Annotated in this window: 49 protein-coding genes, 1 tRNA gene and 1 riboswitch (1 of these 51 running past the window's edge); of the genes, 22 read left to right on the top strand and 28 right to left on the bottom strand. The window is 61.0% G+C overall.

What is annotated here, in order from left to right; genetic code table 11:
* Positions 1 to 488 carry the 3' portion of an SDR family NAD(P)-dependent oxidoreductase gene (locus tag GGQ85_RS04535; protein WP_309773550.1) on the top strand. It extends 304 nt beyond the left edge of the window, so 488 of the gene's 792 nt are visible here — the last part of the coding sequence; the start codon falls outside the window, past its left edge; the stop codon is at positions 486 to 488.
* 480 nt (positions 489 to 968) lie between these two features.
* Here the strand turns inward: GGQ85_RS04535 and GGQ85_RS04530 are convergent, their stop codons facing one another.
* A complete protein-coding gene (locus GGQ85_RS04530; protein ID WP_309773549.1) occupies positions 969 to 1,949 on the bottom strand; it encodes a magnesium transporter CorA family protein in 981 nt (326 codons plus the stop codon).
* A 495-nt stretch (positions 1,950 to 2,444) separates the two neighbouring features.
* Here GGQ85_RS04530 and GGQ85_RS04525 point away from each other — a divergent pair, with 495 nt between their 5' ends.
* Complete coding sequence (locus GGQ85_RS04525) at positions 2,445 to 3,110, top strand: L,D-transpeptidase (RefSeq protein ID WP_079445758.1); 666 nt, start codon at positions 2,445 to 2,447, stop codon at positions 3,108 to 3,110.
* Positions 3,111 to 3,309: 199 nt separating this feature from the next.
* On the opposite strand, the gene GGQ85_RS04520 is transcribed toward GGQ85_RS04525, so the two are convergent.
* Positions 3,310 to 4,434, bottom strand: a complete 1,125-nt coding sequence (locus GGQ85_RS04520) for an extensin-like domain-containing protein (protein ID WP_374708845.1) — start codon at positions 4,432 to 4,434, stop codon at positions 3,310 to 3,312.
* Positions 4,435 to 4,490: 56 nt separating this feature from the next.
* Between GGQ85_RS04520 and GGQ85_RS04515 the strand changes: the two genes are divergently transcribed.
* Positions 4,491 to 6,119 carry a fatty-acid--CoA ligase gene (locus GGQ85_RS04515; RefSeq protein WP_309773548.1) on the top strand — a complete coding sequence of 543 codons (1,629 nt, stop codon included), beginning with the start codon at positions 4,491 to 4,493 and terminating at the stop codon, positions 6,117 to 6,119.
* A 79-nt stretch (positions 6,120 to 6,198) separates the two neighbouring features.
* Here the strand turns inward: GGQ85_RS04515 and GGQ85_RS04510 are convergent, their stop codons facing one another.
* Both GGQ85_RS04510 and GGQ85_RS04505 read right to left on the bottom strand, forming a co-directional pair.
* Positions 6,199 to 6,840, bottom strand: a complete 642-nt coding sequence (locus tag GGQ85_RS04510; protein ID WP_309773547.1) for a hydrolase — start codon at positions 6,838 to 6,840, stop codon at positions 6,199 to 6,201.
* A 134-nt stretch (positions 6,841 to 6,974) separates the two neighbouring features.
* Positions 6,975 to 7,856: a pirin family protein gene (locus GGQ85_RS04505; RefSeq protein WP_309773546.1), complete on the bottom strand. Its 882-nt coding sequence runs from the start codon at positions 7,854 to 7,856 to the stop codon at positions 6,975 to 6,977.
* A gap of 116 nt (positions 7,857 to 7,972) precedes the next feature.
* On the opposite strand from GGQ85_RS04505, the gene GGQ85_RS04500 reads away from it, so the two are divergent.
* Both GGQ85_RS04500 and GGQ85_RS04495 read left to right on the top strand, forming a co-directional pair.
* Complete coding sequence (locus GGQ85_RS04500; protein ID WP_309773545.1) at positions 7,973 to 8,911, top strand: LysR family transcriptional regulator; 939 nt, start codon at positions 7,973 to 7,975, stop codon at positions 8,909 to 8,911.
* Between the two features lie 42 nt (positions 8,912 to 8,953).
* Positions 8,954 to 9,808: a DUF1499 domain-containing protein gene (locus tag GGQ85_RS04495; RefSeq protein WP_079445753.1), complete on the top strand. Its 855-nt coding sequence runs from the start codon at positions 8,954 to 8,956 to the stop codon at positions 9,806 to 9,808.
* Positions 9,809 to 9,811: 3 nt separating this feature from the next.
* Here GGQ85_RS04495 and GGQ85_RS04490 read toward each other — a convergent pair whose 3' ends face one another.
* From GGQ85_RS04490 to mnmA, 8 genes are all read right to left on the bottom strand, one after another.
* Entirely contained in the window at positions 9,812 to 10,729 is a 918-nt protein-coding gene (locus tag GGQ85_RS04490) for an MBL fold metallo-hydrolase (protein ID WP_309773543.1), read from the bottom strand.
* 236 nt (positions 10,730 to 10,965) lie between these two features.
* Positions 10,966 to 12,180, bottom strand: a complete 1,215-nt coding sequence (locus tag GGQ85_RS04485; RefSeq protein WP_309773542.1) for an acyl-CoA dehydrogenase — start codon at positions 12,178 to 12,180, stop codon at positions 10,966 to 10,968.
* Positions 12,181 to 12,264: 84 nt separating this feature from the next.
* The gene (gene ribB / locus GGQ85_RS04480; RefSeq protein ID WP_309773541.1) at positions 12,265 to 13,341 is read right to left on the bottom strand and encodes a 3,4-dihydroxy-2-butanone-4-phosphate synthase; all 1,077 of its coding nucleotides are present in this window, start codon (positions 13,339 to 13,341) and stop codon (positions 12,265 to 12,267) included.
* Positions 13,342 to 13,477: 136 nt separating this feature from the next.
* Positions 13,478 to 15,205 carry a cation:proton antiporter gene (locus GGQ85_RS04475; protein WP_079445750.1) on the bottom strand — a complete coding sequence of 576 codons (1,728 nt, stop codon included), beginning with the start codon at positions 15,203 to 15,205 and terminating at the stop codon, positions 13,478 to 13,480.
* 212 nt (positions 15,206 to 15,417) lie between these two features.
* Positions 15,418 to 15,494, bottom strand: a tRNA-Met gene (locus GGQ85_RS04470).
* A 105-nt stretch (positions 15,495 to 15,599) separates the two neighbouring features.
* Positions 15,600 to 15,941: a hypothetical protein gene (locus tag GGQ85_RS04465; protein ID WP_309773540.1), complete on the bottom strand. Its 342-nt coding sequence runs from the start codon at positions 15,939 to 15,941 to the stop codon at positions 15,600 to 15,602.
* Between the two features lie 48 nt (positions 15,942 to 15,989).
* Positions 15,990 to 16,628 carry a class I SAM-dependent methyltransferase gene (locus GGQ85_RS04460; protein ID WP_309773539.1) on the bottom strand — a complete coding sequence of 213 codons (639 nt, stop codon included), beginning with the start codon at positions 16,626 to 16,628 and terminating at the stop codon, positions 15,990 to 15,992.
* Positions 16,629 to 16,649: 21 nt separating this feature from the next.
* Positions 16,650 to 17,852 carry a tRNA 2-thiouridine(34) synthase MnmA gene (gene mnmA, locus GGQ85_RS04455; RefSeq protein WP_309773538.1) on the bottom strand — a complete coding sequence of 401 codons (1,203 nt, stop codon included), beginning with the start codon at positions 17,850 to 17,852 and terminating at the stop codon, positions 16,650 to 16,652.
* 328 nt (positions 17,853 to 18,180) lie between these two features.
* Between mnmA and GGQ85_RS04450 the strand changes: the two genes are divergently transcribed.
* From GGQ85_RS04450 to GGQ85_RS04405, 10 genes are all read left to right on the top strand, one after another.
* The gene (locus GGQ85_RS04450) at positions 18,181 to 19,761 is read left to right on the top strand and encodes a flagellar hook-length control protein FliK (protein WP_309773537.1); all 1,581 of its coding nucleotides are present in this window, start codon (positions 18,181 to 18,183) and stop codon (positions 19,759 to 19,761) included.
* Between the two features lie 11 nt (positions 19,762 to 19,772).
* Positions 19,773 to 20,465 carry a flagellar hook assembly protein FlgD gene (locus GGQ85_RS04445; RefSeq protein WP_079445745.1) on the top strand — a complete coding sequence of 231 codons (693 nt, stop codon included), beginning with the start codon at positions 19,773 to 19,775 and terminating at the stop codon, positions 20,463 to 20,465.
* A 181-nt stretch (positions 20,466 to 20,646) separates the two neighbouring features.
* Entirely contained in the window at positions 20,647 to 20,922 is a 276-nt protein-coding gene (gene sciP / locus GGQ85_RS04440) for a CtrA inhibitor SciP (protein ID WP_002714638.1), read from the top strand.
* Between the two features lie 171 nt (positions 20,923 to 21,093).
* Positions 21,094 to 22,716, top strand: a complete 1,623-nt coding sequence (fliF, locus tag GGQ85_RS04435; protein ID WP_309773510.1) for a flagellar basal-body MS-ring/collar protein FliF — start codon at positions 21,094 to 21,096, stop codon at positions 22,714 to 22,716.
* 6 nt (positions 22,717 to 22,722) lie between these two features.
* Complete coding sequence (gene fliG / locus GGQ85_RS04430; protein ID WP_079445743.1) at positions 22,723 to 23,814, top strand: flagellar motor switch protein FliG; 1,092 nt, start codon at positions 22,723 to 22,725, stop codon at positions 23,812 to 23,814.
* Positions 23,814 to 24,443 carry a FliH/SctL family protein gene (locus GGQ85_RS04425; protein WP_079445742.1) on the top strand — a complete coding sequence of 210 codons (630 nt, stop codon included), beginning with the start codon at positions 23,814 to 23,816 and terminating at the stop codon, positions 24,441 to 24,443. Before fliG ends, GGQ85_RS04425 begins: the two co-directional genes overlap by 1 nt.
* A 14-nt stretch (positions 24,444 to 24,457) precedes the next feature.
* Positions 24,458 to 24,808 (top strand): flagellar motor switch protein FliN, encoded by a 351-nt coding sequence (gene fliN / locus GGQ85_RS04420; RefSeq protein WP_079445741.1) that lies wholly within the window; start codon positions 24,458 to 24,460, stop codon positions 24,806 to 24,808.
* Between the two features lie 43 nt (positions 24,809 to 24,851).
* Positions 24,852 to 26,231: a sigma-54-dependent transcriptional regulator FlbD gene (flbD, locus tag GGQ85_RS04415; protein ID WP_309773509.1), complete on the top strand. Its 1,380-nt coding sequence runs from the start codon at positions 24,852 to 24,854 to the stop codon at positions 26,229 to 26,231.
* A gap of 109 nt (positions 26,232 to 26,340) precedes the next feature.
* Positions 26,341 to 27,450, top strand: a complete 1,110-nt coding sequence (locus GGQ85_RS04410) for an ATP-dependent DNA helicase (RefSeq protein WP_309773508.1) — start codon at positions 26,341 to 26,343, stop codon at positions 27,448 to 27,450.
* 297 nt (positions 27,451 to 27,747) lie between these two features.
* A complete protein-coding gene (locus GGQ85_RS04405) occupies positions 27,748 to 28,134 on the top strand; it encodes a BA14K family protein (protein WP_079445738.1) in 387 nt (128 codons plus the stop codon).
* A 332-nt stretch (positions 28,135 to 28,466) separates the two neighbouring features.
* Here GGQ85_RS04405 and metB read toward each other — a convergent pair whose 3' ends face one another.
* The 4 genes from metB to clpB form a co-directional block, all read right to left on the bottom strand.
* The gene (metB, locus tag GGQ85_RS04400; RefSeq protein ID WP_309773507.1) at positions 28,467 to 29,651 is read right to left on the bottom strand and encodes a cystathionine gamma-synthase; all 1,185 of its coding nucleotides are present in this window, start codon (positions 29,649 to 29,651) and stop codon (positions 28,467 to 28,469) included.
* A gap of 216 nt (positions 29,652 to 29,867) precedes the next feature.
* Positions 29,868 to 31,598 (bottom strand): NADPH-dependent assimilatory sulfite reductase hemoprotein subunit, encoded by a 1,731-nt coding sequence (locus GGQ85_RS04395; RefSeq protein WP_309773506.1) that lies wholly within the window; start codon positions 31,596 to 31,598, stop codon positions 29,868 to 29,870.
* Positions 31,599 to 31,615: 17 nt separating this feature from the next.
* On the bottom strand, positions 31,616 to 33,448 hold the full coding sequence (locus tag GGQ85_RS04390; RefSeq protein ID WP_079445736.1) for an assimilatory sulfite reductase (NADPH) flavoprotein subunit: 1,833 nt from the start codon (positions 33,446 to 33,448) through the stop codon (positions 31,616 to 31,618).
* A gap of 522 nt (positions 33,449 to 33,970) precedes the next feature.
* Positions 33,971 to 36,607, bottom strand: a complete 2,637-nt coding sequence (gene clpB / locus GGQ85_RS04385; RefSeq protein ID WP_079445735.1) for an ATP-dependent chaperone ClpB — start codon at positions 36,605 to 36,607, stop codon at positions 33,971 to 33,973.
* Positions 36,608 to 36,825: 218 nt separating this feature from the next.
* Here clpB and GGQ85_RS04380 point away from each other — a divergent pair, with 218 nt between their 5' ends.
* The gene (locus tag GGQ85_RS04380) at positions 36,826 to 37,611 is read left to right on the top strand and encodes an MOSC domain-containing protein (protein WP_309773648.1); all 786 of its coding nucleotides are present in this window, start codon (positions 36,826 to 36,828) and stop codon (positions 37,609 to 37,611) included.
* Between the two features lie 165 nt (positions 37,612 to 37,776).
* Here GGQ85_RS04380 and GGQ85_RS04375 read toward each other — a convergent pair whose 3' ends face one another.
* The 3 genes from GGQ85_RS04375 to metX all read right to left on the bottom strand — a co-directional run bounded on the left by GGQ85_RS04375 (position 37,777) and on the right by metX (position 40,670).
* A complete protein-coding gene (locus tag GGQ85_RS04375; RefSeq protein WP_079445734.1) occupies positions 37,777 to 38,391 on the bottom strand; it encodes a TIGR02594 family protein in 615 nt (204 codons plus the stop codon).
* 388 nt (positions 38,392 to 38,779) lie between these two features.
* A complete protein-coding gene (metW, locus tag GGQ85_RS04370) occupies positions 38,780 to 39,469 on the bottom strand; it encodes a methionine biosynthesis protein MetW (protein WP_309773647.1) in 690 nt (229 codons plus the stop codon).
* Position 39,470: 1 nt separating this feature from the next.
* Entirely contained in the window at positions 39,471 to 40,670 is a 1,200-nt protein-coding gene (gene metX, locus GGQ85_RS04365) for a homoserine O-acetyltransferase MetX (protein ID WP_309773505.1), read from the bottom strand.
* Positions 40,671 to 40,759: 89 nt separating this feature from the next.
* Positions 40,760 to 40,839: riboswitch (SAM riboswitch) on the bottom strand.
* Between the two features lie 281 nt (positions 40,840 to 41,120).
* On the opposite strand from metX, the gene GGQ85_RS04360 reads away from it, so the two are divergent.
* The 3 genes from GGQ85_RS04360 (at position 41,121) to GGQ85_RS04350 (ending at position 44,127) form a co-directional block, all read left to right on the top strand.
* On the top strand, positions 41,121 to 41,972 hold the full coding sequence (locus tag GGQ85_RS04360) for a chorismate mutase (RefSeq protein ID WP_309773504.1): 852 nt from the start codon (positions 41,121 to 41,123) through the stop codon (positions 41,970 to 41,972).
* Positions 41,973 to 42,097: 125 nt separating this feature from the next.
* Positions 42,098 to 43,195 (top strand): pyridoxal phosphate-dependent aminotransferase, encoded by a 1,098-nt coding sequence (locus GGQ85_RS04355; protein WP_309773503.1) that lies wholly within the window; start codon positions 42,098 to 42,100, stop codon positions 43,193 to 43,195.
* A complete protein-coding gene (locus GGQ85_RS04350; protein ID WP_309773502.1) occupies positions 43,192 to 44,127 on the top strand; it encodes a prephenate/arogenate dehydrogenase family protein in 936 nt (311 codons plus the stop codon). The genes GGQ85_RS04355 and GGQ85_RS04350 overlap by 4 nt, the downstream gene beginning before the upstream one ends.
* Before the next feature lie 102 nt (positions 44,128 to 44,229).
* On the opposite strand, the gene GGQ85_RS04345 is transcribed toward GGQ85_RS04350, so the two are convergent.
* Positions 44,230 to 45,417, bottom strand: a complete 1,188-nt coding sequence (locus tag GGQ85_RS04345; protein WP_309773500.1) for a DUF2125 domain-containing protein — start codon at positions 45,415 to 45,417, stop codon at positions 44,230 to 44,232.
* Between the two features lie 227 nt (positions 45,418 to 45,644).
* On the opposite strand from GGQ85_RS04345, the gene GGQ85_RS04340 reads away from it, so the two are divergent.
* On the top strand, positions 45,645 to 46,229 hold the full coding sequence (locus GGQ85_RS04340; RefSeq protein ID WP_309773499.1) for a gamma-glutamylcyclotransferase: 585 nt from the start codon (positions 45,645 to 45,647) through the stop codon (positions 46,227 to 46,229).
* Between the two features lie 51 nt (positions 46,230 to 46,280).
* On the opposite strand, the gene GGQ85_RS04335 is transcribed toward GGQ85_RS04340, so the two are convergent.
* The 4 genes from GGQ85_RS04335 to ftsE all read right to left on the bottom strand — a co-directional run bounded on the left by GGQ85_RS04335 (position 46,281) and on the right by ftsE (position 49,522).
* The gene (locus GGQ85_RS04335; protein WP_309773498.1) at positions 46,281 to 47,039 is read right to left on the bottom strand and encodes a lysophospholipid acyltransferase family protein; all 759 of its coding nucleotides are present in this window, start codon (positions 47,037 to 47,039) and stop codon (positions 46,281 to 46,283) included.
* A gap of 87 nt (positions 47,040 to 47,126) precedes the next feature.
* Positions 47,127 to 47,804: a YdcF family protein gene (locus GGQ85_RS04330; RefSeq protein ID WP_079445727.1), complete on the bottom strand. Its 678-nt coding sequence runs from the start codon at positions 47,802 to 47,804 to the stop codon at positions 47,127 to 47,129.
* Positions 47,805 to 47,898: 94 nt separating this feature from the next.
* On the bottom strand, positions 47,899 to 48,870 hold the full coding sequence (locus GGQ85_RS04325; protein ID WP_309773497.1) for a cell division protein FtsX: 972 nt from the start codon (positions 48,868 to 48,870) through the stop codon (positions 47,899 to 47,901).
* Complete coding sequence (gene ftsE, locus GGQ85_RS04320) at positions 48,863 to 49,522, bottom strand: cell division ATP-binding protein FtsE (RefSeq protein ID WP_309773496.1); 660 nt, start codon at positions 49,520 to 49,522, stop codon at positions 48,863 to 48,865. Before ftsE ends, GGQ85_RS04325 begins: the two co-directional genes overlap by 8 nt.
* Before the next feature lie 349 nt (positions 49,523 to 49,871).
* Here ftsE and GGQ85_RS04315 point away from each other — a divergent pair, with 349 nt between their 5' ends.
* Both GGQ85_RS04315 and GGQ85_RS04310 read left to right on the top strand, forming a co-directional pair.
* Positions 49,872 to 50,729: an MJ0042-type zinc finger domain-containing protein gene (locus tag GGQ85_RS04315; protein ID WP_309773495.1), complete on the top strand. Its 858-nt coding sequence runs from the start codon at positions 49,872 to 49,874 to the stop codon at positions 50,727 to 50,729.
* A 3-nt stretch (positions 50,730 to 50,732) separates the two neighbouring features.
* Positions 50,733 to 51,125: a response regulator gene (locus tag GGQ85_RS04310; RefSeq protein WP_079445723.1), complete on the top strand. Its 393-nt coding sequence runs from the start codon at positions 50,733 to 50,735 to the stop codon at positions 51,123 to 51,125.
* On the opposite strand, the gene GGQ85_RS04305 is transcribed toward GGQ85_RS04310, so the two are convergent.
* From GGQ85_RS04305 to GGQ85_RS04290, 4 genes are all read right to left on the bottom strand, one after another.
* The gene (locus GGQ85_RS04305; protein WP_309773494.1) at positions 51,112 to 53,616 is read right to left on the bottom strand and encodes a TIGR02302 family protein; all 2,505 of its coding nucleotides are present in this window, start codon (positions 53,614 to 53,616) and stop codon (positions 51,112 to 51,114) included. The genes GGQ85_RS04310 and GGQ85_RS04305 overlap by 14 nt on opposite strands.
* Positions 53,617 to 53,921: 305 nt before the next feature.
* Complete coding sequence (locus GGQ85_RS04300) at positions 53,922 to 54,476, bottom strand: methylated-DNA--[protein]-cysteine S-methyltransferase (RefSeq protein WP_309773493.1); 555 nt, start codon at positions 54,474 to 54,476, stop codon at positions 53,922 to 53,924.
* Positions 54,477 to 54,603: 127 nt separating this feature from the next.
* Positions 54,604 to 56,124, bottom strand: a complete 1,521-nt coding sequence (locus GGQ85_RS04295) for an FAD-dependent oxidoreductase (protein ID WP_309773492.1) — start codon at positions 56,122 to 56,124, stop codon at positions 54,604 to 54,606.
* Positions 56,125 to 56,496: 372 nt separating this feature from the next.
* Positions 56,497 to 57,093: a hypothetical protein gene (locus GGQ85_RS04290; protein ID WP_309773491.1), complete on the bottom strand. Its 597-nt coding sequence runs from the start codon at positions 57,091 to 57,093 to the stop codon at positions 56,497 to 56,499.
* Between the last annotated feature and the right edge of the window lie 157 nt (positions 57,094 to 57,250).

Raw genomic sequence — 57,250 nt, 5'->3', positions numbered from 1 at the left:
ACAATGCCGCGATCTCGCCGAAGGGCGAGGGCGGCGCGCGGCTTGGCTCACTGAACACCGACATGGAGACCTGGGAGAAGGTATTCCGCGTCAACTTCATGGCGCCGATCATGCTGGCGCGCGGACTGATCGGCGAACTGAAGGCTGCGAAAGGCTCTGTTGTGAACGTCACATCGATCGCCGGCTCGCGCGTGCATCCGTTCGCGGGCGCGGCCTATTCAACTTCAAAAGCGGCGCTGGCCTCACTGACCCGCGAGATGGCGGCGGACTTCGGCCGCCTCGGCGTACGCGTTAATGCAATCGCGCCGGGCGAGATCGACACTTCGATCCTGTCGCCTGGAACCGAGAAGATCGTCCAGCGCCAGATTCCGCTGCGTCGCCTCGGCACCCCGGACGAAGTCTCAAAAATCGTCTACGTGCTCTGTACGGAGACGAGTTCATATGTCAACGGCGCGGAGATCCACATCAACGGCGGCCAACACGTATAGACCAGACGCGGACAAGCACCATTGGTACGTATCATTTCCGGAACCGCAGTCGTCGTCGGACTCCATAGCTCCCGCCATGGAAATCCGAGATCACGTGAAATCGCGTATCCGGGATGAGGACGCTAAATTCAATCCGCGCAAGACCTTCGTGATGGCGCGCGCAATATCGGCGCAGCGAGACCCGCGCTGGAACAATCGTCGTCATTCTCACCCTCGAGCAACGCTGCACCGCAATGCCGGCATGTGCGTATGGGAGCGACCGCAGCATTGTCCGCACTAAATCTGCGCAACCGTTGATAGCTGCGAAAATCGAGGATGTTGCGATCCCTTGTTACGACTTTCTCAACCATTGTAACTCCCGCGATGTCATGCACGGGTTATGGCAGCAATTTTTCTTGGAAAGCGTTCAGGCGAACATTCAAATTTTACGGGGAAAATTGTGGCAAGCCCTGTCGCAAGGCCGGTGCTCGAGAGTTGGTCCTACAACCACTTCTTCCATTTAAAGATCATGTAGGGCAGCACCGCAGCAATCACCATCATGGTGAGCGCGAACGGATAGCCGTGCGACCAGTTCAACTCAGGTATTATCTTGAAATTCATGCCGTAGATCGAAGCGATCAGCGTCGGCGGCATCAGCACCACAGCCATTACCGAAAACAGTTTAATGATGTTGTTCTGTTCGAGATTAACAACTCCAAGCATCGCATCGAGCACGAAGGTGGTCTTGTTCGACAGATAAGAGGCGTGATCGGAAAGCGAGGCGACATCACGTTGCATCGTCTTGAGCTGAGCGAGCATGGCCTTAGACCATTTGATGCTGTTGGATTCGGTCGCGACGAAGGTGACGAGACGGCCTATCGAGACCAGGCTCTCGCGAACTTTCGAGGTGAGATCGCCCTTGCGGCCGATTACGATCAGGATTTCGGAATAGCGTTTGGCACGGCCAGTGCGCGCGGATTCGTTCGGCTCGAAAATGTCGTGGCTGACTTGATCGATGTCGGCGCCGGCGCGCTCCAGAATGTCGGCGCAGCGATCGATCACGGCATCGAGCAATTCGAGCAACACCCCCTCGCCGGTCAAACCCTGTGCAGCCGCGCGCGCAAGCTTGTTCTCCACCAGAGCGAACGGTTTTAGCGCGTCGTAGCGCACGGTGACGAGACGATGGCCGGACAGGATGAACGTGACGGGGGTGATGCGGGGGCGGTCGGTTTCGCTGCCGCACATCAGACTGGCCGTCATGTAGCGCGCGCCGTTCTCAACATAGAGGCGGCTGGAAATCTCGATCTCCTGCATGTCCTCCCGGGTTGGCACCGCAACCCCCGCGAGCCCCTCCACGGCGCGGTCCTCGCTCGGCGTCGGGTTCTCGAGATCGATCCACACGGCGCTGTCGGGCAGCGCGGCGGGATCGACCGGACCGGTCTTTCGCAGCGCCATGCCATCTGGCGCGAAGATCGAGAGCATGGCCCCTCCGAAGATAACGGCACCGACTCAAGGTGTGGACACGAACAATCTGAAGTGACGCTGGTGGATTGAATTTGGCATTCGCCAGCCACTTTGTAGCGAACCGGCAAACGAACTTGAAAGTCTAGTAGAAGGTCTAGTGGCCGATTGATCCCGACCTTTGCAAGGGCTTCCCCCGCAACGGAATGCAAATATTGGAATCGGAACCAATCGCAGCATTGAAAAGCAGGCAAGGCGCCGCCGCTGCAGCGGATGCAGTTATTCCGATGCGCTGGGAACCAGCAATTACACGCTTCTTGCTACCGTCTTGAGATACTGCGCCGCTGATTTGCGGATCGGCATTTGCGGCAAAAATACCACAGGCGCGAGTTTGCATAGCGACAGAGGCTTCTAAGTGCTGCAATTCGAGGGAATTCCGACAATAATGAGTTTAGAAGATTCTTGGCTTCTGGGGTGCAAGTCGCCAGGATTTCAGTGGGCATTTGGAAAACAACGATGTCGTCTCTTCGGATTAAACTTGGGATTCTGGCTGCGGGCCTGATGCTGTCGGGCTGCATGCAGGCCACGCATTACGAGGCCACGAACGCCAACAACTTCAAGCCGCGCGACAAGGAGTTGCTGTCCAAGGTCTCCTACACGAGAACGCCGGTGGCTGCGCCGTTCCGCCGCGCGATCGTCGATTATCACCGTAAGGAAGCGCCGGGCTCGATCATGGTCGATTCCGACAACCACTACCTCTATTACGTGCTCGATAACGGCAAGGCGATCCGCTACGGCGTCACCGTCGGTGAGGAAGCGCTGGCGTTCTCCGGCGTGGCGAGGGTCGGCAACATGCGTGAGTGGCCGGACTGGATTCCGACCGCCGACATTCACAAGCGCATCGAGGGACTGCCGTCGCGCGTGGCGGGTGGGCCGGATAACCCCCTCGGCGCGCGAGCTCTGTATCTTTATCAGGGCAATAAGGATACGTTGTTCCGGATCCACGGAACCAACCAGCCGGAATATATCGGTGCCTCGATTTCCTCAGGCTGCATTCGCATGACCAATGAGGACGCCATCGATCTTTATGATCGCGTCAAGGTGGGAACGGTGGTGGTTGTGCTTGAGCCGAAACACGGCGCGAAGATGGCCTCGTGGAATGGCGGCGGCAACTTTAACTGATCGACCGATTTCTCAATCTGCAAAGCGCCGGTTCTCCGGCGCTTTTTTATTGCCGTCTGTTTCCCCCGGCGTGTCGGGCCATACCAGCGTTTGATGGAATCAAAACCGATTTCCAGCTTTGTATTGGGAACGCTTCTTCATGCGAACCGGTGCGCATCTCGGGGCAAACTCGCGAATATGCTTCGCCTATAGCCGTCAATCAGTCGAATAGCGGTCGGAGGAATGGCGGAAGATTGCTGCGGAGCCTCCGTTTGCGTTTCACAGAGTCAGCGGCTGAGCGTCGCGTTGGCGGTTTTGAAGTCGACGGCGTCGGCCACTTTGCAACCTTACCCGCAGCGTCGGCGGCCGTAGGCCGCTTCTGGGGTTGAGGCACCATCTCCGCCGAGATAGCCGCTACAGATCCAGCTCGCGGGGCAGCGCGAGATACCGCGCGGCGCTCTGGCACCGCTTCAAACGCCTTGCCTTTTTCTTCCGCCATTTCACGCTGCGGCGCTTCCACCGGGCGTTCGGTGGGCAGCAACGGCGCGACCGCCGGCACAGGGTCGTAGATTTCCCAGTGACAGATCCGGTAGCCGTTGCGGCGCTGAATCAGGTCGAGGTGAATATGGTTCTCGTGATAGCCATCCGATCCAGGCCCCAGCACCGTGGTGAAGCGCGCGCAAACCGAGCCCAGCACCTTTTCGCGCAGATCCCGCTCCACTGCCCGATCCGCCAAATCGATCGTCCGTCCGTTTGCGAGCTTGAGGGCACCCACGTCGAGCGCATTGGCGCGCCCGTGTTCGGACAGCTTTGCTCCGGCGACCCGGTTGCGCCCTCGGCATTCAAACGAGTCGAGATTGTCGAGTTCGCTGACCCGGCTGCCGAGTCCCTCGGCCAGCGGCGCCATGTCGCTGCGAATCCAGTCCGCAATCGCGGACGCCATTTTGCAACGGAGGGTGGCGGCAGGCTTGACCGCTGCCCGGCCACCGTCGGGCAGCACCACGGCTTCAAGCCGGACCAGATCGTCACCGCCGCACTCGCCCGGCCCCGCAATCGCAGGAATGCTCGGGGCGATAGCGACCGAATCGGTCAACGCCAGGCGGCAGGAAGAAGGCTCCGGCGCAATCTCGGGCGTCGCGGGGCGATCCTCCCCTATCTGCGTGCTACCCTTGCCATCGGGAGCCAGCGCAGCGGCCGGACGAGGCTGTGGCAACGGCGTCCTGCTCCCAGCCAATGCCGTTGCCGGCATTAAAAGGGCTGCGAACGCTACCATGGCCCATGGGTCGCGGGCTAAAGCACCGCACAGCAGTTGGCGGCCTGAAATCCCCGCGCCAGACTTCGTCATGGCAAATCCCCGCCAGGAGAACGATAAAGAGAGCGAGGATCAACAGGAAGGTTCGAATGCTCGGCTTGATGCAAGACTGGCCTCTGCTGTGTCATCGGATCATCGATCACGCGGCGAAGGTTCATAGCGGGCGCGAGGTAGTCACGCGATCGGTCGAAGGTCCGATTCATCGGACCAACTACGCCGAAATTCGCGGCCGCGCGCTGAAACTGGCGCAGCGACTCGATCGCCAAGGCATCAAGCTGGGAGACCGCGTCGCTACCATCGCCTGGAACACCTGGCGTCATCTCGAGGCCTGGTATGGCATCATGGGCATCGGCGCGGTCTGCCATACCGTAAACCCTCGCCTGTTTCCGGATCAGATCGCCTGGATCATCAACCATGCGAAAGATCGCATCGTGATGACCGATATCACCTTCATCCCGATTCTGGAGAAGATCGCCGACAGGCTGCCAAGCGTGGAACGCTACATCGTCCTCACCGATAAGGTGCATATGCCGCAGACCGCGCTGAAAAATGCGGTCCCATACGAAGACTGGATCGCGGAAGCCGATGGCGACTTCACCTGGAAAACCTTTGACGAGAACACCGCAGCCGCGATGTGCTACACGTCGGGAACCACGGGCAATCCGAAAGGCGTGGTGTACTCGCATCGGTCCAATGTGTTGCATTCGATGATTGTCAACAGCGCTGACGCGCTGGGTGCGGCATCGAAGGATACAATGCTGCCGATGGTCCCGCTGTTCCATGCCAATAGTTGGGGAATAGCGTTCTCTGCGCCATCCATGGGCACAAAGCTCGTGATGCCCGGCGCCAAACTCGACGGCGCATCGGTTTACGAACTGCTGTCGAGCGAGAGAGTCACCTTCACAGCGGGCGTCCCTACCGTGTGGCTGATGTTGCTGCAGCATATGGAAACAAACAACCTCAGGCTGCCGGACCTCAAGGTGGTGATCTGCGGCGGCTCGGCGGCGCCGCGCTCGGTGATCAAGGCTTTCGACGACATGGGCATCGAGGTTCGCCACTCCTGGGGCATGACGGAGATGTCGTCGCGCGGCACTGCCGGTGCGTTGCAAGGCAAGTTCAGCCACCTCAAGGGAGACGCCAAGCTCGATCGGCTGCAGATGCAGGGATACGCGCCCTTCATGGTCGAAATGAAGATCACCGACGACGCCGGCAACGAACTGCCGTGGGATGGCACGACCCCCGGCCGGCTCAAGGTGCGAGGCCCCGCGATCTCCGGCGCCTACTACCGCGTCAATGACAATATCCTCGACGGGGAGGGCTTCTTCGATACCGGCGACGTTGCCACCCTCGACGAGTACGGCTACGTCCGGATCACGGACCGATCAAAGGACGTGATCAAATCGGGGGGCGAATGGATCTCGTCGATCGATCTGGAAAATCTCGCCGTTGAACATCCCAAGGTAGCGGAAGCCGCCGTAATCGGGATCCACCACCCCAAATGGGGCGAACGCCCGCTATTAATTCTCCAAGTCAGGGAAGGCGAGAGCGCGACGCGCGACGAGATTCTCGGCTTCATGGATGGCAAGATCGCCAAGTGGTGGATGCCCGACGACGTCGCATTCGTCGACAGCATTCCCCACACCGCCACCGGAAAGATTCTGAAAACGGCGCTGCGCGAACAGTTCAGGGGGTACAGCTTTCCTAACGCCGCAGCGTGACATCTCGGCGCTGAACCAACGAATGCCTGGGCCGTGAGGCCAAGCATTTTCATGCAACGAAGTGAGGCATCGCGATGGTTCAACCCTGTTTGTCGTAAGAGAACTGAATACCGGCCGTTCCACCCGTCTCGATGAACAAATTTATGAAGGCCGGAACGGTCTCAGCACGCTTCCAGTCGCGTTGCAGTTCGCAGAAGAGCTGCGGCACACTGCTGAGCTTTGCGCCGGCCTGTTCGATGCGGCGCAGGGCCGCCTCATGAGCCGCGACCGACGTCCCGCCGACGGCATCGACGAGCACGTACACCTCGTAACCCTCCTTAAGCGTATCAAGCGCCGGAAAGGTCAGGCAGACCTCGGTCCACAGCGCCGTCATGATAAGCTTCTTGCGGCCGGTCGCTTCGACCGCCTTGCGGAATTCGACGTCTTCCCACGAATTGATCGTGGTGCGATCATAGGTCGGATATTTGTCGAGCGCCTTGCGGATCGTGGGGATTGGCGGCTTATTGAGTCCGGTCTTCACGTTCACGGTCGAATGGATAATCGGCAGTCCATAGACGACCGCCGCTTTTGCCGCACCGGTAATGTTGTTGACGAGGATCTGCCGATCCATCGATGCAATGGAGTTCACCTGCACCGGTTGATAGTCGATGATGATGAACGTGGAATTTTGCGGTGTCAGAAGATCATCCTTTGCGGGATCACGGATTGCTTCGCTGACCACGGGTCATTTCCTTTTATTGAAGGGCTCGCTGACATTGACGCGGGTGCACCGACGGCGGGACGAGCGCACCGCCGCTGAATGTTGAAGGATGAGACGCGATCCGGCTAGCCGAATCGCGTCCATCTCAACCGTCGTCAGCCGCTGGCCGCGACCGGCTCCAGAGTACCGAAGCGGCCGCTCTGGAAATCGATCATGGCCTGGCGGATTTCGCCTTCCGTGTTCATGACGAACGGACCGCGCATCACCACCGGCTCGTCGATCGGCTCGCCGGAGAGGATCAGTACTGAAGCCTCACCATTTGCCTCGATAGTCATCTCTCCGCCGTTGCGGTCGAGCAATGCGAACTGCGCCTCGCGGGCGATCTCGCTACCGTTGACAAGCACCGTGCCCTTTAGCACCACCACCGCGACGGTGTGCCCTTCCGCCGGCTTGAACGTGGCAACGCCGTTGCGGTTGAGCTTCACGTCGTAGATGTCGATCGGCGTAAAGGTCTTCGCCCGCCCTTTTCGGCCGTCGAACCCACCGGCGATCACCCGCAGCTTGCCGGCGCCATCCGGTAAATCCACCACCGGAATGTCGGCGTCGAGCAAGGTCTGGTATCCGGGATCGGCGTTCTTCGCCTTGGCCGGTAGGTTGACCCAGAGCTGCACCATCTCCAGCGTGCCACCCTTCTTGGTGAAGGCGCGGGAGTGGAACTCCTCATGCAGGATGCCTGAGGCTGCCGTCATCCACTGCACGTCGCCCGGCCCGATCAAACCGCCGTTGCCGGTGGAATCGCGGTGTTCGACCTCACCCTGATAAACAATGGTGACGGTCTCGAAGCCGCGATGCGGGTGCACGCCCACACCGCGCGGCTGCTCCACCGGGGTAAAGTCGGCCGGCCCGGCATAGTCGAGCAGCAAAAACGGGCTGACATGGTCGCCGTGGCTGGCGTGCGAGAATAGCGAGCGAACCGGAAAACCGTCGCCCACCCAATGCTGCCGGGGACCGCTAAAGACACCAAGTACCTTTCGCATGATGAACCTCCGTGACGCGGCCTACTTCGACCGCTGTTGCAACGAAGGATATAGGTGGGACAAATACCCCGGTAGCTGGCAATATCGCCCATCACTGTCCTATTAATGAGACGATGATGCAGGATCTCAACGATCTGTATTTCTTCGTTCAGGTGGTCGATCATGGCGGTTTTGCCGCCGCCGCCCGCGCGCTGGGGATGCCGCGTTCGCGGTTGAGCCGCCGCATCGCAATGCTGGAGGACAGGCTCGGGGTGCGGTTGATCCAGCGTTCGACCCGGCGCTTCAGCGTCACCGAGATCGGACAGGACTACTATCGGCATTGCGTCGCTATGCTGGTGGAAGCCGATGCGGCGCAGGAACTGATCGAGCGCTCGCGCAGCAAACCGCAAGGTATCGTTCGCGTGAGTTGTCCGCCGCCGCTTCTGTATTTCCAGGTCGGCGAGATGATCGCCCGCTTCATGGCCGAGTGTCCGGACGTTGCGGTGCATCTCGAAAGCACGCCGCGCCGTGTCGACGTGATCGCCGATGGTATCGACATCGCGCTACGCGTGCGTTTTCCGCCACTCGAAAACAACGATCTGGTGATGCGGGTATTGGCCGAGAGCACGCAGCGGCTGGTGGCGGCGCCGATACTGTTAAAGGGACTGAGCCACCCGCTTGTTCCCGCCGATCTTCCCAAACTTCCAAGCATCGGCTGGGGACCGCCTCACCAGCATCATGAATGGTGCCTCGACGGCCCTGACGAAGCCACTGCGCTGATCCCCTACACACCACGCCTCATCACCGAGGACATGGTGGCACTGCGTTTCGCGGCCCTGCGCGGCATCGGCGTCGGACAATTTCCGGCTATGGTAGTAGAAGCCGACCTCGACAATGGCACGCTGGTCGACGTGCTGCCGCAATGGCGTCCGCGCGCCGGCATCGTCCATGCGGTGTTCTCGTCGCGACGCGGATTGTTGCCCTCGGTGCGGGCGCTGCTGGACTTTCTGGCCGCAGAGTTCGCCGCTTTGACGGAAGCGAACAGCAGCGTTTCTTCAAGGAAGCAAATAAGGTAGGTGATCCACGCAACCCGTCCCCCGCCGAAACCGGACGCTCCGATGGCCCGCAGGTTTTCCGCACGCTATCAATCCGAACCGTTCTCCGCGCTGGCTACCTGGGCGCGGCGACTTGCGGTGTTCTCAGCGGTCGCGACGCTGGTGTCCATTGTAGCCGTAAGGTTCGGTATCCTCGAGAGCAAGCCCGCGCTCGCGACCTTGTTAGGCGCTCTGGCCTGCGCCGGGCTGTCGATCCTGGTGGCGTTCGCAGGCCTTGTAGCGCTATGGCGGAATGGCTCACGCGGCATAGGCCGTATCCTGACAGCGCTGCTACTGAACGTGCTCATTCTCGCCTATCCGGCATACCTCGCCGTGAAATATCGCAACCTGCCGCCGATCCACGATATCACCACCGATCCGATCAACCCGCCTCACTTCGACGCGCTGGCGCGGCTGCGCGGTACCGACGGCGCCAACTCCGCAGTCTACACCGGTCTTTATTCTGCCGAACAGCAGCGCGTGGCCTATCCCGCGATCGAGCCGGTGGAGCTGGATCTGACGGCCCAGCATGCCTTCGATATCGTCCGGCGGCTCGTCGCGCGGCGCAAATGGCTGGTGATCGATGAACGCCCGCCGCAGCTGCCGCGGCAGCCCGGCCATATCGAGGCCGTGGCGAAAACGCCAGTCATGGGGTTCCGCGAAGACGTGGTGATCCGCATCATGCCGACCGAGGACGGGTCGCGCGTCGATATCCGCTCCTCGTCGCGTTATTTCGAGCACGATCTCGGCAGCAACGCCGCGCGTGTTAGCAGTCTGATCGACGACATCAACACCGCTGCCGAAAACATTGTCGAGAAGCCGGTGAAGGAGCCGCCCGTGCCGGTCAAGCCTCCCGGAAAGGGAGCGGTCAAGCGATAAGGCTCACGCCAGCCGGTAGCGTCCACCGATGACGGGATCACCATTCGTGAGCACAAGGCCCCGCGCCACCAGATCTTCCAGATGCGCCAGCACCGAATAGCCGGCGGCGCCGGACAGCCTGGAATCAAGGCCGATATAGATGGCGCGGACCAGGGTCGGAATATCGGCCTCGCCTTTCGCCAGCCGATGCAGGATCGAGGCTTCGCGCGCCCGGCGATGCCGCGCCAGATGCCGCACGAAACGTGGCCCATCCCGAATCTCGGGGCCATGACCGGAGAAATACAGTTGCTCGTCGCGCTGCGAGAGCTTCTCGAGCGAGGCCATATAGTCGATCATCGACCCGTCCGGCGGCGCGACGATCGAGGTGGACCAGCCCATGACATGGTCACCAACGAAAAGGATTCCGCGTTCCTTCCATGCAAACGCCATATGGTTCGCGGTATGTCCGGGCGCGCTCACCGCTTCCAGCGCCCATTCATCGCTGGTCGCGGCGTCGCCATCACGAAGCCTAACGTCGGGACTAAAGTCGCGATCGGCGCCGAACTCCGGATTGTGTTTTTCGTTTTCAAACCGTGGCCGCGAAGCACGATGCGGTCCCTCCGCATAAACTGCCGCGCCGGTAGCCGCCCTGACGCGCGCGGCATTCGATGAATGATCCTTGTGGGTGTGGGTGACGAAGATGTGCGTCACAGTCTCGCCTCTCACCGCGTCGAGCAACGCTTTCGCATGAGCCTCGCTATCTGGTCCGGGATCGATGATCGCAACCTTGCCGCGGCCAACGATGTAGCTCACCGTTCCTGTGAAGGTGAAAGGACTCGGATTATTGCAAAGCAAGCGACGGACCCCGGGCACGACTTCCTCGACGACGCCCGGCTTCAGCGGAAAGTCACGGTTGAAGGGAATGTCTTCAGTGTCGGACATGAACTAACCCAAGCCGTCATTGCCGGTTTGAAGCCTTTCCCCTGATGGCATCAAAAGCGAAGCTCTAGATTGTTGTTTTGACGCGTTTCTTCACGCGAACCCTCTCCGTTCCGAAAACGCCATGAATCCGGCAATCCAACCTTCTTCAAAGATGGATACCCGGATCACTTGCGCGGAGACGCGCTTCGCGCTTTTGCCCGGGCATGAGGGATTCGGAGTTGCGCAACGATACGACCCTAAGAAAACGCCGGGATTCCGGTGATGGCGCGGCCAAGGACCAGCGCATGGATGTCGTGGGTGCCTTCATACGTATTGACGGTTTCAAGGTTGGCGGCGTGGCGCATCACGTGATATTCGATCTGAACTCCGTTGGCGCCGTGCATATCGCGCGCCATCCGCGCGATATCGAGCGCCTTGCCGCAATTGTTGCGTTTGACGATGGAGATCATCTCCGGCGCCATCTTGCCCTCGTCCATCAAACGGCCGACGCGCAGGCTGCCCTGAAGCCCGAGCGCGATGTCAGTCTGCATATCCGCGAGCTTCTTCTGCACCAATTGCGCAGCCGCCAGCGGACGGCCGAACTGCTTTCGCTCGAGCACGTATTTTCGCGCGCGATCCATACAGTCTTCCGCCGCGCCCATAACGCCCCATGATATGCCGTAGCGCGCGCGGTTCAGGCAGCCGAACGGACCTTTCAGTCCGGACACGTTCGGCAACAGGTTCTCTTCCGGCACGACCACGCCATCCATCACGATCTCGCCGGTAGCCGACGCCCGCAAACTGAGCTTGCCGTCGATCTTCGGGGCGGATAGGCCCTTCGCGCCCTTTTCGAGCACGAAGCCGCGGACTTGGTTGTCGTGCGCCGACGACTTGGCCCAAACAACGAACACATCCGCGATCGGTGCGTTGGAAATCCACGTCTTCGAACCGGTCAGCCGATAGCCGTCCGACACTTTCTCGGCGCGGGTTTTCATGCCGCCGGGATCGGAACCGGCATCCGGTTCGGTCAGGCCGAAACAACCGACCCATTCGCCGGTCGCAAGCTTCGGCAAATATTTCTTGCGCTGATTCTCGTCGCCATAAGCATAGATCGGATACATCACCAATGATGACTGCACCGAGTTCATCGAGCGGTAACCCGAGTCCACACGCTCGATCTCCCGCGCGACGAGGCCATAGGCGACGTAGCTGGCATTGGCACAACCATACTCTTGCGGAAGTGTGATACCGTTCAGGCCAAGCTCGCCCATCTCATTGAAGATCTCGCGGTCGGTCTTCTCCTCCTGATAGGCCTTGACGATACGCGGCTGCAGCTTGTCCTGCGCATAGGCGCGCGCGGTGTCGCGGATCATGCGTTCGTCTTCGGTCAGCTGATCGTCCAGCCTGAACGGATCGTCCCACTGGAAACTGACCGGCACGGGTTTGTCCTTGCCTTGCGGACGAACACTCATGACAATCCTTTCACGTCGTTCCGGATACCGCTGCCGGCAAAGCCGCGATCATGAGTATATCCTAATTCGACGCTGCAACCACAGTCAGCTTTCCAGATGCTCGTTCGAAACGATCTCGATGCCGAAACCGGAGAGCCCCTTGTAGTCGTAGGCCGACGAGGTCAGATGCCGGATCGACGTCACGCCGAGATCGCGCAGAATCTGCGCGCCGACGCCGACCTCTCGCCACTGTCTGTTGCGATCAGCTTCCGCTGACCTGTCTTCAGGAAGCGGCGCCACCGGCACCCCCGCGGCGCCGTCTCGCAGATAGACCAGCACGCCGCGGCCGGCCTTCCTGAAGTGTTCGAGCACCGCCTCCATGCGTTTCGGCCCGGCGAAAATGTCGCGTACAATATTGGATTTGTGGAAACGGGTCAGGACGTTCTGGCCGTCGCCAACGCCGTTATAGACAAACGCGACATGGGCTATCGTATCGAACGGGGAGCGGTAAGCGTAGCCTTGCAGCAGTCCGATCGGGCTATCGATCGCAAATTCCGAGACCCGCTCAATCAGCTTCTCTCGCGCCTGACGATACGCGATGATATCGGCGATGGTCACATGCCTGAGCCCGTTCGCAGCAGCAAACTGCGCCACCTGCTCGCCTTTCATCACCGTGCCGTCGTCGTTCATCAGTTCGCTGATGACCCCGACCGGGGGCAGGCCCGCCAGCTTGCAAAGATCGACCGCCGCCTCGGTATGGCCGGCGCGCAGCAGGACGCCGCCGTTGCGTGCGATCAGAGGGAAGACGTGGCCGGGCCTGGCAAAGTCGCTGGCGCCGGCGTTCGGATTGGCAAGCGCCTGGCAACAGGAGGCACGCGCCTCGGCCGAAATGCCGGTGCCGCCGTCCGGCTTGTAATCAATCGAGACGGTAAAAGCCGTCGTATGATTGGACTCGTTATGCGCAACCATCGGATCGAGCCGCAGCCGTTGCGCATCCTCCGTGGTGATCGGCGCGCAAACGATGCCGGATGTGTGCCGTATGACAAACGCCATTTTCTCCGCGGTGCAGAGCGAGGCTGCGACGATCAGATCGCCCTCCCCCTCACGGTCTTCATCGTCAGTGACGACGACGATTTCGCCATTGGCAAAAGCCTGGAGGACTTCCGGTATCCGATGGGGCATGGTCTGCGCGTTCCCGTTTGACGGAAGTTCGTATGACGCAGAGCGGGCGGCGGTGCAACCGACGGCGTCCGGAAAAGCGGTCACACGATCATGCCATCATATATGATCCGGCATGGTGAGTTCGGTACCGGATCAACTACGGCAGCACCTCCCGACGCCCTTCCAGAATCGCGTCGGTCTCGGCGCGCTTGTCGGCCAACAACCCGTTTTCGGCGGCTTCAATCGCCGCGAACAACTCTTGCGCGTCGGTCAGCCGAGTCACCGTCACGTAGTCCGCGCCGGCGGCATATTGATCCTCGACGTCCGACAACCGGTCCGCCGTCGAGATGATCTTTGCGGTCGGGTTCAGCGAACGAACGTGGCGGACAAGCTTTTCATTATTGGCACCCTTGAGCAGCGAATCCGGCACGCTCAGAATGATGATCTCGGCGCTGCCGACCCCGGCATGGACGAGCGTATCCACGTTGCTGATGTCACCATAAGTGACATGCAGGCCGCGAGCCGAGAGGGTACTGAACACCACCGGATTAAAGTCGACCACTCCGATCTGGTCCAGCATCGACTCGTCCCGGCATTCGATCTCGCTCAGCAGCGCGCTGGCGGCACGGAAGAATCCGAGAATGACAATGCGTCGCGGCTCACCGTGTCCTGCGCCATGCCCACCCTCCCCCGCCTGGAGGCGGTCGAGATCGCGAAGGCCGATCCGTTTCAGGAACATGATGCCGTACCGAGAGAGCTGGTCGCTTCGACCGATAGCGAACGTACTCAGCACCGCCAGCACCACGAACGCGAACGACGCCGCGCTCGCGGTCTCGCTTTGGATATGTCCCGCAATCAGCCCGGTTTGAATTACGACGAGCGAGAACTCGCTGATCTGCGCCAGATTGATGGCCGGCAGAAGGCTGGCTCGCAATCCCTGCTTCATCAAATACAGTGGCAGGAAAGTCGTGCTGAGACGGCTTACCACGGTGAAGGCCGCGATCACCAGCGCGAGCCCGATCACGGATCCGTTCGGAATCGGAATAGTCATGCCCAGCGCGACGAAGAACAGCGTGATGAAGAAATCGCGCAGCGTCGTCACCTTTGCGGTGACGTCGAGCGCGTAGGGAAAAGTTGAGAGCGAGACCCCGGCCACCAGCGAGCCCATCTCGCGCGACAGATGCAATTGTTCAGCGATTTCGCCGATCAGAAAGCACCACGCGAGCGCGCCGAGCAGCACCAGCTCGGGGCGGCGTGCGATCTGATGAAACAGGTAAGGCAGTACATAGCGGCTGAGGATCAGCGCAGTCGCGACCAACGTGCCGGCCCGTGCGATCGACAGCAGCACGATGGTAATGTGAAGATCGTCGAGACTAGGCTGGACCGCCAGGAACAGGATCGCGAAGACATCCTGAAGCACCAGCACACCAAGCGTGATACGGCCCGGCAGTGTGTCGAGCTCGTGTTTTTCATAGAGCACTTTGACGATGATGACTGTACTCGAGAGCGCGCATGCGACACAGAGATAAAGCGCATCGAACCCGCCGACATCGATGGGCAGACCGATTGCCATGAAAAACAATACGCCCAGAATGCAGCCGCCGAGGAGCTGTCCGCCGCCGGCGATCAGGATCACCGGCCCGGCGCGCATGATCTTCTTCAGATCGATTTCCAGGCCGATCATGAAAAGCATGAAGATCAGGCCGAGTTCGGAAATGGTCCGGATCGACTCCTGCGATTTGACCCATTCCATCCCGAATGGACCAATGAAGAATCCGGCCAGCAGATAAGCCAGAATCAACGGTTGCCGGGAAAAATGAGCGGCCAACCCAAGACCCCAGGCAAACAGGATGCAAAGCGTGATGTCGCCAATAAGTTCGTGCATTCCCCTCAGCCGGTCATATATTTCAAACGCTCAAGCAAGATGCGCAGTTGCCGCCGACTTCGTCGATGCCCGAGGCGCGCTCGCCCCTCGCGCAATCCGGGGGAGACTTTGCCGACATCCGCTTGCCCGCTCGCAACTCGGCATCAGATCAGCTTTTCGTTTTACAACGGGGAACGCTTGATCGCTTGATCCGGGATATATGTGAAAGAGAGTGGTAGCGAGGGAGGGACTCGAACCCCCGACCCCAGGATTATGATTCCCGTGCTCTAACCAGCTGAGCTACCTCGCCGCAGTGTCCATCAACGATGCCGTGAACGCGCGGCATATAAAAAGCCGCTCGAGGGCCTGTCAAGCAAAGCCGCAACAAGCGCCCCGACTTATCGATGAATGGTGCTTATTTGGGCCGCACGGTCGGATCGCCGCCAGGGCTGCCGGGCGGGGGAATCACCGGCGTATTGCCGCCTTCTGGGGTCGGCGCGCGGATTTCCGGATCGACCCCCGCAGGCGGACATAGCACGCCATCGGTTTTCGCAAGCTTCTCGCCCAGTGGCTGCTTTTGCTCGCCCGCCGCCGTTCCGTTCTGCGCGGGTATATTGTGAGGGGAGCAAGTGGGGGAATTGGGAGACGGAGGCGGCGTTGCCGTCGTGCCGGGCGGGGAAGCCGCCGTCGGTGGCGCCTGCGCAGCAGCAATATCGGCGAACGCAAAAAGGGCGACCAACAGGGAGGCGATCTTCATTCGCATGAAACGGCAACGAATGGCCGCAGCGGATGTTCCGCGGCACGATCAGGATTTTCGATAGCGGATCAGCGAAAAATGTCCCATCGGCCGCATCAGGCGACGCTCGAAGAGCGTCACGCCGCCATGCTTGGCGGCCCAGTTAACGAGGCGCGCCCACGGGAACTCGGGGCGCCAGCCGAGCCGCCGGGCCAATGGCGCAAAGGCCAGTTCGAACAAGCGGCGCGGCCCGCGCTCCGCGCCAATATGGTTGACCAGAATCAGTTCGCCGCCTGGCTTCAGAACCCGGACAAAATCATCGAGCGTCGCTTCGGGGTCCGGCACCGCCGTGATGACAAACTGCGCCACCACCGCGTCAAAAAACGAATCGGAAAAAGCGAGGTTCTTAGCGTCCATCACCGCCAGCGTTTCGACGTTGGTGAGGTTAAGAGACCGCACCCGCTGCTGCGCCTTGCGCAGCATCGGTTCAGAAAGGTCCACGCCATACAGTTTCGTCGTGGATGCATAATCCGACAGCGACAGTCCGGTGCCGACGCCGACATCAAGGATACGTCCGCCGATTGCGTTGGCAATTTCGATCGTGGATTGACGGCCGGGATCAAAAACCTTGCCGAACACCAGATCATAAACCGGTGCCCAGAGGCCATAGGCCCTGGCAACGCCCGCGCGGTCGATGTCGTTGCCCATGCTTCCCGCGCGTCCCGGACTCTACCCGCGCAATTCGGCGGCGAAGGGTTGTGCCGGCGCACTGTTCTGCGCGGCGGCTTCGTTTGCACGCTGCGCCATGGCCCGTGCGATGAATCCCCCGCCGAGCACACGCGCCTGCCCTTCCGGCCCGTCGTAGAACACACAGGCCTGACCAGGCGACACGCCCTCCTCGCCGGCCACGAGTTCAACCTCATAGCAGCCGTCGACAACGCGCAGCCACGCCGGCTGAGGTTTACGAGTCGAGCGCACCCGCACGAAGAGTTCAAGTCCACCACCGATGGCGCGGTCGAGCGCGCCATCGCCGATCCAGTTGACATCGCGCAGCACGATGCGATGCATTTTCAGCGCTTCGCGCGGTCCCACCACCACGCGCCGGTTCGCTGCATCAAGACTCAGGACATAAAGCGGCGCGCCGGAGGCGATGCCAAGACCGCGGCGCTGTCCCACCGTGAAATGCACGATACCCTCATGGTGACCGATGACGTGCCCGCCGAGATCGACGATATCGCCGGGCTCCATCGCGTTCGGCTTCAACTGACTGATGATATCGGTGTAGCGACCGGTCGGCACGAAACAGATATCCTGGCTGTCATGCTTGTCGGCAACCGATAGACCAAAACGCCGCGCCAATTCGCGGGTCTGCGACTTTGTCATATCACCCAGCGGAAAACGTAGAAAATCGAGCTGCTCCCTCGTGGTAGCAAACAGGAAATAGCTTTGGTCGCGCTCCGCGTCCGCCGCGCAGAGCAGCGCGCGCGATCCACCGGGCAAACGGCGCGAGGCAACGTAATGGCCTGTCGCCAGTGCCGCAGCGCCAAGCTCGCGCGCAGTCGTCAACAGATCACGGAATTTGACTAAGCGGTTGCACTCGATGCAAGGCACCGGCGTCTCGCCCGACGCATAGCTGTCAGCAAAATTCTCGATCACGGTTTCGCGGAAGCGGCTCTCATAGTCCAGCACGTAATGCGGAACGCCGAGGCGCTCCGCAACGTTTCGCGCGTCATGAATGTCCTGACCGGCGCAGCAGGCGCCCTTGCGATGGGTCGCAGCGCCATGATCGTAAAGCTGCAGGGTTATTCCAACGACATCGTATCCCTCGGACGTCAACAGCGCGGCCGTCACCGACGAGTCAACGCCGCCCGACATGGCGACCACGACCCGGGTGTCCTGAGGACGGCCTTCCAAATCCAGACTGTTGAGCATTGATCCCGTCAATTCATGAGACCGTGCAAGATCACATCCGCCTTGCGAATCGGAAACTTTCTCGGTGTTCAACGGGCGGAATTCCGCCCGTTGAAGCAAACCAAAAGACCAGCCTTTAATATAGTCCGTATTCCTGCGAGGCAATCACGGCCGGACGACGACAGCAGACGGCAAATCTTGCCGCCGGGCAGAAAAGAGCGACCCGAATCGGCGGGTTCAGCCGCCAACCAGTTCTATAACTCATTGGCTATCATCATCATTTTCTCACCCGGACGATGGCCCGGTCCTTGCTGCTTGCCTCAACGTCTCTATCCGCAAGAGGTTGCCTGTGCTCAGCGTAACGACGGAAGCCGCCGCCAATGTGTCTTTCCAAAGCGCGCAGCCGAGTTCTCAGCGCGCCGACCGGTCGTCCGAAGATGCTTTCGGAACTCTGGTCGATGCCAGCGCGCAAGGCTCACATACCGCGGTCGCGCAGTCGTCGAATTCGCGCGATCCGTTCAATATACGTCCCAATATTCCCCATTCGGACCGCGTCAAGCCGGAATCGGGCGACTCTCGGGCAAAGTCCGCCCGGCCACCACAGGCCGATTCGGGGGAGGCCGACAGGAATATTTGGCAATCCGCCCCCGGCGCAAAGGTATCGAGCGGCGCACACCGCCACGAGACCCAACACGATGATCCCGAAATGGCGTCGACCGGAAACGCTTCTGACACCATGCAGGCGTTTTCGGACACGACCGTCCCCGGCGCCTCACCGGATCCGGTCGCAACGCCGCCAGCCGCAGCCATCCCGGTTACGGTGCCTGTCGCGGGAGCCCCCGCTGAATTAGCCACCCAACCGGTTCGCAGCGCCGCGGAACTACCGTTGGCGCAGCAAACCGGCGCGATGACGACGTCGCCTGCGAATGCGGGTTTCAATCCGGCCCTCGCAACCGATACAGCGGCGGTCACAGCTCCCATCCTTCAAGAGCCAATCCTTCAAGAGACACCGAACACTGAACAGGTTGCGCAGACAGCCGCGATGCAGACCGGGAGTGCCTTAGCGGCAGCAGTGGCCAAGACAGCACCTGGCGCCACGAAGGCGACCGTAAGGACGCTCGACAATGCGCCGTCGGGCAGAACAGCAGCATCGATCCCCACGGGGATCCAGCCCGGACCGGAAGCGTCGGACTTAACAACGCCGTCGGCAGCCAGCGGCAATCCCTCGTCGCCCGAGGCCAAGCTCCCCGATCACAAGCATGATGCCGCCGCCACCGCCGGTACGAAGACCGCCGCATCCGATACCGGAACGCCCGAAACGCAACCGGGAGCAGCAATGCCGCAGCATCCCGCCCAGGCGGCCGACGCCGCCGCCGTCGCTCCGCAGCCGCAAGCCGGTCAGGTCGAAGGTCAGAGCATCAATAACGCCATCGCGCAGCCGCCGATCCAATCCAACACTGCAACCCCGGCGACGCCACAGTACAATGTCGCGGTGGTTACCGGCGCGGCCGTGCCGCTGAACGGACTTGCGGTCCAGATCGCAGTCACGGCCCTTAGCGGCAAGAGTCGCTTCGAAATCCGGCTCGACCCCGCCGATCTTGGCCGCATTGATGTCCGTCTCGACGTCGATCACCAGGGCCGCGTTACGTCGCATCTGACGGTCGAGAAGCCGGAAACGCTTGCAATGCTGCGGCAAGATGCGCCGCAGCTCCAGCGCGCGCTACAAGATGCCGGCCTGAAGACCGGCGATGGCGGTCTGCAATTCAGCCTGCGGGATCAATCCTCCCAGGAACAAAACGCGCGTGATGGCACCGGCGGCCGTCACAACCAGCGTCTGATCGTGACGGAGGAGGATATCCCGGTAGCAGCGGCCGGACGAAATTATGGCCGGGTTTTCGAATCGAATCGCGGTCTCGACATCAGGGTTTAAGGAGACGGAAAATGACGACGTCAGTGGGTTCTGCGGTTCAGCAGGTGGTATCGGGCACGACGGCGCTGCCTGCCTCCTCTCAGGGTTCGCCAGCAACATCCAACAACGCTACGTTGGCCGGCAATTTCCAAACCTTTCTCACGCTGCTGACCACGCAATTGCAGAACCAGAATCCGCTCGATCCGCTGGATACCAACCAGTTCACCCAACAACTCGTCCAGTTCGCGGGCGTCGAGCAGCAATTGAGAACCAACGACCAGCTTTCGAACCTCGTCTCCATGCAGCAGACCACGCAGGCAACGCAGGCTCTGGACTTCGTCGGCAAGAACGCCGTGGTTGACGGCAGCACCGCCACCATGACCAACAATGCGGCGACGTGGCAACTCGGTATTCCGACGGCCTCCACCCTCACCGTCAACATCGCAAACAGCACTGGCCAGAATGTCTTCTCCGGCTCTTACGGCGTCAATGGCGGCGACAATCAGGTCTTCTCCTGGAATGGCCTCGGTAATGACGGCACTCAATGGCCAGACGGTAAATACACGCTGACCGCAACGGCTGCCGATGCGTCCGGTAATCCGGTCGCAGTCTCGACGCAGATTCAGGGGCAGGTCAATTCTGTCGATCTGACCCAGTCACCCCCTTTGCTATCGATCGGCGGCCAGACCTACACCATCAGCCAGATCAAGCGCATCCTGAACTGACGGCGGTTGGCCGATAGCAGGAATTCTTCCGCCATACTTGGCGATCCAACACTCGGCCGGGCCCTATCGGGAACGCCATTTCAAAGGAGAATCGTATTGAAGCCTAGAGCTTAGGCAAATTTTAAGCCGCAGGGCATAGGTTTGTCGGTGAGTTCAATGGTTTAGAGTTTGTGAGTACGCCATGACAGAACCGCACCGCCCGAGGGTGAAATACGTCATAGGACCCGACGGTAGTCCACTAACGATTGCGGATTTGCCGGCACCAGGAACCAAGCGCTGGGTCATTCGCCGAAAGGCCGAAGTCGTCGCCGCGGTACGTGGCGGACTCCTCTCGCTTGAGGAAGCTTGCAGCCGCTACACGCTAACTGTCGATGAATTCCTGTCGTGGCAGTTTTCGATCGACCAGCACGGCTTGGCCGGGTTGCGCACCACCCGTATTCAACAATATCGCCAATAAAAGAGCTTCTTCAGGATAGTTCGAACCCAAACCGGCATTCATTCGGATGCCGGTTTTTTACTGTTTGCAATTTCGTCACGGGTCTTAACCACCATTAACCATATCGAAACCATACCATAGGCAATATTTGCCGAGTCGGCCTTTCCAGGCCGAGTCTGAGGGGCTGGTTCGTTGCAAGGTCTGCTGGCATTTCTGAAAGGCCTGGGAGCATCCCGGCTGATGGCGATGGTCGCGGTCACCGCCGTGCTGATCGGTTTCTTCGCGTTCGTCATCATACGCGTCACGACGCCGCAGATGACGACCCTCTTCACCGATCTCAGCGTTGAGGACTCCTCCGGCATCATCAAGGATCTCGAACGTCAGGCAATTCCCTACGAGCTTCGTAACGACGGCGCCGTGATCATGGTGCCGAAGGACAAGGTCACGCGGCTGCGGATGAAGCTCGCCGAGGCGGGGCTGCCCAAGGGTGGCGGTGTCGGCTATGAGATTTTCGACAAATCGGATGCGCTCGGGACGACCAGCTTCGTCCAGAACATCAATCGTCTGCGCGCACTGGAAGGCGAACTCGCACGCACCATCCGCGCGATCGACCGCATTCAGGACGCCCGCGTCCATCTGGTGCTGCCCGAGCGGCCGCTCTTTACGCGCGAAGCGCCTCAGCCCTCGGCTTCGATCGTGGTGCGTGTCCGCGGCGGCCTTGAATCGCAACAGATACGCGCTATCCGCCATCTTGTCGCCTCGGCCGTCAACGGACTGAAGCCGCAGCGGGTCTCCATCGTAGACGAATCCGGCCAGTTACTTGCCGACGGGTCGGCGACCGATGCCGACGGCGTAACCGGAGACGAGCGACGCAACGCCTTCGAAAACCGGATGCGTCATCAGGTCGAGGCAATCGTATCGTCAGTGGTTGGAAGTGGCCGTGCCCGCGTCGAGCTCTCCGCCGACTTCGATTACAACAAGATCACCCAGACCTCGGACAAGTTCGATCCGGAAGGCCGAGTGCTGCGATCCAGCCAGACCCGCGAGGAGTCCTCCACCACCGCGGAGAACAACGGCCAGGTCACGGTCAACAACGAACTGCCCGGCAATCAGCCATCGGACAATCCGAACCCGGCGCGCGACCAGAGCAAGAAGAGCGAAGAAACCAACAATTACGAGATTTCCCGCACCACCAAGACCGAGGTGACCGAGGTGGGCCGCGTTAACCGCATTTCGGTCGCCGTTCTCGTCGACGGCACCTATGCCAAGAATGAGCAGGGTCAGACGGTCTACGCAGAACGCAGCAAGGAGCAGCTCGACCGCATCGCCACGTTGGTGCGCTCGGCTATCGGTTTCGACCAGAAGCGCGGCGATCAGGTCGAGGTCGTCAACCTCAAATTCGCCGAGCCGCCTGCTGTCGTGCCGCTCAGTGAGCCGGCAGGATTGCTGGGAATGATCGCATTGACGAAGGACGACGTGATGTACGTCGTCGAACTTGCTGTCATGGCGCTGCTTGGCCTCGTGGTGGTGTTCATGGTGATCCGCCCGCTGGTCAAGCGGATCCTGGCCTCGGAGCCGACCGCGGCCAGCGCGCAACCGGCCGCGCTCCCGGTCCCGGCCGACGCCAGCGCTCACCCAGCAGAACCAGGGCAGAATCTCATTCCCGGCAGCAACGCCACCGCGCAATTGATCGACGTGGCCCAGGTGCAGGGGCAAGTCCACGCCCAGTCGGTGCACCGGGTCGGCGAACTGGCCGAGCGCAACCCGGCCGAGACTGCGTCCATCATCCGTCAATGGCTTGCCGAACCAGCATAATCTGACATGTCAGTACCGCAAACCACGACCAACCCAAACGCCAACGACATCAACAGCGTCGTCGCCACGCTTGCGAGCCGGCAAAGCGCCCGTCCCAAGTCCAAGCCGATGAGTGGGCCAAAACGGGCGGCGGTGATGATGTTGGCGCTGGGCGAACAGTACGGCGGCAAGGTCTGGGCCATGCTGGACGATGACGAGGTGCGTGACCTGTCGCTGGCAATGTCCACCCTCGGCACGGTCGAGGCCGATGTGGTTGAGGATCTGCTACTCGAATTCGTCTCGCGGATGTCGGCGTCGGGCGCGCTGATGGGCAATTTCGATGCAACCGAGCGGCTTCTGACTCAATATCTCCCCGCCGAGCGAGTGACCGGAATTATGGATGAAATCCGGGGCCCTGCCGGGCGCAACATGTGGGAAAAGCTGTCAAACGTTCAGGAGGAAGTTCTCGCGAACTATCTCAAGAACGAATATCCGCAAACCATCGCAGTGGTGCTGTCGAAGCTGAAGCCCGAACATGCTGCGCGGGTGCTGGCAATCCTCCCCGAGGACATGGCGTTCGATGTGGTCGGCCGCATGCTCAAGATGGAAGCGGTGCAGAAGGAAGTGATCGAGCGCGTCGAGCAGACGCTCCGCAGCGAATTCATGTCCAACCTGTCGCAGACCCACCGCCGCGACGCCCACGAGGTGATGGCGGAAATCTTCAACAATTTCGACCGTCAGACAGAGACCCGCTTTATCACCTCGCTGGAAGAGGATAACCGCGAGTCCGCCGAACGCATCAAGGCGCTGATGTTCACGTTCGACGATCTCGTGAAGCTCGATGCGGGTTCGGCACAGACCCTGATGCGCCACGTCGACAAGGACAAGCTCGGTATTGCGCTGAAGAGCGCCAACGAAGAGGTTCGCGCCTTCTTCATGGGCAACATGTCATCCCGTGCCGCGAAGATGCTGATGGACGACATGGCGGCGCTTGGGCCGGTCCGGCTGCGCGACGTCGACGAAGCACAGGCGCTGCTGGTCAATCTCGCCAAGGACCTTGCTGCCAAGGGCGAAATCATGCTGTCGAAAAACCGCGCCGACGACGAGCTGGTGTACTGATGAACGGTCCGGCAAAATTTCTGTTCGATACGGACTTCTCGGCTCCGCATAAATCCCGGGAGCGGGCGCCTACGGCTCTGGAAATCGCGCAGCAGATCGCTGCCGCGGAAGCCACGGCCTATAAAAAGGGCTTCGAGGCTGCGCAGCGCGAAGCCAAGGTGCAGTGCGATCACCGCGTGGCGCTGGCGATCGAGGGCAGCGCCGCGGGTATCAAGGAAATCGCCCAACGTTTCGCGGGCGTCGAAATGCGAATGGAGACCGAGGCGGTCGATGTCGCCATCGCGGTCGCGCGCAAACTGTGCAGCGAATTGATCGCAGCCGAGCAATCGGCGGAAATCATCGCGCTAGTCCGCGACTGTTTCCGGCACTTGGTGGCCACGCCGCATCTTGTGGTCCGGATCAACGATCAACTCTACGACGCAGTACGCAGTCAGATCGAGTGTATGGCGAAACAGAGCGGGTTCGCCGGACAACTCGTCATTCTCGCCGAGCCCGATGTCGCGACCGGCGACTGCAAGATCGAATGGGCCGACGGAGGGATCGTGCTGGAACGGGCGGCCATCGACGCCAAGATCGACGAACTGGTGCGCGGCTACATGACGACACGCAAATCGAACGGCACTCCCTGAGATGGTAGCGAACAATGAGCGATAACGACACCCAGGTTCCGCTTCCCGACCTCAACGCCGCCGATGCGCCGACGATCGACGACGTTGGATACAGCGAGGACGAGCAGGTCTCGCGGGTCGCTTCCGACCTTGAGGCCGTGTTCGACGTTCCGGTGCAGGTGTCCGCCGTGCTCGGCCGCTCCAAGATGGACGTCGGCGCGCTGCTCAAGCTCGGGCCCGGCAGCGTTCTGGAACTCGATCGTCGTGTCGGTGAGGCCATCGATATCTACGTCAATAACCGGCTCGTGGCGCGGGGCGAGGTGGTTCTCGTGGAGGACAAGCTCGGCGTGACCATGACCGAAATCATCAAGGCCGAGAAAGCCTGACCGCCAGCGCTGCGAGCGCTGGATACATAACAGGAGCAGATCCATGCGGCTTCTCATTGTTGGCACATTGAAGGGCCAGCTCACAACCGCCACCAAGATCGCCATGGATAATGGCGCCTCCGTCACCCACGCGGCCGGCAACGAACAGGCAATGGCCGTGCTTCGCGGCGGCAAGGGCGCTGATCTCCTGCTGATGGATGTCGGTCTCGATATCCGCGACCTCGTGATTCGACTCGAGGCGGAACATATTCATGTCCCGATCGTGGCCTGCGGCATCATCAGCGATGCGCGCGCGGCGGTCGCAGCGATCCACGCCGGGGCCAAGGAATACATCCCGCTGCCGCCGGACCCGGAACTGATCGCTGCGGTAATCGCCGCGGTGGCAAACGATTCCCGCGATCTCGTTTATCGCGACGAGGCGATGGCCAGGATCATCAAGCTGGCGCAGCAGATCGCAGGCTCCGACGCCTCGGTCATGATCACCGGCGAATCCGGGACTGGCAAAGAGGTATTGGCGCGCTATGTGCACGCGCGCTCGACCCGAGCCAGACGACCATTCATCTCGATCAACTGCGCGGCGATCCCGGAGCATCTGCTGGAATCCGAACTGTTCGGCCATGAGAAAGGCGCGTTCACCGGGGCTATCGCGCGCCGGATCGGCAAATTTGAGGAGGCCAGCGGCGGCACGCTGTTGCTCGACGAAATATCCGAAATGGACGTCCGGCTGCAGTCCAAGCTGCTGCGCGCCATCCAGGAACGCGTGATTGACCGGGTCGGCGGCACCCGGCCGGTGCCGGTGGATATCCGCATCATCGCCACCTCCAACCGCAACCTTGCGGACTCGGTGCGGCAGGGCACCTTCCGCGAGGATCTGCTGTTCCGTCTCAATGTCGTCAACCTGAAGATACCGTCCCTGCGCGAGCGTCCCGCGGACATTCTCGAACTGGCGCAGCATTTCGCCAAAAAATATGCTGCGGCCAATGGCGTGCCGGTACGTCCGATTTCGGCGGACGCGCAGCGCGTGCTGACCGCCAACCGCTGGCAGGGCAATGTCCGCGAGCTGGAAAACACCATCCACCGCGCGGTGCTGATGGCCAGTGGCGACGAAATCGGCGCCGACGCGATCCTGACGCCGGAAGGCGACCGTCTTGATCTCGCCAAGACGGCGCCGGCCGTGGCCCATGCCACGCTCGCCGCCGAGCAGGTGACACGCGCGCTGGTCGGCCGTACCGTCGCCAACGTCGAGCGCGACCTGATCCTTGAAACGCTGAAGCACTGCCTCGGCAACCGGACCCATGCCGCCAACATCCTTGGCATCTCGATCCGCACCCTGCGCAACAAGCTGAATGAATACGCCGACGATGGCGTCGCCATCACGCCCCCCGGCAACGGCGATCATCGCGCATTCGTCGCAACGGCCTGACAACCCGATCCACCGCGCGGGCAATGCGTCTTGCGCTCGCTCCGCGAATGGTTAGCTTTCGAAGATCGAGTCGCGGCATCGTTCGCCGGCTTCCTTAGTCTTCGAGATCATGGCCTCCTTCACGCCGCATCAGGATACAGCGCTGAAAGCCGTCGCCGATTGGCTCAAAGCCAAACCCGGCAAGAACGGCACGCCTCCGGTATTTCGCCTGTTCGGCTTTGCCGGAACCGGCAAGACCACGCTGGCGCGTCACATCGCTGACGGCGTCGATGGAGAGGTCAAATTCGCGGCCTTCACCGGCAAGGCCGCGCTGGTGATGCGCAACAAGGGCTGCGACGGCGCATCAACGATTCATTCGCTGATCTACCGCGCCCGCGAATCCGGCGAGGAGCAGCCGAGCTTCGAGCTATGGGACGATGCGCCCGCCTCCAAGGCCAAGCTCATCGTGATCGATGAATGCTCCATGGTCGACGCGGAACTCGGCCGCGATCTGATGTCGTTCGACTGTCCGCTGCTGGTGCTGGGCGATCCCGCGCAATTGCCGCCGATTCAGGGTGCCGGCTTCTTCACCAATGCCGAGCCGGATGCGATGCTGACCGAGGTTCATCGTCAGGCCCAGGACGACCCGATCGTACGGATGTCGATGGACGTGCGCGAGGGTCGCGAACTCGACATCGGCCGCTACGGCGAAAGCGAGGTGGTGTCGCGCGGCGATCTCGATCCGGCACGCGTGATGGATGCCGGCCAGGTGTTGGTCGGGCGCAACAACACCCGCCGTTCCTACAACATGCGATTTCGGCAACGGCAGAACATCGAGGATCCGCTGCCGGTGGCGGGCGATAAGCTGGTCTGCCTGCGCAACAACCGCAAGAAGGCGCTCTTTAACGGAGGACTGTGGCGTGTGAAATCGCGCGCCACCTCAAAGTCAAAGATCATCACGATGCGTCTGTCGCCCGACGAGGAATTTGCACACAAGGTGACAAAAGTCTCGGTGCGACAGGACTGTTTCGCCGGAGGCGTCGAGGATATTCCGTGGGAACAGCGTAAACCTTACGACGAGTTCGACTATGGCTATGTCCTGACGGTGCATAAGTCGCAGGGTTCGCAGTGGGACGACGTGGTCCTGTTTGACGAAAGCTTCGCATTTCAGGACAGCCGCGCGCGATGGCTCTACACGGGCATCACCCGCGCTGCAAAGCGGCTGAGCGTCGTGGTGTAACGATCAAATCCGGGACACGAAGCAGGATAGCTTCACCGCGAAGCATCACCCATGAGATTTACCTTGATATGAGCAAATCCACACAAACAGGCCAGCTTGGCATTATATGGCCAGCGAACTAAAAAATGAACCATGAAGCGGCCAGCGAACACTAACCGTACGATGATCGTCACACGAATTACGGGCCGCTCGCGGCAATCTGATGCCGCGCTGATTTGTGACGCCTTAAATATCTGACACTTTGAAATAAATAGAACAAATGTCTTTGGCCAATATTCCCACCGTTGAGGAGCTTAAATGATGCGATCGAAAATCCTGTTGACGGCGCTGTTTGCTGGTTCCGTTGCACTCACATTTTCCGTTCCGGCGACCTCAGCACCGCTCATGGCTCAGTCCAACATGAGCAAGGCTGCCCCGTCCTCAATCGAGACCGTTCAGTATTATCGTCGCGGATATTATGGCCCTGGTTACGGCTACGGCTACGGCTACGGCAATGGAGCCGGAGCGTTGATCGGCGGCCTGGCGGCTGGCGCCATTGTCGGCGGCGCGATTGCGGCCGGTCAGGCCAATGCGGCCGCGGCGGCGCAACAGAACGTGGCCTATTGCGCGCAGCGGTTCCGTTCCTACGATCCGGCATCCGGAACGTATCTTGGCACCGATGGATACCGTCATCCCTGTCCGTAACACCGGAATTCGATCGCGCAGTGAGAGCATGATCCCGAAAAGTGGGAACCGGTTTTCGGACAAGATCATGCTCAGTCGCAAAAAAATAAAGCAGAGTCTGATTCAACGCCGTTGAATCAGACTCTCGAGCCTTTCCGCTTCTGACGAAATCAGAAGCGGGGCTTCATAGTTTTAATCTGACGCGTTTTCTTCACGCGCCCGGTATCAATCCTCGGGTCAAGCCCGAGGACATGCTTCGCTCAAGAACGCTATATCACCGCCTACATCGGACCATTTGCCGCGGAGCCAGTTGGCTCCGCGTTTTGCCGTGCAGATAACTCTGACGTCGTGGTTCAGACGTTCGCACTCGATCGAGCCGGTCGATCGGTCGCAGCAAGAGCCCGGTCCAGATCGGCGATCAAGTCGCCGGCATCCTCCAGGCCGATCGAAAGCCGTATGAGACCGCTGGTGATGCCGGCGGCCTCGCGCGCTTCCTCCGACATTCCGGCATGGGTCATCGTGGCTGGATGAGCCACCAGGCTCTCGGTGCCACCGAGCGACTCCGCAAAGCTGAAAAGCCGCACGGCCTCGACGAAGCGACCAACCTCCACCTCGCCTCCTCGCAACTCGAAGCTGAGCATCGCGCCAAAGCCGGATTGCTGCGCTTTAGCAACAGCATGACCCGGATGCGAGGGTAATCCCGGATAGTGGCATGCCGCGACAAGGGGGTGTGAGACAAGAAACTCAGCAACCGCTTGCGCGTTGCGTTGCTGACACTCCACGCGCGGAAATAGCGTACGGACCCCGCGAAGCGCCAGATAAGAATCAAACGGCGCCCCCGTCGTGCCAACGATATTGGCCCAGGTCGTTAAGGCTTCGGCATCGCCGGGATCGGCTGCGATCACTGCGCCGCCGACCATGTCCGAGTGGCCATTGAGATATTTCGTCGTCGAGTGAACGGCGAAATCGGCGCCCAGCGCGATCGGTCGCTGCAGCGCCGGCGACAGGAAGGTATTGTCAACAGCCACCTTGGCACCGACCGTCCTTGCCTGCGCGACGATCGCCCGGATGTCGACGATGCGCATCAAGGGGTTGCTCGGGGTCTCGATCAGGATGAGCTTGGGTTTGTCCTTCAAGGCAGATGTCAGCGCCGCCTGGTCGTTCTGATCAACAAAGGCCACCTTGAAGTGACCACGGTCGCGGCGGTTCAGAAGCAGGCGATGAGTGCCGCCGTAACAATCATGCGGCACAACCACAATGTCATCGCGTGAGAGTTGCGACAGCACCAGATCGATCGCGGCCATGCCCGACGACACCACCACCGCTCCCGCGCCGCCCTCGAGTTTGGCAAGAGTGTCGGCCAGCAGCGTCCGGGTGGGATTACTGGTACGGGTGTAATCGTGCGTACCTTTGCGCCCAAATCCTGGCCAAGTGAAAGTGCTCGACAGACAGATCGGCGGCGTCACCGCTCCGAAAGTATCTTCCGCCGCAATACCGTTTGCAGCCGCGACCGTTCTCGGATTCATAGATTCGGACATGACGTTCGTGAACTTTCAATAAAAATGCGAGGGCCGGCACGATCCCGTCCGGGATATCGCGCCGGTCAGCCGTTTGCAAATTTAAGGGACTTCCTCCGGAACACAACGATCCTGGGAAGCCAACGCAATTCGCGTTGCACGATCCCAAGGAGCTTGCGCGTATGGAACGCGACGCGTTCTGTTCTCGCTTTGAACAAAAACCCAGGCGCAACCGGCCTAATCGTTGAAAAACCGCCCTTCCTTCACCTCTGCGACATAGCCGGCGCGAATAGCGAAGTCGCCGAAGTGTTCGCCGGGTTTGCGGTCGCGGGAATAGTGACCGAGCGTCTTGTCGAGCGCTTCGAGGATCGCGGGCTCGCCGACATTCTCCAGATACATCTTGTTGAGCCGCTCGCCATGGAAGCCGCCGCCGAGATAGAGATTGTACTTGCCTGGCGCGCGTCCGGTGAGGCCGATCTCGGCGATATAGGGGCGTGCGCAGCCATTCGGGCACCCGGTCATCCGGATGGTGATCGGATCGTTTTTGAGCCCATAAGTGCCAAGGATAGCCTCGATCTTGGTCACGAGATCCGGCAGGTAACGCTCGCTTTCGGCCATCGCCAGACCACATGTCGGCAGCGCGACGCAGGCCATCGAGTTGAGGCGCAAGCCGCTACGGGTCTCGAATTGATCGAGACCATATTCCTTCATCAGCGCTTCGATCTCGGGCCGATCCCCAGGAGCGATGTCGGCAATGATGAGATTCTGGTTCGGCGTGACGCGGAACATACCTTTGTGGACCTGCGCAATAGCGCGCAAGCCATCCATCATCGGATAGTTCGGCGTGTTGATGACGCGGCCGTTCTGGATGTAGAGGACGCAATGCTCGCGACCGTCCTCGCCTTTGACCCAGCCGAGCGGATCACCGTTCGAGGTGAAGATGTAGGGCTGCTCAGGCTTGAAGGCGAAGCCGAGACGACGCTCGGCTTCCGCCTTGATCCAGTCGAGGCCCTTTTCGTCGATGGTGTATTTGAAACGAGCATGCAAGCGGTCGAGACGGTCGCCGTAATCGCGCTGGACCGACATCACCGCATCGATCGTGGGAAACAGCTTGTCCGCGTCGATATAGCCGATCACGCTGGCAAGGCGCGGATAGGTCTTTGGCGATTGATCGGTCCGGCCAAGGCCACCTCCGATGGCGACGTTGAAGCCTTTCAGCTTGCCGCGGTGCGCGATGGCGATGAAGCCGAGGTCCTGGCCGTAGACGTCGATATCGTTGCTGGGCGGGATCGCAAACCCGATCTTGAACTTCCGGGGCATGTAGGTGCGCCCGTAGAACGGTTCCTCGGGAGCGTCCGTTTCCTCGCGCTCGGCACCGTACCAGATTTCCTTGTAGGCGCCCGTCCTGTGAACCGCATGGTCGCTAGCCTGCTTGGCAAGCGCATAAATTTCGGCGTGCAGTTTCGACAGATCAGGATTGACGGTGCTCATGACGCCGCGGGTATCGTCTCCGCAGGCCGCCTTGGTGTCAAGAAGGACGTCGCGTAGTCCCTGCATAAGGGTGCGCAGGTCGTGCTTCATCACGCGATGAAACTGGAACGTCTGGCGCGTGGTCAGCCGTAGCGTATCGCCGGCGTAGTTGCGCGCAAGATCGTCGAGCTTCAGCCATTGACCGGGCGTGCAGACCCCGCCCGGCAGACGTACGCGCGCCATGAACGAGAACGCCGATTCCAATTTCTGACGCCGGCGCTCGTCACGAATGTCGCGGTCATCCTGCTGATAGATGCCGAAGAACTTCATCAGCTTGGCGTCGCTTGCCGTCACCGCCGAGGTGATCTCGTCGGCGAGGCTCTGCTTGATCGTGCCCCGCAGATAGTCGCTGTTGGCTTTCAGCGTCTCGTCAGGCCCGAGCTTATCAAGCGGCTGCGAGACATCGCGGCTGCGATCGGGTTGTGTTTTTGCGTCCACCAAACTGGCCTCAATACTCAATAAACGTCGAGCCGATAACGGCGATCACGTTGCAGCGCCGAGAGATAAGCGCCCGCCTCGTCGCGATCGAGGCCGCCATGCTCGGCAACGATATCGGTCAACGCCGCGTGGACATCAGGCGCCATGTGGGCGCTATCGCCGCAGACGTAGAGGTATGCGCCTTCCTCGAGCCACGCGTAAACATCACGGCCCTGGCGGCGCAGACGATCCTGCACATAGGTTTTTGGCGCGGCGTCCCGCGAGAACGCCAGATCGAGACGACTTAGCACGCCATTCTTGATCAAGTCCTGCCACTCGACCTGATAAAGAAAGTCGCTGCGGAAATTGCGCTCGCCGAAAAACAGCCATGAGCGGCCAGACGCGCCGCGGGCTTCACGCTCCTGCATGAAGGCGCGGTACGGCGCGACGCCGGTGCCGGCGCCGATCATCAGGATCGGCACATCGTCGTCCGGCAGATGGAAGTGATCGTTGGACTGAATATAGACGGGAATCGTGGCATCCGCCTCGGTGCGCGCGGCGAGATAGCCGGATGCAACGCCAGTGCGCGGAACGCCGTGCAGCATGTATCGTACCGCGCTGACGGTAAGATGCGCCTCGTCCGGGGCGGCGGCAAGGCTCGAGGCGATCGAGTAGAGGCGCGGCTGCAACGGCCGAAGGCCTGCGACAAATTGTGCGGCATCGATGCCTGGCGCCGGAAACCGGTTAACGACATCGAAAATGTGATGGTTGTGCTGGAAGGCGGCGCGCGCCTCCTTTTGATCGGGCGCGCGCAATGCCTGCAGTTCATCGGAGCCCGTGATGTCGGCCCAATGATCGAGAAAGCGCGGAGTGAGCGCCGTGATCTCGAACGTTCCGCTCAGCGCCTCGCCGAGGCTTATCGTGTCTTGCTTCACCGTGACAGGAGCGTCGGCGGACAGCGATAATTTCTCAAGTGTGGCCTCTACGAGCGCTGGATCGTTACGCGGCACGACACCAAGCGCATCGCCCGGCTGATAGGTCAAACCCGAGTCCGCAAGCGACAATTCGATATGGCGGGTTTCCTTGGACGATCCGCGCCCGGTCAACACGATGTTGTCGATAACGGCGGCCTGAAACGGATGCTTCTTGTCGAATGCCGTGGACGACGGCGCATCGCTCCGCGTCGTAGCCGCCGACGCTGAGACAGGCGCTTGCGCTGCCGGTGCGAGATTGGCGACGGCCGATGCAATCCAGGCGTCTGCAGCGTCCTCGTAATCGACATCGCAGTCGACGCGATCAGTCAAGCGTTGCGCGCCTAATTCCTCGAGCCGCCGGTCGACCCGCTTGCCTGCCTCGCAGTATTTTTCGTAGGTCGAATCGCCCAGCGCCAGCACCGCATAGCGCAGCTGCGGCAACTTCGGCGCCTTGCGGCTTTCCAGAAATTCGAAGAAACCGACGGCGGTCTGCGGCGCATCGCCCTCGCCGTGCGTACTGGTGATGACGAGCAGATCCTGTTCGTCCTTGAGACCGCGCGTCTTGTAATCCGCCATATCGGCGAGACGCGCCTGGATTCCTTTGGCCGTAGCCTTGTCGACGAGCGCTTTGGCGAGCGTCTTGCAGTTTCCGGTCTCGCTTGCGAACAGGACGGTCAGGAGCCGCGTCGCGAAGGTGGCGGTGGGGCCGCTCTGCGAAGGAGGTGCAAGCTCCGCGACTTCCGCTGTCGCATCGCCAGTTCGCGCCCGATGGCTGAGGCCTGCAAAATAACCGCTGATCCAGATCGCCTGTTCATGACTGAGAGACGTCGCGAGCTGGTTGACCTGCGTCCACTGATCCGTCGTGAGTGCTGAACCTGGAAATTCCAATTTTGTCATCGCAAGCTAACCTCGGGAGCGAACTGCCGGCCGCCGCAATTAAGGCTTCACAGGTCGGATCGAGACGCTGCGCGAAACGGATACATTTTCGCGTCAGTTTCGACAATTCGGACCCTTGAATAGGGTTAGTTTGACAGAGAAAACAATGCGTTATTGAAAAAAAGAATAATACCCTTCGGTGAGTGGCAGCAGCGAAACGATTATTTCATCCGCTCGGCCTTTTTTAGCATTGCATGGGGAGCATTTATGGGATTCGCGCCGGCATCATGTGGATCACACCGGTCCTAGCCGGTCCTACACGTGTAAGGCGTTTCGGGCGATAACTCGGGCGAGTACTCCGGAAGCGTGCGCGACCAGCGTCAGCGTGAGCGATCTTCTCCGGAATGAAAACCGATGCAGGACCGGGTCGATCCCACTCGCGTTAGCGTCATCGACCAACAAACATAAGGAATCGACGGTCGCGTAACCGGCCGGCGGCAATGTCCAATCCTCCCTGCGATGCAGGGAGGATTGACACGTGTCTCAGTGCAGCTTGCGCCTGGGCATCGGCCGCTCGAACTGCTCGATATTGGCGGCCAGCGGCGCCTCGCCATTGAAGGTAAGTACGCCGTCTTTGACCGAAATCGCGACATGGTCACCGTCGTGTATGGTGCCCGCCAGGATCATTTCAGCCAGCGGGTCCTGCACGCTGCGCTGGATCACGCGCTTGAGCGGCCGCGCGCCGTAGGCAGGATCCCAGCCTTTCTCGGCCAGTCGGTCGCGTGCCGCGGTGTCGAGATCGAGCACGATCTTGCGATCTTCCAGCAGCTTTTGCAGCCTTGAGAACTGAATTTCGACGATCCGGCCCATCTCGCGCTTTTGCAATCGATGGAACAGAATGATCTCGTCGACGCGATTGAGGAATTCAGGACGGAAATGCGCGCGCACCATCTCCATCACCTGCTCGCGCACCGCACCGGTATCTTCCCCTTCCGGCTGATTGACCAGGAATTCCGAGCCGAGATTCGATGTCATGATGATCAGCGTGTTGCGGAAATCCACCGTGCGGCCCTGTCCGTCGGTCAAGCGACCATCGTCGAGCACCTGCAGCAGCACATTGAATACGTCCGGGTGCGCCTTCTCGATCTCATCGAACAGCACGACCTGATATGGACGCCGTCGCACCGCTTCAGTGAGCGCGCCACCCTCGTCGTAACCGACATAGCCGGGAGGCGCACCGATCAGCCGCGCCACCGAGTGCTTCTCCATGTATTCGGACATGTCGATGCGAACCATCGCGGTCTCGTTGTCGAACAGGTAGGCAGCAAGCGCCTTGGTCAGTTCGGTCTTGCCGACGCCGGTGGGCCCCAAGAACATGAACGAGCCCATCGGCCGGTGGGGATCCTGCAGGCCCGCGCGAGCACGACGAACCGCAGTTGCGACCGCGCGCACGGCCTCGGACTGCCCGACGACCCGGGCCGCAAGACTTTCTTCCATGCGCAGCAGCTTTTCCTTCTCGCCCTCGAGCATCTTGTCGACGGGGACGCCGGTCCAGCGCGACACCACCTGAGCGATACTGTCCGGCGTTACCGTCTCGTTCATCATCGTACTGTCTTCGCCGGCTTCGATGGTCGTGAGACGTTTTTCGAGCTCCGGAATCCGTCCATAGGCCAGTTCGCCGGCTTTCTGGTATTCGCCGCGTCGTTGCGCGTTGGCGAGCTCAATTCGCGCCTGATCGAGTTCGCTCTTGAGCTTCGCGGCGTCAGACAGCTTGTTCTTCTCGGTGTTCCAACGCGAGGTCAGATCCACCGATTGTTTTTCCAGACCAACCAACTCTTTCTCGAGATTTGCGAGGCGCGTCCTGGAGCCGAGATCGTTCTCCTTCTTCAACGCTTCCTGCTCGATTTTCCGCCGCACGATCTCGCGGTCGAGCGAATCGAGTTCTTCCGGCTTGGAATCGACCTGCATCTTCAGCCGCGCTGCCGCTTCGTCGACAAGGTCAATCGCCTTGTCGGGCAGGAAGCGGTCGGTGATATAACGGTTGGACAGCGTGGCGGCAGCAACGAGTGCGCTGTCGGCGATACGGACGCCGTGATGCTGCTCATACTTGTCCTTGAGGCCGCGCAGGATCGAGACGGTGTCCTCGACCGTCGGCTCAGACACGAAGATCGGCTGAAAACGCCGCGCCAGCGCCGCATCCTTTTCGACATGCTTGCGGTACTCGTCCAGCGTGGTCGCGCCGACGCAATGCAATTCGCCGCGCGCCAGCGCGGGTTTCAACAGGTTCGACGCATCCATGGCGCCGTCAGCCTTGCCGGCGCCGATCAGCGTGTGCATTTCGTCGATGAACAAAACGATACCGCCGTCCGCCGACGTGACTTCCTGCAACACCGCCTTGAGCCGTTCCTCGAACTCGCCGCGATATTTCGCGCCCGCGATCAGCGATCCGAGGTCGAGCGCGAGCAGCTTCTTGTCCTTGAGGCTTTCCGGCACGTCGCCGTTGACGATGCGCAGCGCCAGGCCTTCCGCAATCGCGGTCTTGCCGACGCCCGGCTCGCCGATCAGCACCGGATTGTTCTTGGTGCGCCGTGACAACACCTGGATGGTGCGACGGATTTCCTCGTCACGGCCAATCACTGGATCGAGCTTGCCATCGCGCGCCGCCTGGGTCAGGTCGCGGGCGTATTTCTTCAGCGCGTCATAGGCGTTTTCCGCCGTGGCGCTATCCGCAGTTCGCCCCTTGCGCAGCGCATTGATCACTGCGTTAAGGTTCTGCGGCGTGACGCCGCCGTCCTTCAGCAATTTGAACGCGTCGCTGTCCTTATCGAGCGACAGCGCCTGCAACAGCCGTTCCACCGTGACAAAGCTATCGCCGGCCTTTTCGGCCGCCTGTTCCGCGGCATCGAGCGCGCGCGCCGTGGCCGGCGCCAGATAGATCTGGCCCGCTCCGGCGCCCGACACCTTCGGCATTCTGTTGAGCTCGGCTTCGGTGGCTTTCAGGATCGCGCGCGAATTTCCGCCGGCGCGATCGATCAGGCTTCCCGCCAAGCCTTCGCTGTCGTCGAGCAGCACCTTCAAAATGTGCAGCGGCGTAAACTGCTGGTGGCCTTCGCGCATCGCCAACGACTGGGCCGACTGGATGAACCCGCGCACCCGCTCGGTATATTTTTCAACGTTCATGGAAATCTCCCTCGGCCTGCCGCCTTCGCCCCGAAGGCACGAAAGCAGCATCCTCATTGGGGTTCCGCCGCCGCATTGACATTCCTCAACCGGCAGCGGTCGACGCCGGATCGTTCCGGCGGTAACAAATGTAGGAATACGCTCCCAGGAAATGAAGGGGCATGGTTCGGAGATTCGAAGCCGATGGCAAGGCTCGCAGGAATCTTTTAAAGAACACCATGTCCGAAATTTCCAATGCAGCCGTTAGCGCCCTTTACCGCTATCCCGTCAAAGGTCTGTCCGCCGAACCTTTGCAACACGCGATGCTTACCCCCGGCGAGACCGTTTCTGGCGACCGCAGCTATGCGATCGAGAACGGTCCGACCGGATTCGACCCTGCCGTGCCTCGGTACCTCCCAAAATCCAGGTTTTTGATGCTGATGCGCGACGAGCGGCTCGCTACGCTCCACAGCCGTTATGACGACACCAGCCGAGTTTTGACAATCCGGACTGGCGGCGAGGAGGCGGTGCGCGCCGACCTCGGAACAGCCGAGGGCCGCGCCGCGGTCGAACGGTTCTTCGCCGCCAACTTCTCGCAGGAACTGAGGGGACCGCCCCAGGTTCTCGTCGGCAACGGACACAGCTTTTCGGACGTCGCAAGGAAAGTGGTTTCGATCATCAATCTCGAGAGTGTCGCCGCGATCGAAAAAATGGTGGGGCAGCCGGTTCACCCGCTACGCTTCCGCGCCAACCTGTACGTCCGATGCTGGCCGGCCTGGAGCGAACTCGACTTGCTGGAGCGCACACTCGCGATCGGCGACATCCGGCTCAAGGTGGTCAAGCGCATCGTCCGATGCACCGCCACCAACGTCGACCCGGAGACCGCGGCACGCGATCTCGACATTCCGCGCACGCTGATGCGAACGCTGGGGCATTGCGATTGTGGGGTTTATGCGGAAGTCGTCACCGGCGGCACGATCAGGATCGACGATAAAGTCGAAACGCTTTCGGAATCGCCCGCGTAAACGAGAGACCGCGGTTCTTCCTTCCACTCCTGCTCCGCCGCAGGAGAGGCCGCAGGGACGACGTCCGTGCGGAGCGCGGGAGCCCGTCGAAACGTGCCCCCGCCGGTCCTCGCTCACTGCGAAACCCTCTCCTTTGCAGGAGAGGGCGAAACGGCATCATATGCCTCAGTTCGGTACGACGTAGGCGTAGATGCGGCCGCGGGGATAGACCGACTCCGCGACGCGATGGCCGTGATTGCCCGAGACGATGATCGGATTACCACGCCGATCGATACCGCTGACGACGCCGACATGGCCGCCGCCGCGTCGGCCCATGACGGCGATGGCGCCGACCTGTGGGCCGGAAACTCGCCGCCCGTAATGCGCGAATGAACGCGCCATGTCGGAGCCCGTCCCCTGGTGTCCAGCGCGCTTCAGAACCATGTTCATGAACCGCGCGCACCAGAGCCGGCTACGACCGGTGGGGTTACCTCCGATGTAGCGCCGGGCTTCCGCAACAACATTCGAGACCAAGCCTCCGCCTGAAAATCCCGTCCCCGGAGTCAAGGCGGCGTTGGCGTCCCTCCACTCACGCGCATGAAATCGCCGCGTGTAGCGGTATCTGTGATGACGATAATGCCGGTGAACGTGATGATGGTGTTTATAGTGAACGTGCGCGTAATGTCCCGCACGATAGTAAGGTCTAGCCGAGGCCGGTATCGCAAAAGCGACCACGGCCAAGAAACACACCGCCAGTGCCAAAATACGCGGCAACCAGCGCAACGCAACTAACTGGAACATACTTGCTCCCCTGTGACACCTCCCACTTCCCCACACGCGTCACGGTGAACTCCGCTCTTATGTCGTGCCGAGAAAACGCGGGCCTTAAAATCACGGGGGGCAGGCTTTTTGAAGTCATACCTGCATTGCGCGTAGCGCATATCTGCGGTGCAATACGCCTTTCGTAGAGTGCGGTGTTTTTCCAAATTGATGTTTTAAAAAGGTATTTTGCGATAGGCGTAAGTTACCAAGCCCATTTATTAAGACGCCGGGTACTGGCCACGTTGCGCCGCAAACCGGTTCCTCGAGCCCTGGAGCGCGTGGAACTCGATCCATTCAGGAGCTCGATCGATCCATCATCACGAACGCGATCGACCCAAATTTTGAGCGGAGTGGACGAAAAGTACCTTTACTCGTCCTTTGTTGAAGCCTGAGCGATCTTCTCCGCCCGGCTTAGCAGAAACACTCCCTGCTCCCCGAACATATTCCAAAACCACCAGGGCGCGTTGAACCGCAGCGGCCGGCCGTAAAGATTGAGCGCGACCGCACGCTCGATCTTGACATTGATCTCGTCGCAGAGCTGGACGAAATCCTTGATGGTACAGAAATGGATATTCGGGGTGTCGTACCATGTGGCCGGCAGGTTGTCCGTGCGCGGCATGTGGCCGCCGATCAGAAGCTGAACACGCATCTTCCAGTAGCCGAAATTCGGAAACGAAACGACGCCATGCCGGCCGATCCGTAGCAGATTTTCCAGCACTGTTTTCGGCTGCCGTGTGGCCTGCAAGGTCTGCGACAGGATGACGTAGTCGAAGGCATCGTCGGGATAGTTGATAAGGTCGGTATCGGCGTCACCCTGCACCACTGCAAGACCCTTGGCCACGCAACGATTGACGCCCTCCCGCGACAGCTCGATGCCGCGGCCATCGATGCCCCGCGTCTCGAGCAGTTGCAAAAGATCGCCGTCGCCACAACCGACGTCCAGAACCTTTGAACCTGGCTTGATCATCTCCGCCAACAGGAGATGATCACTGCGATAACGGTCGCCCGCCCGCGGAGCGACCTCATCTAACGGCAGGGCCGGCTGCTCCACACTCATCTCATTGCCCTGCATCGGCCACGCCGCGGGTCTTTCCCGCAGATTCCAGGAACGCACGCGCGATATCGAAGAACTCGGGAACGTCGAGCAGGAAGGCATCATGGCCGCGATCGGTCTCGATCTCCGCGAACGAGACCCGCGCACCGCCGGCATTGAGGGCATGCACGGTCGCCCGCGATTCGGAGGTCGGAAACAACCAGTCGCTGGTGAACGAGACCACGCAGAACCGGGTGTGGGTATCGCGAAACGCGGCGGCCAACACGCCGTCATGATCGGCCGCCACATCGAAATAGTCCATCGCTCGCGTGAGATAGAGATAGCTGTTGGCATCAAAGCGCTCAACGAATGACGATCCCTGGTGACGCAGATAGCTTTCGACCTGGAAATCCGCGTCGAACGAAAATGTCGGCAGCTCGCGATCTTGCATCCGCCGTCCGAACTTGCGATGCAGCGCCGCGTCCGACAGATAAGTAATGTGTGCGGCCATCCGCGCCACGCCCAGGCCCCGGTGGGGATGGGTGCCCTGCTCGACATAGCGGCCGTCGCGCCAGTCGGGATCAGCCATTACCGCTTGCCGTCCCAATTCGTGAAACGCAATGTTCTGCGCGGAGTGACGCGTGCTGCAGGCGATCGGCAGCGCTGAGAACACGCGCTTCGGATAGGCCGCACACCACTGCAGCACCTGCATGCCGCCCATGGAGCCACCGACCACCGAAAACAGCGTGTCGATTTCGAGGCGGTCGATCAGCATGGCCTGCGCGCGCACCATGTCAGGGATGGTGATGACCGGGAAGTCCAGGCCCCACACCTTGCCGGTCGCGGGATTAATCGAGGCGGGACCCGTCGAGCCCATACAACCCCCGATCACGTTGGAGCAGATAATGAAATACTTCTCGGTGTCGAGCGGTTTGCCGGGTCCCACCAGGGTCACCCACCAGCCTGGTTTTCCGGTGAGCGGATGAAGGTTAGCCACATGCTGGTCCCCGGTGAGGGCATGGCAAACCAGGATGGCATTGGATTTTGCAGTATTGAGTTTACCATAGGTCTGATAGGCAATCTGGAACGGCGCGAGATCGATGCCGCAATCGAGCGGAAGCGGTTGGTCGCTTCCGAAGATCTCGACCTGCGACGTGGGATGATCTGCTTCCTGGGCTCGATACTCGGCTTGAGCCGGCCCCGGTATCGATTGCACGTTTGCCATCCTGCACTGCCCCCGCCGGGGCTTCGGGAAACCACCGGACCGCAGGCCATAAAAAACCCGGCCCGAACTTGGGTTCGGCCGGGATCAGGATTTCGCTGTCCCCGGCCTGTTTAGCGAGTTGTTTAACGTGGCTGCAAGCCGGCCGGCTCAAATGACCACGGAACGGACGAAAAATAGTCCGCTGCATGCTTTTCGTCAAGACAAGCAGATCGGCTGCTTGCTGCCGGCCCACGATCACGACCGGGGCCAGAGCATTTTCGAGCGAAGTGAATACCGGTTCGCGTAAAGAAAACGCATCACATCAAACCGTAGAGCCACGTTTCTGACTCTGTAAGAAGCGTGGCTCTATGGTCGCTTCCAACATTCGCAAGAAGGCTCGCTGAAACGGGATGCGAATGTTAGAACCGGACCGCGGCCGACGCTCCTTCCCGCGGCCGACAGGTTGCATCCATGACGAAAATCTCCCCCGCGCCTCCATCTCTGCAAGACTTACGCAAAGAGATCGACGCCATCGACGAGCAGGTTCACAACCTGCTGATGCAGCGCGGCGACATCATTGACCGCCTGATATCGGTGAAGCAGACCCAGGAGGTCGGCTCGGCATTCCGGCCGGCGCGCGAGGCTGACATGATGCGGCGTCTGGCGCAGCGCCATCGCGGCATCCTGCCGCTCGACACCGTCGAAAGCATCTGGCGCGTCATCATCGCAACCTTCACCTACGTTCAGGCGCCCTTCTCGCTGCACGCCGATCTCTCGCTCGGCGAATCCGCGATGCGGGATTCCGCGCGCTTCCATTTTGGCTTCACCATCCCCTTCGTGCCGCACTTCAATGCGCAAGCCGCTGTGGAAGCCGTGGCGAATGCGAAAGGCGACCTCGCACTCGTCTCGGCGACCTCGAGCCGCGCGCCATGGTGGCTTGCACTGGAAACCGACGGCGCGCCAAAGATCATCGCTCGCCTGCCCTTCATCGAGCGCGCCGATCACCCGGCCGCGCTGCCGGTGTTCGTGATCTCACGAGTCGCCGACGATGCGCGGGTCACGGAGGTGGAGACCTGGAGCGTGCGCGTCTCCGGCTGGAATGCCAATACCGCCCGCACACTGTCGCCGCTCGCCGAGATCGTTGCAGTGCCCGATGGCGCCTTCGACGGCGCCGCGCTGCTGGTGTCCATCACGGGCGGCACCAGCCTCGACACCATCAAATTGGCGCTGATCGAAGCCGGCGCGTCGGTCCGTTCAATGGCCCTCGTCGGCAGTCACGCAACGCGCTATACGATGCCTTCCAGCAGGGCGGCTCGTCCGTAACGTCCCGCTACAGCGTTTTCCAGCGAAGCGGATACCAGTTCGCGTGAAGAAAACGCGTCAAATCAAAATCTTAGAGCCCGCTTCTGATTCCATCAGAAGCGAAAGGCTCTAGTCCGGAGCAAATGATGTCCCGACCGGTGCCTAACCCCGGCATTCTCGATATTGCGCCCTACACGCCCGGCAAGAGTCCGGTACCGGAGGCGGGCCGCAAAGTGTTCAAGCTGTCGGCCAATGAAACGCCGTTCGGCCCTTCGCCAAAGGCGATGGACGCTTATCGCGATGCCGTGGCTCACCTCGAAGGCTATCCGGAAGGCACCTCGCGCGTGTTGCGCGCAGCCATCGGGCGCGCCTACGGGCTGGACCCGGACCGCATTATCTGTGGCGCGGGATCGGACGAGATTCTCAACCTGCTGGCGCATACCTTTCTCGGCCACGGCGACGAAGCGATTTCGACCACGCACGGCTTTCTGGTGTACCCGATTGCGACCTTGGCAAACGGCGCGACAAACGTCGTCGCACCCGAGACCGAGTACACCGCAGACATCGACGCGATCCTCAAGCGGGTCACGCCGAAGACCAAGATGGTCTGGCTCGCTAATCCAAACAATCCGACCGGCACCTACCTGCCGTTCGACGAGATCAGGCGGTTGCGCGCGGGCCTGCCATCGCACGTGCTACTGGTGCTCGACGGTGCCTATTCGGATTATGTGTCGCGCAACGACTACGAATTCGGCATCGAGCTGGTGGCGACGACGGAAAATACCGTGCTGACCCACACCTTCTCCAAGATCCACGGCTTGGCCTCGCTGCGGATCGGCTGGATGTTCGGCCCGGCGCATATCGTCGATGCCGTGAACCGGATCCGCGGCCCCTTCAATGTCTCGACGCCGGCAATGCTTGCGGCCGTGGCCGCGATCGAGGACACCGCGCACGTTCAGATGTCGAAGGTTCACACGGAAGAGTGGCGCAACTGGCTAACGGACGAAGTGACAAAGCTCGGCCTCAAGGTCACGCCCAGCGTGACGAACTTCATCCTGATCCACTTCCCGGACACCAAGGGCAAGACGGCGTCTGAGGCCGACGTGTTTCTGACCAAACGCGGCCTCGTGCTTCGTGCGCTCGACAATTACGGCCTGCCGAATGCCTTGCGCATGACCATCGGCACCGAGGAAGCCAACCGGCTGGTGGCGGACGGCTTGCGCGACTTCATGGCGCAGGCATGACCGCACCACCCTTATTCCGGCGGATCGCGCTGATCGGATTCGGCCTGATTGGCGGCTCGATCGCGCGCGCCGCGCGCGCGCAAGGCCTCGCCGGCGAAATCGTCGTCACCGCACGCTCCGCGAAGACGCGTGCGCGGGTGACGGAGCTCGGCATTGTCGATCGCGTGGTGGACACCAACGCCGAAGCCGCAAGCGACGCCGACCTCGTGATCCTCTGTATTCCGGTCGGGGCGTGCGGCGCGGTGGCGCAAGAGATCGCATCTCACCTCCGGCCGGACGCCATTGTCTCCGACGTGGGATCGGTGAAAGGCGCCGTCGTCCGCGAGATGACCCCATATCTGCCCACCAGCGTGCATTTCGTGCCAGCACATCCGGTGGCCGGCACTGAGCACTCGGGTCCGGATTCCGGCTTCGCCGAACTGTTTATCAATCGCTGGTGCATACTGACGCCGCCGGACAAAACGGATATCGCCGCCGTCGACAAGTTGCGCGCGTTCTGGACCGCGATCGGCGCCAGGGTCGAGATCATGACCCCTCAGCATCATGATTTGGTGCTGGCGATCACCAGCCATCTGCCGCACCTGATCGCTTACACCATTGTTGGCACCGCGGACGAACTCGGCGAGGTCACATCCTCCGAAGTGATGAAATTTTCCGCCGGCGGCTTTCGCGACTTCACGCGCATCGCCGCCTCCGACCCCACCATGTGGCGCGACGTATTTCTGGCCAACAAGGATGCGGTGCTGGAAATGCTCGGCACCTTCAACGAAGATCTCTCCAAGCTGACGCGCGCCATGCGCCGTGGCGATGGCGAAGCGCTTTTTGAGCACTTCACCCGCACCCGCGCGATCCGCCGCGGCATCGTCGAGATCGGCCAGGATTCCGCGGCTCCCGATTTCGGGCGGCTGCAGACGGGTGCAAAGAAGCCATAGGGGCATTGCCGGACTCGATCCGGCAATCCATCCTTTTACGAGAAATGATGGGTGCGCGGGTCAAGCACGCGCATGACCGCCGAAGCAGATATCAGCACTGGATCAGAACAGCGGCGGCGTCTGAGCGACCTTCAGCGGCCCGATGAAGACTGCGCCGTTAACGAACCGCAACGGGAAAGAGCGCGCCTTTTTGCCTTCCAGCGTTGCCTCCTGACCGATCGTAGCGAGGCCCGCCACGACACCGACATTGGCGTTCTCGCGCACGGCCTTGCCCAACCCCGGAATCGCCCGGTCCAGCGCACCGAACAGATTGTCGATATCCTTTGTCTTCACGCCAGGCGCGACCTTATCGAGAGTATCCTGCGGCACGCCCTGCTCCAGCATTTTCTCGATTCCGAGCGCCGGAATCACCTTCTCGAAACCGGTTGCTGTCATGTGTAACTCGCCGTCGAGGTGCCCATCGGCGGTAAGCCCTAGCGAGCCTGCGGCTATCGCGATCAGATCGCCTTGCTGGATACGCGACTGCTTGATCTCGATGCGGCCGTCCGCCGCCTGCAATTCGCGAAACCGCACCGGCCAGGGTTTCGGCGTTAAATCCTTCAGCCCGTGTACGATCGCACGGATATCAGCATCGAATGGCGCAGTCAGCACCGGATGAACGTCCTGAATGGTCGCCCCGGTCAATTCAAGGACGGTCTCGATCGCCGGATGATCTGGTCTGGAGTTCTCCGCGATGCGGCCGTGAAGCTCGACTTGCTTGGCGCGCACAAGCGGGGTCTGTACCGAGGCTGCGACACGGTCGATCACTGGATCTTGGAAAACGATATCCGCGCTCTGCGGAGTACCTGGCAATCCGACAATGCTGCTGCGCGCGATGCTCCAGTTGACGACCATCACCGGCTGTCCATGTTGGGATAGCGTTGCCGGGGCTTTGAACTCTGCGATCAGCAGTTTCGGAGTATAGATCTGCGCGACCACCAGGATATCCCCGAGGCGCGCAGTCAGTGGCGCTATCGCCGCCTGATCGGCCGTTTGCGACTTTAGCTCGACGGTCGCGTCCTTGCAGTGAACCTCAAGACGGAAGGGGAATCCGGCGACAGTCCGCTTGGCGCAATCATAGCTGCGCCCGGACGCGGCCTCGCGCGCACGCCAGGCATCGACCGTCTGATCGACCTGGGAGGCGGCATAAAACCAGAACCCACTCCAAGCCGCGGCGGCGATGACCACCAGCACGGGCATGACGAAGACGGGCCAAAGACGGTGCTTGCGAGAGGCGTTGGCAGCGTTCATGCGGGAGGCTGGCTCGTGAATTTGTCAGGTGGCGGGGGTCTCCGACCATAGTCGCGCAACCTCGGCAAAACCAGCCCCTTTCGTTCCGCTTCGCCTGGCGGTGCGGCTCTGTTAAAGCATCTGTTGGCCGGGTAAATCCCGGCTAGCCCTAAGAAAATGCTCTCAATTATAATAGCTTGTGCGTATTCGGTATCCAATTTGCGGGATACGCTCTGGTTGGAGCGTGGATGAGTGTGCAGGAACGAGTTGACCCGGCTATTGGTAGGTCCGACAGCGATCTCTGGGTATTTGCCTATGGTTCGCTGATGTGGCGACCGGGATTCGATTTTGCCGAGCAGATTCCAGCGCGGCTGATCGGCGAGCACCGGGCGCTCTGCGTCTATTCGTTCGACCATCGCGGGACGCCGGAGAGACCGGGGCTGGTTCTCGGGCTCGACCGGGGGGGAGCTTGCCGGGGCATTGCATTCCGCGTTGCAGCCAACCGGCGCGAGACCACAATTGCGTATTTGCGGGACCGCGAGCAGACCACCCACGTCTATCGGGAGGTGACGCGCTCCGTCTGGCTCGAGGACGACGCGCGCCGGCGGGTCAGCGCGCTCGCTTACGTGGTCGATCGCGGACATGTCCAGTATGCCGGACGGCTGACGCTGGCGGAACAGGTCCATTATGTCCGCCAGGGGCACGGCCGATCCGGACACAATCGGGACTATGTCTTGTCGACCGTGAAGTCGATCGAGTCACAGGGCTTTCGCGACCCTAAACTTCATCAGCTGGCAGAACTGCTGCACAATGATGCGCGGTTGCCCAGGTAGGGGCGATGCAAGCAGTTTTGAATAGGACTCTTGGCGTTTCGAGATCATGCTCTAATCCTCCGCCGCCCGACCCAACAACCGCCCCTGCTCACGCAGTCCCATCTCGACCAGAGAAGCGGTCGACCCTTCGATCGACGCCATCAACCGCGACATGAATTCATCGCGCCGCAGTCCTGGTGGCAGCGGTTCGAGGAATTCAACCGTAATCGTTCCCGGATAACGCAGGAACGTCCGGCGGGGCCAGCACAGACCGGAGTTGAGGGCCACCGGAACACACGGCACATCGCCTTCGGCATAGATCATGGCGACGCCGCTCTTGTAGGCTGGCGGGGCTCCGATCGGACGTCGCGTGCCTTCCGGGAAGATGACGAGCTGGCGCCCGAGACGCATCTCCTCCCGCGTCATCCGGATCAGCATCTTAAGCGAGCGTATGCCGGCTTTGCGGTCGATGCCGATCATGCCCGTCTTCATCAGATACCAGCCAAAGAACGGAATCCATGTCAGCTCGCGCTTGAGGATGACGACCGGCTGATCAATGAGACTAAAGAGGGCAAAGGTCTCCCACATCGACTGATGTTTCGAGGCGAAGATCAGGGGGCCCTTTGGAATCCTCCCGGTACCGAGGATTTTGACGCGCGTGCCGCAGATGACGCGCATCAGCCAGATATTCCAGCGTCCCCAAGCCTTCGCCATCCTGACCAACACCGCGCGCGGCATCACGAATGTCGGCAGCGCGACAACGATCCAGACTGCCATCGTCAAATAGAACAAAACGTTGAAGACCAGCGAGCGCACAAAGATCGAAATCATCAAGCATCCAATTCCGTGGTGTTAATTGGCGCGTAGTCTAATTGCAAAAGCCCGAAGCCGGACGGCGTGGTCGAACGCCCCGGTCGGCTAATCGCCGTTTTCGGGGGGAAGTTCGAGGCCAAGATGGGCCAGACGAACCCGCGCCTCCGCAGCGATGTATTTGACATATTCCGATAACAAGAGCCGCAGGGTAGCGGCGCTGGTCCACCATGGCTCTTCGCGCCACTTGTCGCCGATGACCGCGAACGGAATCAAGGTGACGTTCGGCATCGCGTGCGACAGTTCGACGATGGCGCGAGGCATATGATAATTCGACGTCACCACAATTAGCGAACGGAATCCCTGCTCGTCCACCCAGCGCCGCGTCTCGCTTGCGTTGCTCCGGGTGTTAACCGCGGAGCGATCGAGATCGACGCAGCATGTCAGCAGTCGCTGGTTGTCCGGCAACGAGCGTGAAATATCGCTGACCCCGTTGGTCGGATGAACACCCGAAATCAGCAGCCGCTTGCCGTAGCCGCCGGCCAGCAACTCGACGGCATCGGAAATCCGCGACGAGCCGCCGGTGAGCACGACAATGCCGTCCGCGTTACCGGCAGGCTTTGTCTCCACCCCTCGCAGTTGCGACAGAAATCCGACGAAGCCCACCCCTGCCCCGACAAAGGCAATCCCAACGGCGGCAACCGCGGCCGCGAGCAACGTGCGGCGCCGCCGCGCCGGCACCCGACCCGAGGCTTCCGGTTTGTCATGGCGGGTTTGTTCACTCATCCGTTCGATGTCCTGGTCCCCTCGACTTTAGTGCGTTTTGGGGCGAAGTGGAATTCGACCGCGCCGGAATGTCGCGCTGGCCCTGAGCGACTGCTCAATCGATCTCATCAAGCGTCGCGAACAATGTGCGGCGGGAAGCCCAGGCGGTGACCGCCGCAATCAGGACCGTCTGGCCAGCCAGCACGAGATAGCCGGACGGGCGCAGCGAGAACGTGCCCAGAAGCGCCGCAAACTGATCTCCCACCGGCGTTCCGGAAAACCAATTGGCGATCGATTCGGAGAACCCGAACATCAGCATCGCGGCGACGCAACCGATCACGCCGCCCCTCAGCCCGAGCCGCAGGAAATGACGCAGAAAGTGATTGGCGATGTAGCGGTCGCTGGCCCCGACGAAATGCAGCACCTCGACGATCGGACGATTGGCCGCCATGGCCCCCCGGGTCGCGAACGATACCGAGATAATGGTCGCAATAATGACCAGCGCGAGAACCCCGATTCCGGCGAACACGGTCGCGTTGGTCATCGATCGCATCCGGTCGATCCAGGCGCGATGGTCGTCCACGCTGGTCGAGGGCGCCAGTTGCGTCACGCGGCTACGAAGCCCTTCCAGATCGAGCCTGGTCCCCGGCGCGGCGCGCGCCACAATCATGCGCGGTATCGGCAGATCGTCGAGCGACAGACCGCTGCCGAGCCAAGGCTCCAGCAGCTTGCCCGACTCCTCCTTGGTGTACGGCCGGACATCGAGGATTCCCGGATGCTCCCGAGCCGCGGCGGCGACCGCGGTTACATCGCGCTCGAGGTCGCGACCGGCGACGGGACGCACCTGGATGGTGATTTCGCTCGCGACCTCCGACTGCCATTCCGCAGCCGAAGCGTTGATTAGAAGTACCGCCCCGGTCGTGATCGACGCCAGAAACGTCATGATGGCGACCACGGCCACCAGGGCGCGGCCCGCGATCGATGCACGCGGCACGATCGGCGACATATTGCGTGCGCGGACCGGCACCTGCGGGCGTTCGCGCCCGAGATCCATCAGCACATCGTGTCCGTCCCCTCCCTTACTCATAGATGTGCAGCCGTCCCTTATGCAGCACCAGCCGCCGCGCGTCGTACTGATCCATCAGAGCGATATCGTGGGTGGCAATGATGACCGCCGTGCCGGACTTGTTCAACTCGATGAACAGCCGCAGCAAACGTTGCCCAAGTGTCGGATCGACGTTGCCGGTCGGCTCGTCTGCCAGCAGAAGCTGCGGTCGCGCTATCACCGCGCGAGCGATCGCCGCGCGCTGCTTCTCCCCTCCGGACAGGACCGGCGGCAGCGCATCCATGCGCTCGCCAAGACCCACCCACTTCAGAAGATCGATGACTTCGCGGCGGTAGGTCGACTCATCGCGGCCCATAACCCGGAATGGCAATGCGACGTTTTCGTAAGTTGTCATGTGGTCGAGCAGGCGAAAGTCCTGCCACACGATCCCGATACGCTTGCGCAAGTCGGCGATCGCATCCTTGCTCAGCAGCGAGACGTCCTGACCGAACAGGTTGACAAGACCCCTCGTCGGCCGCAGCGACAGAAAAAGCAGCCGCAGCAGGGAGGATTTACCGGCACCCGACGGGCCGGTGAGGAACTGAAAGGAACGGGCGGGAAGATTAAAGCTGAGGTCGCGCAAAATCTCCGGGCCGAGCCCGTAACGCAAGCCGACATTTTCGAACCGGATCAAGCCTTGTGTCCCGATTTCCAAGTTCGCAATATTCCAGCGTTTCCTTTCGCGAACCTGGAACTCGAAAGGGCACTAATGTGCCGGTTTCCGAAGTTCGCCCTCCATGCAACAACTCAATGATCCTGGTGTGGTTGGACCGAAAGGTCCCTTGATCACCTTGCTGAATGAAGAAAATGGATCATCACCACACGAACGTTCGGTCGAGGGAGGCTGACGCCGGCGCGGCCCCAACCACATCTGTGGCCTCTGGAACAAAGCTCACCCTCGTCCCCTTGTGCGTCGGTTATGGTTTCCGATTCGTTAACGGTCAGCGCGTAGACTTCCGGCAGTCACTTCTGGCGATTCGTCCATGCACATTGTATGCCCACACTGCACGACATCCTATGCGGTCGATCTCGCAAGTTTCGGCGGAACGGGCCGCACCGTCCGCTGTTCGCGCTGCAAGAAAACATGGCGGGCGGCGCCTGACAATATCGCCAACGTTCGCATCCCCACGATGGCGGGAGCGGACGAGATGGCGGGATGGACCGATCCTCCGAAGACCGGCGACATGCCATCCGTCGACAGTCCGTCGATCGCCAGCGATTTGCCGAAATCCCCCGAAGTCGGGGGGCCGCCACAGGATCTCGCCGGTGTCTGGACTTCGGCGGCCCGACAAGACAATACGCCCCACGACAATGCGGCGCGCGATGACAAGCGTCCGCTCTCCATTGCTTCGCGGTTCCGCGACCGGCTCAAGCCCTTATTCGCGCTTCGCCCGCCAGTGATAACTCTGAACACCTTCTGCGTTGCGATGGCCGCGATGGTGCTGGCTCTTGTCATCTGGCGCGTCGAGATCGTGCGCCTGCTGCCGCAAACCGCAACGTTCTATCGGCTGGTCGGACTGGAGGTGAACCTGCGCGGGTTGGCCTTCAAGGACGTCAAGACGTCCACCGAAATCGTCGACGGCAAGCCGGTGCTGGTGATCGAAGGCATGATCGTCGCGCAAAGCCGCAAGCCGGTCGAATTGCCGCGCCTGCGCTTCAGTGTCCGTGACGCGCATGAAACCGAAATCTACGCGTGGAACGCAGTGCTCGAGCAGGCAGCGCTCAAGCCCGGCGAAAACGTCTGGTTCCGGACACGGCTGGCGGCCCCGCCATCTGAAGGCCGCAGGATCGGTGTTCGCTTCTTTAACCGGCAGGACCTTGCGGCCGGGAACGGAGCCTGAGTCATGGCGCGGGTTCTGATCGCTGACGACGAGGACTCGATGCGTTCGCTTGTCGCCCGCGCCATCGCCATGGACGGCCACGAGACAGTGACGGCGGCCGATGGCGCCGAAGCGCTGGATATTCTGACCGGTGACGCGCGCGCTTTCGACCTTCTGCTCACTGACATCAAGATGCCGATCATGGACGGCATCGCGCTGGCTCTTGCCGTCGCACGCGATTTCCCTGACCTGGTCATCCTGCTGATGACAGGTTTCGCCGATCAGCGCGAGCGCGCCTCGGGTCTCAACGCTATTGTGCACGACGTCGTTACGAAGCCGTTCTCGGTGGCCGATATCCGCTCTGCCGTCGCCGGGGCATTAAGCACGCTGACTGACGGAACGATCAGTAATCCTTAAGCAACCGTTCGATGTAATCGAGTTCGATTTTCGGCCGTGACGGATCGGCGATGCGGCGGCGCAACTCTTCAAGAATGCGGCGCACTCGCTGCACGTCGATTTCGCCAGGAATTTTGACTGTCGTATCGTTGCCAAACTCGCGGCCATGCAGCGGGCGCCCCAACGGGTCAGTCTGACCGCCGTTCTGCCGGCCCGCTCGACTATCCGGCCCGTCTTCACCCTGCTGCAAAGCTTCGGCAAGGCTTCGAGCGCCCTTGCGCAGCGCATCGAGGGCCCGGCCTTGCGCGTCGACGGCGCCATCGGCATGACCTTCGCCAAGCCGGCCGTCGGCCTGGCCCATTGCGGAATCGGCCTGACCGAGATCGTCACCCGGCCCGGCCGACTGCCCTTGCATGCCGTGCTGGCTCGGCCCCATTCCGCGTTTGGCAAGTTCCTGCTGCAATGTCTGAAGCCTGTCACGCAGGGCCTGCTGATCCCGCTGCAGGCCACTCATGGCATTCTGGTCGTGGCGCTCTTGGCTGTGATCGCGACGCGAATCCAAACCCTGCCTGTAGGTCTTGTCGCGCAACTGCTGCTGCTTTCGGATCATGTCACCGAGTTCATTCAGCGACTGTTGCAGATCTCCTCCCTCACCCTGGCCCGGCTGCGCCATTTGCAGATTCTCGAGCATCTGCTGCAACTGATCGAGCAATTGCCTGGCGGCGTCCTTGTCGCCCGAGCGGGACAGACGCTCCATGCGCTCGATCATGTTGTCGAGGTCCTGCGGGCGCATGACCCTGCTGTTGGGATCGAGCGGACGCGCCAGTTGCTCCGGATTGTCGCGCATCTGTTCGGCCAACTGGCGCAGGTAATTATCCAGCGCCGCGCGCAGATTCTCGGTGAGCTTCTTGATCTCCTCATCGCTCGCGCCGCGCTCCAATGCTTCCTTCAGTGCATCCTGCGCGGCACGCAGCGCTTTCTCGACGTCGGTGATATTGCCGTCCTCGATGCTTACGGCGAGCCCCCAGAGGCTGGCGACGACCTCACGCAACTGGGCATCGATGCGCGCTTCCTCGAGCTGCTTCGTTACGCTGTAAAGACCGAGATACTCCCCCACCTTGGGAGTGAATACCTCGGGGGCGATCAGGAGAGCATCGAGTGCCGTATGGACCTGCTTATTCTGATTAGCGTCCAGCGCCAGGATGCGGCGCTGCTCGATCAGCGCGCGCGCAAGCGGTTTAGTGAACACGCGTTCCGGCAGGCGCAGGTCGAGCGGTTCGCTGCGCCCCTCGTTTCCGGCATCGTCGCGCGCGGTCAGCGTCAAGGTCACTTCGGCGCCGGCGTAGGGACTTTCGCTCAGATCCTTGACCGTCTGCCCGATTCCGCTGCGGGGTCTGGCATTTGGCAACACCAGCGCGAATTGCGGCGGATCGAACAATGGGCGCGCAACCGCCCCGTCCTTTGCAGCGGGTCCGGGCCGGGTCGAAAATTCCGCATGCGCTTCGGTCACGCCGTAATCGTCCTCCAGGCGATAGGACATCAGCAACGATCCGCGCGCCTGGCGCTCCGGCCGCTTGGCCAGCGATATGGCCGGGACACGATCGGCAATTGCGCTAAATGTCCATTGCGGTAGCCCCGCGGGGGCGCGCACACGAGCCGTACCATCCGCGGCAATGATGAAATGCCGCTCGTTCGTACCTTCCGGGGGCTTGTCGGCATTAGCCTTTTCAGTCACGCCGCCACCGAGCGCGACGTCGAAGTTGCCTCCGCTCGAACGCACGGTCAGCGTGCTGCCCGCAGGCACCGGAAGCGGCCCGCCATCGAAGGACGCTGCATCCGCGTTGGTCTTGGACAGGATGATCGGGGGCTTGCCGGTATAAGGCGGCGGAGCCACCCACGCATCGACCCTGACATTGGTCGATGTCAGCATTCCATTCCAGTCGAACGCAGCAGCCACGCGCTCGGTCCGTTCGCCGTCCGCCGCGATATAGGTGGCGACCATCAGCACCATCACCAGCGATCGCAGCGCCCAGCGGTCGTGCAGCGGTAGCCTCGGCGACGGCAACCCGGCGCGAAGACGCTTGATCGCCGTCAACGTGCGCGCGCGCTGTGCCTGCCACAAAGCATGCGCGACCGGATCCCGGGTCGTCAGCGTGTCGGCGAGCGCGGTGACGGGACGATGGCGAAGGCCAGCACTGCGGTCGAGCCGGCCCAATCCTTCCTCGCGGCTGGGCCAGCGGAACCTGATGGCAGGCGCCATCGCCGCAATGGCGAGCAGAACAAATGCAGCAAGGGCAACGGCGCGTCCCATCACTGGTAGAACAAGCCAAACGCCAGCCCAGGAAACCGCCAGAAAAAGCCCGCCGACGCAAAGCAGCCGCGCAACATGCGGCCATGCCCTTTCCCATGCGATCACCCACCTTGCGCGCTGCAGAGCTCGCGTCAGTTCAAGTCCCGCCAACTCACGCTGGTCGCCGTCCTGACTGGATGGATCGAAGGGAACACCGCTCAACTGTGTCTCCGGGCTACTGGAGCCATTCCGGCCTTGGAGTCTTTCCGCTTCTGACAGAATGAGAAGCGTGATGATTTTGATCTGTGTTTCTTCAGACGCGGCGCCTGATCCGGGTCAAACCCGCGCATCGCCACTCGAAACGAGATAAACAGCACCTTACCACGGCGGCGGCAATGAGGCATCGGAAACGACTGAACCGCTCGGGCTCAGCCTGACGGCGTGATGCGCCGGTCGGTCCAGTCAGGCCAAACCGGTCCAGGTCTTCCGCAACAAGAACGCTCAGAGCGGCAATTGCGGGAAACAGGTCAATCGAACAAGCCTGGCGTGTGATTGATGATCGCGCCCTCGATGGTAAGCATTTTCAGCTTGGTCGCAACGCCGCCGTTCGCCGAGAAGCCTCCCGGTTTGTCGCCGGCTGCAAGCACGCGATGGCACGGCACCACGATCGGACACGGATTACGGCCGAGCGCCTGACCGACATCGCGCGACAGTTCAACGCCGCCGAGACGTTTGGCGATATCGCCATAGGTCATCGTCCTGCCCGGAGGAATGGTGCGTGCGATGTCATAAACGCGGCGATCAAATTCGCCTACGCCGTCGAGATTGAGCACCACATTGGATAAATCGGCCGGCTTACCTTCAAGCAACGCATACATGCCGTCAATCGCAGCCTGTACAGCGTCCGGCGGAACTGCCTCTGCAACGCTCCCGAAACGCTGGAGAATGCGCATCCGGGTTTTGTCCTTATCCGGCAGCGGCAGTTGCACAGCTTCGACGCCACGCATCGTCCAAACGATACCGCAAATTCCAATCGCGGAATCGAACAGCGCGAATTTACGATCAGCTAGCTGTTCACTCACGGATCGCTCCGTCGCAGACTGGCGTATTCATGAGCAAAGGGATTACGTCTCACAAGAACTCACGATCACGCCGACTTCGGCCAGCGCAATGGAATGGTGATCATCTCCTATACCGCGCAGCCGAACTTCAGGAGACCACGGCGCGCTCCATCGCCACTTCCTCCTTGAGGTGCTCAATGTCCCGATAGATCGAGGATACCGCCAGCACGCGCCCCTGATGTTTGTAGCGCAGCAGGCAATCCCGATCAGCGACGTTTCCGTCGACCTCGATCTGATCCCACTTTAACGCATGTCCGAGATAATTGATTGGCACATCATAATGCTGGCTCCAGAAAAACGGCACAGCGTCATACTTTTCGTTGTGTCCCAGCATGTTGCGCGCGGCAACCTGGCCCTGACGCTGAGCTACCACCCAGTGCTCGACGCGGATGTTCTCCCCGAAACGCGAATCGGGCCAGCGCGCGATGTCGCCGGCCGCATAGATGCCGGGAGCGCTTGTTTCCAGGAACTCGTTGACGAGTACGCCGCGGTCGATCTTCAGTCCCGCCTTCTCCGCAAGCTCCAGGCGCGGCTTCACACCGACGCCAAAGACAACGAAATCGGCCTCCAGCACGTCACCACTCCTGAGCGTGGCTTTCTTTTCGCCGATCGCCGTGACCGTATCCTCCAGATGGAAGATGACGCCGTGTTCTTCATGCAGCGAACGGACGAAATCGCCCATCTCCGCACCGAGAATGCGCTCCATCGGACGCGATTCAGGCGCAACGACATGAACCTCGATTCCGCGGGCACGCAACGAGGCCGCGACTTCAAGACCGATGAAACTCGCCCCAATGACAACGACCCGGCTCGCCGATTTCGCCGCATCGATGATGGCACGGCAATCTTTGAGCGACCGCAACGTGTGGACGTGCGGCAGGTTTGCCCCCGCAATCGGTAGCCTGACCGGCTCGGCGCCGGTCGCCAGCAACAGCCGATCGTAGCCGATGACATCGCCATCGATCGAAAGCTGGCGCGCTGACGGATCGATAGCGGTAACCGTCGTACGCAGTCGCAGATCGATGCCCGCCTGCTGGTAGAAATCGTCGGGGCGCAGCGGCAGCCAATCCTCGGGCGCTGAACCGGCTAGATAATCTTTCGACAGGTTCGGCCGGTCGACCGGCGCCGCGTCGTCGCTGCTCAGCATCACGATGCTGCCTTTGTAGTCTTGCCGGCGAAGCATCTCGGCGGCGGCAAAACCCGCCGCGCCACCACCGATGATCACGATTTTCTTTGGGTGATCGGGCTTCGCGACCTTGACTGCCGGCCGCTCGCGTTTCTTGCCAACAAAAACCCGGCCGTCGCGCTGCTCGACCTCCCAGACGTCGAGCGCGTTGAAGGCGGGAGCACAGGTCGCCTCGCCAGTGCGCAGGTCGAAGCAGGCATGATGCCATGGACACCGGACAGTGCCGTCGACAACGAGTCCTTCAGCGAGCGGTCCGTGGTAATGGCTGCAGTGGGCATCGATCGCGAAAATCTCGGCACCTTCGCGGACCAACAGAATCTCCTGGTCACCGACATGGCCGACCAGCTTTCCATCCCTGAAATCGCCGGGATCGACGCCCTGCGTCAGGTCTGGTCCACTCGGTTGAGCCTGCTCCTCGGCCATCGACTGCCCCTCCATGGTTGCGCGGCGCCGGATGCGCGAGACACAATCGCGTTCTCCCGCCGCACGGTTTCACACCGGCGGTAGTCCGGCAAGTTCACCCTCTTTTAGAGGGAATGAAAAGGGAAAGGTTCCACGCCGGAATGCTCGTACACAACGCGTCGGTCGACCACCGCACCCAGCTCAGCGGAGCCGGATTCCGCAGCATTACCCAAATTTCAGGTTAACGGTTTGATCAAGCCGGATCAAACCGGGCTTGTCTCATTGGGAGCCGCTCCGCGGATCTGGATCATACTCCAGAATCGTTGTGGACTTTATCCGCCGACGCCATACGAATGTGCGTCACACTTTGCAGCGAACTCAGGCCGTCCGGACTCAATCGTCCTCATCCTCGGACAATGCCCCGATGAGCTTGTCATAGTACTTGCCAACGAGATCGATGTTCCCCTTGTTCTCGATCACCGGCGCCGGTGCCTTCAACGCCGCATTCATGTCAGCAAGCGTCTGCTTCTTCTCCTTGGCCGGCATCTTGGTGTTGGCCTGCACTGTGGCAATCTGCTGTTTCAGCACCGCCTCGGCACCAATGTATTTCTTCGTGGCCGGATCGAAGCCGGCGAGCACGAGGCTAATATTATCCATCACATTGTTGTACTCGGCGTAGCTGGCAAAGCCTGATTTCTTCGAAATCGTCTCAAGCTCGGCCGCCGCCTTCGAATCCGGTTTCGCATTCGGATTGTCCGGCAGCTTGTCCTCTAGCGCGTCCATGTCCTTCTGCGCCGCCAGTACACCTTCGATCTGCTTCTCAGTGAGCGCGATCTGCTTCATCGGCGCATCGGCGGGCGGCGCTGCCTCGGCCGCTGCAGGTGCCCGTTTGGCCTGTGCGAAAACGTTACCGCTCGAAAGAGCAGCGACGGGCAGCGTGAGACCGGCAACAGCGACCGCAAAAACGGTGGAGCGAACAACGCCACGCATGAGATTCTCCTCGGCTAAAGTCTTTCACCGTTTCACCGGAAACGGTGAAAGACTTATGTTTTTGATTTGGCGTGTTTTCTTCACGCGAACTGGATTTCACTTCGTTCCAAAACGCTATAAGCGTTTTATGAATCGCAAGGATGGATGCGGCATCAAG

The sequence above is a fragment of the Nitrobacter vulgaris genome (assembly GCF_031453995.1).
Taxonomy (GTDB): Bacteria; Pseudomonadota; Alphaproteobacteria; order Rhizobiales; family Xanthobacteraceae; genus Nitrobacter; species Nitrobacter vulgaris.
Note: the sequence above shows the minus strand (reverse complement) of the source record. Positions and strands in the feature narration are given on the sequence as shown.

What these genes read in the sequence shown, in the direction of transcription:
- GGQ85_RS04530 (WP_309773549.1), bottom strand. Translation starts at nt 1,949, where the DNA reads ATGCTCTCGATCTTCGCGCCAGATGGCATGGCGCTGCGAAAGACCGGT.
- GGQ85_RS04525 (WP_079445758.1), top strand. Translation starts at nt 2,445, where the DNA reads ATGTCGTCTCTTCGGATTAAACTTGGGATTCTGGCTGCGGGCCTGATG.
- GGQ85_RS04520 (WP_374708845.1), bottom strand. Translation starts at nt 4,434, where the DNA reads ATGACGAAGTCTGGCGCGGGGATTTCAGGCCGCCAACTGCTGTGCGGT.
- GGQ85_RS04515 (WP_309773548.1), top strand. Translation starts at nt 4,491, where the DNA reads ATGCTCGGCTTGATGCAAGACTGGCCTCTGCTGTGTCATCGGATCATC.
- GGQ85_RS04505 (WP_309773546.1), bottom strand. Translation starts at nt 7,856, where the DNA reads ATGCGAAAGGTACTTGGTGTCTTTAGCGGTCCCCGGCAGCATTGGGTG.
- GGQ85_RS04500 (WP_309773545.1), top strand. Translation starts at nt 7,973, where the DNA reads ATGCAGGATCTCAACGATCTGTATTTCTTCGTTCAGGTGGTCGATCAT.
- GGQ85_RS04495 (WP_079445753.1), top strand. Translation starts at nt 8,954, where the DNA reads ATGGCCCGCAGGTTTTCCGCACGCTATCAATCCGAACCGTTCTCCGCG.
- GGQ85_RS04490 (WP_309773543.1), bottom strand. Translation starts at nt 10,729, where the DNA reads ATGTCCGACACTGAAGACATTCCCTTCAACCGTGACTTTCCGCTGAAG.
- GGQ85_RS04485 (WP_309773542.1), bottom strand. Translation starts at nt 12,180, where the DNA reads ATGAGTGTTCGTCCGCAAGGCAAGGACAAACCCGTGCCGGTCAGTTTC.
- ribB (WP_309773541.1), bottom strand. Translation starts at nt 13,341, where the DNA reads ATGCCCCATCGGATACCGGAAGTCCTCCAGGCTTTTGCCAATGGCGAA.
- GGQ85_RS04475 (WP_079445750.1), bottom strand. Translation starts at nt 15,205, where the DNA reads ATGCACGAACTTATTGGCGACATCACGCTTTGCATCCTGTTTGCCTGG.
- GGQ85_RS04465 (WP_309773540.1), bottom strand. Translation starts at nt 15,941, where the DNA reads ATGAAGATCGCCTCCCTGTTGGTCGCCCTTTTTGCGTTCGCCGATATT.
- GGQ85_RS04460 (WP_309773539.1), bottom strand. Translation starts at nt 16,628, where the DNA reads ATGGGCAACGACATCGACCGCGCGGGCGTTGCCAGGGCCTATGGCCTC.
- mnmA (WP_309773538.1), bottom strand. Translation starts at nt 17,852, where the DNA reads ATGCTCAACAGTCTGGATTTGGAAGGCCGTCCTCAGGACACCCGGGTC.
- GGQ85_RS04445 (WP_079445745.1), top strand. Translation starts at nt 19,773, where the DNA reads ATGACGACGTCAGTGGGTTCTGCGGTTCAGCAGGTGGTATCGGGCACG.
- sciP (WP_002714638.1), top strand. Translation starts at nt 20,647, where the DNA reads ATGACAGAACCGCACCGCCCGAGGGTGAAATACGTCATAGGACCCGAC.
- fliG (WP_079445743.1), top strand. Translation starts at nt 22,723, where the DNA reads ATGTCAGTACCGCAAACCACGACCAACCCAAACGCCAACGACATCAAC.
- GGQ85_RS04425 (WP_079445742.1), top strand. Translation starts at nt 23,814, where the DNA reads ATGAACGGTCCGGCAAAATTTCTGTTCGATACGGACTTCTCGGCTCCG.
- fliN (WP_079445741.1), top strand. Translation starts at nt 24,458, where the DNA reads ATGAGCGATAACGACACCCAGGTTCCGCTTCCCGACCTCAACGCCGCC.
- flbD (WP_309773509.1), top strand. Translation starts at nt 24,852, where the DNA reads ATGCGGCTTCTCATTGTTGGCACATTGAAGGGCCAGCTCACAACCGCC.
- GGQ85_RS04410 (WP_309773508.1), top strand. Translation starts at nt 26,341, where the DNA reads ATGGCCTCCTTCACGCCGCATCAGGATACAGCGCTGAAAGCCGTCGCC.
- GGQ85_RS04405 (WP_079445738.1), top strand. Translation starts at nt 27,748, where the DNA reads ATGATGCGATCGAAAATCCTGTTGACGGCGCTGTTTGCTGGTTCCGTT.
- metB (WP_309773507.1), bottom strand. Translation starts at nt 29,651, where the DNA reads ATGTCCGAATCTATGAATCCGAGAACGGTCGCGGCTGCAAACGGTATT.
- GGQ85_RS04390 (WP_079445736.1), bottom strand. Translation starts at nt 33,448, where the DNA reads ATGACAAAATTGGAATTTCCAGGTTCAGCACTCACGACGGATCAGTGG.
- clpB (WP_079445735.1), bottom strand. Translation starts at nt 36,607, where the DNA reads ATGAACGTTGAAAAATATACCGAGCGGGTGCGCGGGTTCATCCAGTCG.
- GGQ85_RS04380 (WP_309773648.1), top strand. Translation starts at nt 36,826, where the DNA reads ATGTCCGAAATTTCCAATGCAGCCGTTAGCGCCCTTTACCGCTATCCC.
- GGQ85_RS04375 (WP_079445734.1), bottom strand. Translation starts at nt 38,391, where the DNA reads ATGTTCCAGTTAGTTGCGTTGCGCTGGTTGCCGCGTATTTTGGCACTG.
- metW (WP_309773647.1), bottom strand. Translation starts at nt 39,469, where the DNA reads ATGAGTGTGGAGCAGCCGGCCCTGCCGTTAGATGAGGTCGCTCCGCGG.
- metX (WP_309773505.1), bottom strand. Translation starts at nt 40,670, where the DNA reads ATGGCAAACGTGCAATCGATACCGGGGCCGGCTCAAGCCGAGTATCGA.
- GGQ85_RS04360 (WP_309773504.1), top strand. Translation starts at nt 41,121, where the DNA reads ATGACGAAAATCTCCCCCGCGCCTCCATCTCTGCAAGACTTACGCAAA.
- GGQ85_RS04355 (WP_309773503.1), top strand. Translation starts at nt 42,098, where the DNA reads ATGTCCCGACCGGTGCCTAACCCCGGCATTCTCGATATTGCGCCCTAC.
- GGQ85_RS04350 (WP_309773502.1), top strand. Translation starts at nt 43,192, where the DNA reads ATGACCGCACCACCCTTATTCCGGCGGATCGCGCTGATCGGATTCGGC.
- GGQ85_RS04345 (WP_309773500.1), bottom strand. Translation starts at nt 45,417, where the DNA reads ATGAACGCTGCCAACGCCTCTCGCAAGCACCGTCTTTGGCCCGTCTTC.
- GGQ85_RS04340 (WP_309773499.1), top strand. Translation starts at nt 45,645, where the DNA reads ATGAGTGTGCAGGAACGAGTTGACCCGGCTATTGGTAGGTCCGACAGC.
- GGQ85_RS04335 (WP_309773498.1), bottom strand. Translation starts at nt 47,039, where the DNA reads ATGATTTCGATCTTTGTGCGCTCGCTGGTCTTCAACGTTTTGTTCTAT.
- GGQ85_RS04330 (WP_079445727.1), bottom strand. Translation starts at nt 47,804, where the DNA reads ATGAGTGAACAAACCCGCCATGACAAACCGGAAGCCTCGGGTCGGGTG.
- GGQ85_RS04325 (WP_309773497.1), bottom strand. Translation starts at nt 48,870, where the DNA reads ATGAGTAAGGGAGGGGACGGACACGATGTGCTGATGGATCTCGGGCGC.
- GGQ85_RS04315 (WP_309773495.1), top strand. Translation starts at nt 49,872, where the DNA reads ATGCACATTGTATGCCCACACTGCACGACATCCTATGCGGTCGATCTC.
- GGQ85_RS04310 (WP_079445723.1), top strand. Translation starts at nt 50,733, where the DNA reads ATGGCGCGGGTTCTGATCGCTGACGACGAGGACTCGATGCGTTCGCTT.
- GGQ85_RS04295 (WP_309773492.1), bottom strand. Translation starts at nt 56,124, where the DNA reads ATGGCCGAGGAGCAGGCTCAACCGAGTGGACCAGACCTGACGCAGGGC.
- GGQ85_RS04290 (WP_309773491.1), bottom strand. Translation starts at nt 57,093, where the DNA reads ATGCGTGGCGTTGTTCGCTCCACCGTTTTTGCGGTCGCTGTTGCCGGT.